The organism is Pseudoalteromonas sp. XMcav2-N (assembly GCF_024124545.1).
GTDB lineage: Bacteria > Pseudomonadota > Gammaproteobacteria > Enterobacterales > Alteromonadaceae > Pseudoalteromonas.
Genome location: NZ_JAMXSF010000005.1, coordinates 1 through 57,671 on the forward strand (window position 1 = coordinate 1; position 57,671 = coordinate 57,671).

At 46.4% G+C, this 57,671-nt stretch carries 53 protein-coding genes, 3 tRNA genes and 1 pseudogene (1 of these 57 running past the window's edge); 36 read left to right on the plus strand and 21 right to left on the minus strand.

Annotation, left to right across the window (positions count from 1 at the left end; translation table 11 throughout):
- Positions 1 to 92 precede the first annotated feature (92 nt).
- Positions 93 to 551, plus strand: a complete 459-nt coding sequence (locus NH568_RS08035; RefSeq protein WP_253046181.1) for a hypothetical protein — start codon at positions 93 to 95, stop codon at positions 549 to 551.
- A gap of 646 nt (positions 552 to 1,197) precedes the next feature.
- On the plus strand, positions 1,198 to 3,057 hold the full coding sequence (locus NH568_RS08040; protein ID WP_138553329.1) for a S8 family peptidase: 1,860 nt from the start codon (positions 1,198 to 1,200) through the stop codon (positions 3,055 to 3,057).
- Between the two features lie 65 nt (positions 3,058 to 3,122).
- On the opposite strand, the gene NH568_RS08045 is transcribed toward NH568_RS08040, so the two are convergent.
- Complete coding sequence (locus tag NH568_RS08045; protein ID WP_253046182.1) at positions 3,123 to 4,313, minus strand: class I SAM-dependent methyltransferase; 1,191 nt, start codon at positions 4,311 to 4,313, stop codon at positions 3,123 to 3,125.
- An 83-nt stretch (positions 4,314 to 4,396) separates the two neighbouring features.
- Here NH568_RS08045 and NH568_RS08050 point away from each other — a divergent pair, with 83 nt between their 5' ends.
- Positions 4,397 to 5,044 carry an HD domain-containing protein gene (locus tag NH568_RS08050; protein ID WP_253046183.1) on the plus strand — a complete coding sequence of 216 codons (648 nt, stop codon included), beginning with the start codon at positions 4,397 to 4,399 and terminating at the stop codon, positions 5,042 to 5,044.
- Here the strand turns inward: NH568_RS08050 and NH568_RS08055 are convergent.
- A complete protein-coding gene (locus tag NH568_RS08055) occupies positions 5,041 to 6,021 on the minus strand; it encodes an ion channel (protein WP_253046184.1) in 981 nt (326 codons plus the stop codon). The genes NH568_RS08050 and NH568_RS08055 overlap by 4 nt on opposite strands.
- Before the next feature lie 72 nt (positions 6,022 to 6,093).
- Here NH568_RS08055 and NH568_RS08060 point away from each other — a divergent pair, with 72 nt between their 5' ends.
- Entirely contained in the window at positions 6,094 to 6,771 is a 678-nt protein-coding gene (locus tag NH568_RS08060) for a SprT family zinc-dependent metalloprotease (RefSeq protein ID WP_253046185.1), read from the plus strand.
- Positions 6,772 to 6,965: 194 nt separating this feature from the next.
- Here NH568_RS08060 and NH568_RS08065 read toward each other — a convergent pair.
- The 3 genes from NH568_RS08065 to NH568_RS08075 all read right to left on the minus strand — a co-directional run bounded on the left by NH568_RS08065 (position 6,966) and on the right by NH568_RS08075 (position 7,265).
- Positions 6,966 to 7,050: transfer RNA gene (locus tag NH568_RS08065), tRNA-Tyr, on the minus strand.
- A 23-nt stretch (positions 7,051 to 7,073) separates the two neighbouring features.
- Positions 7,074 to 7,158, minus strand: a tRNA-Tyr gene (locus tag NH568_RS08070).
- Between the two features lie 22 nt (positions 7,159 to 7,180).
- A tRNA-Tyr gene (locus tag NH568_RS08075) sits at positions 7,181 to 7,265 on the minus strand.
- Between the two features lie 112 nt (positions 7,266 to 7,377).
- On the opposite strand from NH568_RS08075, the gene NH568_RS08080 reads away from it, so the two are divergent.
- Entirely contained in the window at positions 7,378 to 7,899 is a 522-nt protein-coding gene (locus NH568_RS08080; protein ID WP_253046186.1) for a VC2046/SO_2500 family protein, read from the plus strand.
- Positions 7,900 to 8,166: 267 nt separating this feature from the next.
- Here NH568_RS08080 and NH568_RS08085 read toward each other — a convergent pair whose 3' ends face one another.
- The 3 genes from NH568_RS08085 to NH568_RS08095 form a co-directional block, all read right to left on the minus strand.
- Positions 8,167 to 8,622, minus strand: a complete 456-nt coding sequence (locus tag NH568_RS08085) for a YchJ family metal-binding protein (RefSeq protein WP_253046187.1) — start codon at positions 8,620 to 8,622, stop codon at positions 8,167 to 8,169.
- 16 nt (positions 8,623 to 8,638) lie between these two features.
- Positions 8,639 to 9,064 (minus strand): SulA-like leucine-rich domain-containing protein, encoded by a 426-nt coding sequence (locus NH568_RS08090; RefSeq protein WP_253046188.1) that lies wholly within the window; start codon positions 9,062 to 9,064, stop codon positions 8,639 to 8,641.
- A 121-nt stretch (positions 9,065 to 9,185) separates the two neighbouring features.
- Complete coding sequence (locus NH568_RS08095; protein WP_253046189.1) at positions 9,186 to 9,647, minus strand: sel1 repeat family protein; 462 nt, start codon at positions 9,645 to 9,647, stop codon at positions 9,186 to 9,188.
- Positions 9,648 to 9,765: 118 nt separating this feature from the next.
- Here NH568_RS08095 and NH568_RS08100 point away from each other — a divergent pair, with 118 nt between their 5' ends.
- A complete protein-coding gene (locus NH568_RS08100; RefSeq protein WP_253046496.1) occupies positions 9,766 to 11,055 on the plus strand; it encodes an NCS2 family permease in 1,290 nt (429 codons plus the stop codon).
- A 6-nt stretch (positions 11,056 to 11,061) separates the two neighbouring features.
- Here the strand turns inward: NH568_RS08100 and NH568_RS08105 are convergent, their stop codons facing one another.
- Complete coding sequence (locus tag NH568_RS08105) at positions 11,062 to 11,823, minus strand: hypothetical protein (RefSeq protein ID WP_253046190.1); 762 nt, start codon at positions 11,821 to 11,823, stop codon at positions 11,062 to 11,064.
- A gap of 278 nt (positions 11,824 to 12,101) precedes the next feature.
- Between NH568_RS08105 and cysB the strand changes: the two genes are divergently transcribed.
- Positions 12,102 to 13,079 carry an HTH-type transcriptional regulator CysB gene (gene cysB / locus NH568_RS08110; protein WP_130245836.1) on the plus strand — a complete coding sequence of 326 codons (978 nt, stop codon included), beginning with the start codon at positions 12,102 to 12,104 and terminating at the stop codon, positions 13,077 to 13,079.
- Between the two features lie 219 nt (positions 13,080 to 13,298).
- On the opposite strand, the gene NH568_RS08115 is transcribed toward cysB, so the two are convergent.
- The 3 genes from NH568_RS08115 to pabB form a co-directional block, all read right to left on the minus strand.
- Positions 13,299 to 14,675, minus strand: coding sequence for an L-serine ammonia-lyase (locus NH568_RS08115; protein WP_138546675.1), 1,377 nt, complete (start codon positions 14,673 to 14,675; stop codon positions 13,299 to 13,301).
- A 196-nt stretch (positions 14,676 to 14,871) separates the two neighbouring features.
- Entirely contained in the window at positions 14,872 to 15,429 is a 558-nt protein-coding gene (locus NH568_RS08120) for a CoA pyrophosphatase (protein ID WP_253046191.1), read from the minus strand.
- Entirely contained in the window at positions 15,426 to 16,766 is a 1,341-nt protein-coding gene (gene pabB / locus NH568_RS08125) for an aminodeoxychorismate synthase component I (protein ID WP_253046192.1), read from the minus strand. The genes NH568_RS08120 and pabB overlap by 4 nt, the downstream gene beginning before the upstream one ends.
- Positions 16,767 to 16,991: 225 nt before the next feature.
- Between pabB and NH568_RS08130 the strand changes: the two genes are divergently transcribed.
- From NH568_RS08130 to NH568_RS08175, 10 genes are all read left to right on the plus strand, one after another.
- On the plus strand, positions 16,992 to 18,518 hold the full coding sequence (locus NH568_RS08130) for a fumarate hydratase (protein ID WP_253046193.1): 1,527 nt from the start codon (positions 16,992 to 16,994) through the stop codon (positions 18,516 to 18,518).
- A 411-nt stretch (positions 18,519 to 18,929) separates the two neighbouring features.
- Positions 18,930 to 19,970: a Glu/Leu/Phe/Val dehydrogenase gene (locus NH568_RS08135; RefSeq protein WP_253046194.1), complete on the plus strand. Its 1,041-nt coding sequence runs from the start codon at positions 18,930 to 18,932 to the stop codon at positions 19,968 to 19,970.
- A 55-nt stretch (positions 19,971 to 20,025) separates the two neighbouring features.
- Positions 20,026 to 20,673, plus strand: coding sequence for a CatA-like O-acetyltransferase (locus NH568_RS08140; RefSeq protein ID WP_253046195.1), 648 nt, complete (start codon positions 20,026 to 20,028; stop codon positions 20,671 to 20,673).
- Between the two features lie 395 nt (positions 20,674 to 21,068).
- The gene (locus NH568_RS08145) at positions 21,069 to 21,839 is read left to right on the plus strand and encodes a DUF3450 domain-containing protein (RefSeq protein ID WP_253046196.1); all 771 of its coding nucleotides are present in this window, start codon (positions 21,069 to 21,071) and stop codon (positions 21,837 to 21,839) included.
- 6 nt (positions 21,840 to 21,845) lie between these two features.
- Entirely contained in the window at positions 21,846 to 23,210 is a 1,365-nt protein-coding gene (locus tag NH568_RS08150) for a MotA/TolQ/ExbB proton channel family protein (protein WP_253046197.1), read from the plus strand.
- Positions 23,210 to 23,734, plus strand: coding sequence for a MotA/TolQ/ExbB proton channel family protein (locus NH568_RS08155; protein WP_010381817.1), 525 nt, complete (start codon positions 23,210 to 23,212; stop codon positions 23,732 to 23,734). The genes NH568_RS08150 and NH568_RS08155 overlap by 1 nt, the downstream gene beginning before the upstream one ends.
- Positions 23,735 to 23,748: 14 nt before the next feature.
- The gene (locus tag NH568_RS08160; protein WP_010381814.1) at positions 23,749 to 24,153 is read left to right on the plus strand and encodes a biopolymer transporter ExbD; all 405 of its coding nucleotides are present in this window, start codon (positions 23,749 to 23,751) and stop codon (positions 24,151 to 24,153) included.
- Positions 24,153 to 24,767: a TonB family protein gene (locus tag NH568_RS08165; protein WP_253046497.1), complete on the plus strand. Its 615-nt coding sequence runs from the start codon at positions 24,153 to 24,155 to the stop codon at positions 24,765 to 24,767. The genes NH568_RS08160 and NH568_RS08165 overlap by 1 nt, the downstream gene beginning before the upstream one ends.
- Positions 24,768 to 24,779: 12 nt before the next feature.
- Complete coding sequence (locus NH568_RS08170) at positions 24,780 to 26,042, plus strand: tetratricopeptide repeat protein (protein ID WP_253046198.1); 1,263 nt, start codon at positions 24,780 to 24,782, stop codon at positions 26,040 to 26,042.
- A 203-nt stretch (positions 26,043 to 26,245) separates the two neighbouring features.
- On the plus strand, positions 26,246 to 27,262 hold the full coding sequence (locus tag NH568_RS08175) for a hypothetical protein (protein WP_253046199.1): 1,017 nt from the start codon (positions 26,246 to 26,248) through the stop codon (positions 27,260 to 27,262).
- Here NH568_RS08175 and NH568_RS08180 read toward each other — a convergent pair.
- Together NH568_RS08180 and NH568_RS08185 are read right to left on the minus strand one after the other, a co-directional pair.
- Positions 27,249 to 27,602 (minus strand): TraR/DksA C4-type zinc finger protein, encoded by a 354-nt coding sequence (locus NH568_RS08180; protein WP_138553350.1) that lies wholly within the window; start codon positions 27,600 to 27,602, stop codon positions 27,249 to 27,251. The genes NH568_RS08175 and NH568_RS08180 overlap by 14 nt on opposite strands.
- Before the next feature lie 35 nt (positions 27,603 to 27,637).
- Complete coding sequence (locus NH568_RS08185; protein ID WP_253046200.1) at positions 27,638 to 28,630, minus strand: tRNA-dihydrouridine synthase; 993 nt, start codon at positions 28,628 to 28,630, stop codon at positions 27,638 to 27,640.
- 164 nt (positions 28,631 to 28,794) lie between these two features.
- Here NH568_RS08185 and NH568_RS08190 point away from each other — a divergent pair, with 164 nt between their 5' ends.
- The 12 genes from NH568_RS08190 to NH568_RS08240 all read left to right on the plus strand — a co-directional run bounded on the left by NH568_RS08190 (position 28,795) and on the right by NH568_RS08240 (position 38,265).
- The gene (locus NH568_RS08190; protein ID WP_253046201.1) at positions 28,795 to 29,235 is read left to right on the plus strand and encodes a hypothetical protein; all 441 of its coding nucleotides are present in this window, start codon (positions 28,795 to 28,797) and stop codon (positions 29,233 to 29,235) included.
- A 25-nt stretch (positions 29,236 to 29,260) separates the two neighbouring features.
- Complete coding sequence (locus NH568_RS08195) at positions 29,261 to 30,097, plus strand: DUF692 domain-containing protein (RefSeq protein ID WP_253046202.1); 837 nt, start codon at positions 29,261 to 29,263, stop codon at positions 30,095 to 30,097.
- Entirely contained in the window at positions 30,097 to 30,843 is a 747-nt protein-coding gene (locus NH568_RS08200) for a putative DNA-binding domain-containing protein (protein WP_253046203.1), read from the plus strand. The genes NH568_RS08195 and NH568_RS08200 overlap by 1 nt, the downstream gene beginning before the upstream one ends.
- A gap of 149 nt (positions 30,844 to 30,992) precedes the next feature.
- Positions 30,993 to 31,115 (plus strand): hypothetical protein, encoded by a 123-nt coding sequence (locus NH568_RS23975; protein ID WP_268795172.1) that lies wholly within the window; start codon positions 30,993 to 30,995, stop codon positions 31,113 to 31,115.
- A 175-nt stretch (positions 31,116 to 31,290) separates the two neighbouring features.
- The gene (gene apt, locus NH568_RS08205; RefSeq protein WP_253046204.1) at positions 31,291 to 31,836 is read left to right on the plus strand and encodes an adenine phosphoribosyltransferase; all 546 of its coding nucleotides are present in this window, start codon (positions 31,291 to 31,293) and stop codon (positions 31,834 to 31,836) included.
- 6 nt (positions 31,837 to 31,842) lie between these two features.
- Entirely contained in the window at positions 31,843 to 34,326 is a 2,484-nt protein-coding gene (gene dnaX / locus NH568_RS08210; protein WP_253046205.1) for a DNA polymerase III subunit gamma/tau, read from the plus strand.
- Positions 34,327 to 34,394: 68 nt separating this feature from the next.
- Positions 34,395 to 34,721: a YbaB/EbfC family nucleoid-associated protein gene (locus NH568_RS08215; protein WP_138553356.1), complete on the plus strand. Its 327-nt coding sequence runs from the start codon at positions 34,395 to 34,397 to the stop codon at positions 34,719 to 34,721.
- A gap of 87 nt (positions 34,722 to 34,808) precedes the next feature.
- The gene (locus NH568_RS08220) at positions 34,809 to 35,390 is read left to right on the plus strand and encodes a rhomboid family intramembrane serine protease (protein WP_253046206.1); all 582 of its coding nucleotides are present in this window, start codon (positions 34,809 to 34,811) and stop codon (positions 35,388 to 35,390) included.
- Between the two features lie 257 nt (positions 35,391 to 35,647).
- Positions 35,648 to 36,406, plus strand: coding sequence for an alpha/beta hydrolase-fold protein (locus NH568_RS08225; protein WP_253046207.1), 759 nt, complete (start codon positions 35,648 to 35,650; stop codon positions 36,404 to 36,406).
- 14 nt (positions 36,407 to 36,420) lie between these two features.
- The gene (locus tag NH568_RS08230; protein ID WP_290444166.1) at positions 36,421 to 36,723 is read left to right on the plus strand and encodes a DUF1330 domain-containing protein; all 303 of its coding nucleotides are present in this window, start codon (positions 36,421 to 36,423) and stop codon (positions 36,721 to 36,723) included.
- Between the two features lie 47 nt (positions 36,724 to 36,770).
- Positions 36,771 to 37,622 (plus strand): acyl-CoA thioester hydrolase/BAAT C-terminal domain-containing protein, encoded by an 852-nt coding sequence (locus NH568_RS08235; RefSeq protein WP_253046208.1) that lies wholly within the window; start codon positions 36,771 to 36,773, stop codon positions 37,620 to 37,622.
- A 262-nt stretch (positions 37,623 to 37,884) separates the two neighbouring features.
- Entirely contained in the window at positions 37,885 to 38,265 is a 381-nt protein-coding gene (locus NH568_RS08240; RefSeq protein ID WP_253046209.1) for a hypothetical protein, read from the plus strand.
- 232 nt (positions 38,266 to 38,497) lie between these two features.
- On the opposite strand, the gene NH568_RS08245 is transcribed toward NH568_RS08240, so the two are convergent.
- Positions 38,498 to 38,728, minus strand: a complete 231-nt coding sequence (locus NH568_RS08245) for a hypothetical protein (RefSeq protein WP_138546720.1) — start codon at positions 38,726 to 38,728, stop codon at positions 38,498 to 38,500.
- Between the two features lie 387 nt (positions 38,729 to 39,115).
- On the opposite strand from NH568_RS08245, the gene NH568_RS08250 reads away from it, so the two are divergent.
- Positions 39,116 to 39,721: a DUF998 domain-containing protein gene (locus NH568_RS08250; protein WP_253046210.1), complete on the plus strand. Its 606-nt coding sequence runs from the start codon at positions 39,116 to 39,118 to the stop codon at positions 39,719 to 39,721.
- A 41-nt stretch (positions 39,722 to 39,762) separates the two neighbouring features.
- Here the strand turns inward: NH568_RS08250 and NH568_RS08255 are convergent, their stop codons facing one another.
- Positions 39,763 to 40,347: a class I SAM-dependent methyltransferase gene (locus tag NH568_RS08255; RefSeq protein ID WP_253046211.1), complete on the minus strand. Its 585-nt coding sequence runs from the start codon at positions 40,345 to 40,347 to the stop codon at positions 39,763 to 39,765.
- 215 nt (positions 40,348 to 40,562) lie between these two features.
- Between NH568_RS08255 and NH568_RS08260 the strand changes: the two genes are divergently transcribed.
- Positions 40,563 to 41,402 (plus strand): DUF6279 family lipoprotein, encoded by an 840-nt coding sequence (locus NH568_RS08260; RefSeq protein ID WP_253046212.1) that lies wholly within the window; start codon positions 40,563 to 40,565, stop codon positions 41,400 to 41,402.
- A gap of 48 nt (positions 41,403 to 41,450) precedes the next feature.
- On the opposite strand, the gene NH568_RS08265 is transcribed toward NH568_RS08260, so the two are convergent.
- The 3 genes from NH568_RS08265 to NH568_RS08275 form a co-directional block, all read right to left on the minus strand.
- Positions 41,451 to 43,628 (minus strand): DUF6359 domain-containing protein, encoded by a 2,178-nt coding sequence (locus NH568_RS08265; protein ID WP_253046213.1) that lies wholly within the window; start codon positions 43,626 to 43,628, stop codon positions 41,451 to 41,453.
- 274 nt (positions 43,629 to 43,902) lie between these two features.
- Positions 43,903 to 46,041 carry a bifunctional 2',3'-cyclic-nucleotide 2'-phosphodiesterase/3'-nucleotidase gene (locus tag NH568_RS08270; protein WP_253046214.1) on the minus strand — a complete coding sequence of 713 codons (2,139 nt, stop codon included), beginning with the start codon at positions 46,039 to 46,041 and terminating at the stop codon, positions 43,903 to 43,905.
- Positions 46,042 to 46,418: 377 nt separating this feature from the next.
- Positions 46,419 to 47,372 (minus strand): LysR family transcriptional regulator, encoded by a 954-nt coding sequence (locus tag NH568_RS08275; RefSeq protein ID WP_054016786.1) that lies wholly within the window; start codon positions 47,370 to 47,372, stop codon positions 46,419 to 46,421.
- A 129-nt stretch (positions 47,373 to 47,501) separates the two neighbouring features.
- Between NH568_RS08275 and NH568_RS08280 the strand changes: the two genes are divergently transcribed.
- The 5 genes from NH568_RS08280 to NH568_RS08300 all read left to right on the plus strand — a co-directional run bounded on the left by NH568_RS08280 (position 47,502) and on the right by NH568_RS08300 (position 55,389).
- On the plus strand, positions 47,502 to 48,668 hold the full coding sequence (locus tag NH568_RS08280; protein WP_253046215.1) for an efflux RND transporter periplasmic adaptor subunit: 1,167 nt from the start codon (positions 47,502 to 47,504) through the stop codon (positions 48,666 to 48,668).
- 9 nt (positions 48,669 to 48,677) lie between these two features.
- Positions 48,678 to 51,854 (plus strand): multidrug efflux RND transporter permease subunit, encoded by a 3,177-nt coding sequence (locus NH568_RS08285; protein ID WP_253046216.1) that lies wholly within the window; start codon positions 48,678 to 48,680, stop codon positions 51,852 to 51,854.
- Between the two features lie 156 nt (positions 51,855 to 52,010).
- On the plus strand, positions 52,011 to 53,018 hold the full coding sequence (locus NH568_RS08290) for a zinc-binding dehydrogenase (protein WP_046006417.1): 1,008 nt from the start codon (positions 52,011 to 52,013) through the stop codon (positions 53,016 to 53,018).
- 529 nt (positions 53,019 to 53,547) lie between these two features.
- Complete coding sequence (locus NH568_RS08295) at positions 53,548 to 54,318, plus strand: hypothetical protein (protein ID WP_253046217.1); 771 nt, start codon at positions 53,548 to 53,550, stop codon at positions 54,316 to 54,318.
- Positions 54,319 to 54,450: 132 nt separating this feature from the next.
- Complete coding sequence (locus NH568_RS08300; RefSeq protein WP_253046218.1) at positions 54,451 to 55,389, plus strand: hypothetical protein; 939 nt, start codon at positions 54,451 to 54,453, stop codon at positions 55,387 to 55,389.
- A 251-nt stretch (positions 55,390 to 55,640) separates the two neighbouring features.
- On the opposite strand, the pseudogene NH568_RS08305 reads toward NH568_RS08300, so the two are convergent.
- Together NH568_RS08305 and NH568_RS08310 are read right to left on the minus strand one after the other, a co-directional pair.
- A pseudogene (locus tag NH568_RS08305) lies at positions 55,641 to 56,138 on the minus strand (transposase); the annotation flags it as partial.
- 130 nt (positions 56,139 to 56,268) lie between these two features.
- Positions 56,269 to 57,671 carry the 3' portion of a TonB-dependent receptor gene (locus NH568_RS08310; RefSeq protein ID WP_253046219.1) on the minus strand. Its footprint extends 961 nt past the window's final position, so the window shows 1,403 of its 2,364 coding nt (coding positions 962-2,364); its start codon lies beyond the right edge, outside the window — the gene reads right to left on this strand; the stop codon is at positions 56,269 to 56,271.

Here is a 57,671-nt window from a genome sequence, read left to right on the forward strand (position 1 = left end):
CGTACTTTCTTTCTGGGATCTTTAGTCTGTTTGGAGAGCTTACTAAATTCAGAGGGCAGCAAAATCATTATCACATCGATGGATATTAGATTTTGATATTAGATCATAAATTTAATCAATTTGGTATAAACCTGGAGTCGCTGCTGGAAGGCCACACCGTACGTATGACAAATACACCGAAACAAACCTACTCAGCACTGAAAAACAGGTTTAAACAGATCCCGCATCGCGTGCGGGATGACAACAGAGTTGTTGTTGGAGGTGTGGTAGAGCTGGGAAAACCTGGAGTCGCTGCTGGAAATCCACACTTTACGTGTAGTAAATACGCCGGCTCAAACATACTCCTTGCTTTCATGATGTATAGAGCGATTTGTGACGAAGTGTCATGTATTTCTCCATTCAAACAGATCTACACTGCCGTCATCCCGCACTTGATGCGGGATCCACCAACAGACCACACCGTACGTATGACAAATACGCCGGAACAAACGTACTCAGCACCGAGAGAAAGGTTTAAACAGATCCCGCATCGCGTGCGGGATGACAACTGAGTTGTTGTTGGCGGTGTGGTAGAGCTGGGTAAACCTGGAGTCGCTGCTGGAAATCCACACTTTACGTGTAGTAAATACGCCGGCTCAAACATACTCCTTGCTTTCATGATATATAGAGCGATTTCTGACGAAATATCATGTATTTCTCCATTCATACAAGCCCCCACTACCGTCATCCCACATTTACTTCGAATGAATAGCAAAGACTGTACGCGGTGCCCTTATGTTAGGTCTGACTTCATACTGTCCTCTCACGTAGCGACCAGAAAATGATGGCAGCGCCTACACTGGGGCTATTATTCGTCACACTTACACCTTTGGACAATTGGTCACTCGATCAATACTCATTTTAGGATGTTAAGCAATTACGGAGCGTGAAATGAAATATTTAACCTGCGTACTTAACATGAAAATATGGTGAGCTAAAGTTTCCCAATATAGGGAAGTTCTGTAATGGAAGTAATATTTAAATTATAAAAATCAATAGTGTACCGATTAATTCATGAATATGAAAAATATTAATGTAAATTTAAATTTACATTAATTGTAAAGATAGTTAAATAAATGTTCCATTTTGTGTTTATTTTCTCTGCAATTGAGCTACATTTTGATTGGAAATTAACCAAACAACAAAAAAGGAACAAGTATGCGTAAACTAAACACACTCGCTTTTGCCATTCTGGCAGGCATTTCTGGACAGTCGATGGCTCAGGCTGAGTTACTGACTACAGACCAGAGCAAGGCCATTCCAGGCAAATATATCGTCGTGTTTAAAACGCCAACTGTACTTAATACACAAAGTGCAATGGCTATCTCAGACTATGCTACAACGCAGGCACAGGCATTAAGCAATGCTTACAATGTTAACGTTGCTAAAAGCTTCAATGGTGTGCTTAACGGTGTTGTGGTAAACGCGTCTGCAGGTGATGTAAAAGCAATGCTGAAAGACCCTAACATTGCCTACATTGAACAAGATCAAATAGTCACAGTGACGCCTCAGGCTTCAGGCGATCAGAGCAACGCGATTTGGGGCCTTGACCGTGTAGATCAGCGCGCATTGCCTCTGAATTCAAACTATCACTACGACTTTGATGGTTCAGGCGTTACGGCTTATGTTATTGATACTGGTGTTCGTATCTCGCATAGTGAATTCGGGAACCGTGCAAGCCACGGCTATGACTTTGTCGACAATGATGCAGATTCTTCTGACTGTAACGGTCACGGTACACACGTTGCTGGTACCATCGGCGGTTCACAGTACGGTGTTGCGAAAAATGTTAATGTTGTCGGTGTTCGTGTATTGGGTTGTAATGGCTCCGGTTCATATTCTGGTGTGATTTCAGGAATTGACTGGGTTAAGAACAACGCTTCAGGCCCGTCTGTTGCGAACATGAGCTTAGGTGGTGGCGTGTCTCAGGCTGTTGATGATGCCGTTAATGCTGCCGTTGCTTCTGGTGTTACTTTCGTTGTAGCTGCTGGTAATGATAATAGCGATGCTTGTAACTACTCTCCAGCTCGAGCTGCCGATGCAATAACTGTTGGCTCGACAACCAGCAGCGATGGCCGTTCAAGCTTCTCAAACTATGGCTCTTGTCTTGATATCTATGCGCCAGGTTCCAGCATCAAGTCTGCGTGGTATAATTCTGACAGTTCTACCAACACAATCAGTGGTACCTCAATGGCTGCACCACATGTAGCAGGTGCGGTAGCATTGTATCTTGACCAGGATCCGTCGCTTACTCCAGCGCAGATTGATTCACTGCTTAGTAGCAGAAGTACTAAAGGTGCGGTATCCGATGCCAAAGCAAGTTCACCGAATGAACTGCTTTATACGCTTGAAGGTGATGCGCCGCCTCCACCACCACCGCCAGGCCCAACTGAGCTTGTTTCAGGTGTAGGTGTGTCTGCGTCAGGTGCGTCAGGTTCGGAGACTTTCTATAAGCTTGCTGTTCCAGCTGGTGCAGCGTCGGTTTCGTTCACTCTGGCTGGCGGCTCGGGTGATGCGGATCTGTATGTTCAACAAGGTTCTCAACCGACTCAAAGCAGCTACGCGTGTCGTCCATATAAAAACGGCAACAACGAGTCTTGTGAATTTTCTAACCCAGCTGCAGGTGACTGGTACGTGATGCTACATGGCTATAGCCAGTATTCAGGCGCTACGCTGACAGGTACTTTTGGTGATGCTTCAGGCTGTGGTGCAAACTGCCTTGAAAACGGAGTGCCAGTAACAGGGCTGTCTGGTGGTACCAACACAGATACCCGTTACACCATCGAAGTGCCAGCAAATGTGACGCTGAATGTGAGTATTTCAGGTGGTTCAGGTGATGCTGACCTGTATGTACGCAAAGGGACTCAGCCAACGACAAACAACTATGATTGTCGTCCATATCGCTCTGGTAACAATGAAACTTGTACTCTGAGTTCAGGTACGGATGGTGGTACTTACCACATCATGGTTAGAGGCTACAGCAGCTATTCAGGCCTTACTTTGCAAGGCAGTTTCTAAATATAGTAACTTAGAAATTCGAGAAAGGCCGGTTTATACCGGCCTTTCTACTTTAATGATGACGATTAATACACTTTACAGATCAAGCCTTTTAGGTAAAACCCCTCCGGGTAACAGCCTGCTATAGGGTGGTCTGCTGCCTGATTAAGGCGCTCCATAATTAACAAGTCTTTACCTGCATCTAGAGCTGCATCAGCCACTACTTTTTGGAACAAATTCTGTTCCATAAGGCCTGAGCAAGAGAAGGTTAGCAAAGTACCACCTGGCTTAAGTAATTGCATAGCCAGCATATTAATGTCTTTATAGCCGCGGCAGGCACCATTGAGCTGTGCTTTATTCTCGGCAAATTTAGGCGGATCCATGACAATGGTGTCAAACTGACGGCCTTCCTCACGGTATTGTCTTAGCAACTTGAACACATCCTGCTTAACAAACTGAGCCCGCGACAAATCTAGTTCATTGTGTTCTACATTACGCTTAGCTGTATCCAGAGCAGGCTGAGAGACGTCGACATTGATGACTTCTTCACACTCACCACGGAGCGCATACAGACCAAACGTGCCTGTATAGCAAAAACAGTTAAGCACTGACTTACCTTTTGAGAAGCGCTCGAGTGCCGCACGGCTGTCTCTTTGGTCCAGGTAGAAGCCGGTTTTGTGACCAGATTTAATATCGACTTCAATTTTCAAGCCGTTTTCCATGATCACAACTGGCGCTTCAGGTTCGTCTCCCCACAATACACCGGTGGTTTTCTCAAGCCCTTCCTTTTTCCGTACATCTACATCAGAGCGCTCATAGATATGGCACTCGGGAAACAGAGTTCTGAGAGCTTGTACGATTTCGCCTTTGTGGCGCTCTGCGCCGGCACTTAACAGCTGACAAACCAAATAGTTGTCAAACTTATCAATCGTTATGCCGGGCAAACCATCTGACTCGGCAGCACATAGCCTGAAGCCGGTTAACTGTCCTTCTTCAATGACCTGCTCGCGCGCTGAGAGTGCTCGCGCTAGTCGTCGTTCGAAAAATGACTGATCGATTTGTTCAGACTGATCAAAGCTCCAGATCCGCGCTCGGATCTGAGAGTCTGGACTATATGCGGCTGTGGCCAGGTATTGACCGTCGTGACTATAAATGGTCACTGTATCGCCAAGTGCAGGCTTACCTTTGACTTTTTTAATCGCCTTAGAAAAGATCCAAGGGTGCTTTCTTTTTAAAGATTTTTCACGGCCAGGTTGTAAATACAGCGCGCAAGACATATAAATTCCTTACAGTAGATTATGGTGACATTTTAGTGAAGCCAATAACAACATACAATCAGAACCACGAGGTTAAGGGATAAATGACATTAAATACGATGGAATTTGAGGCTGCATGCAGAGATTTTATGCTAACAACTGAGTTTGCCGATACTGCCCACGATTTATCGCATATCTTGCGGGTAGTTAAAACCGCGAAGCAATTGTGTGCGGCCGAAGATGCTGACCTTGAAGTCGTCTTGCCCGCAGCCTGGCTGCACGACTGTGTAGCAGTGGCAAAAAACCACCCGGATAGGCCAATTGCCTCTAAACTGGCAGCTGACAGGGCTGTCGCTTTTTTATCAACGCTAGACTACCCTAAAGACAAGTTACCCTCAGTACATCATGCAATTGTCGCACACAGTTTTAGTGCCAATGTGACCCCAGATACTTTGGAAGCTAAGGTTGTTCAGGATGCCGATCGTATGGACGCGTTAGGGGCAATAGGGGTGAGTCGGTGTATGAAAGTTGGCGGCGCGATTGCAAGGCATATGTATCATATCGGTGACCCTTTCTGTCAGGAGCGTGAGCCGGATGATAAAAAATATACGTTAGATCATTTTTACATCAAATTGCTAAATATTGCAGAGCAAATGCATACCCAGTCAGCTAAGAGAGAAGCGCAGAGACGCACTGAATTTATGCGCGGGTTTTTGCAAGAGTTGGGAAGAGAAATTGGTATCTCTGATTAGCGGGTCATGCGTTTTACAAATACGACAACGAACAAGGCCAGAGAAAAGCTGCCGGTAAATGCCTCAACCGTCGCGATTAACCGGGTGATGCCGGTCGGCGTTATGTCGCCATAGCCAAGTGTTGTAAAGGTAACCACACTGAAATAAATACAATTTAGCAACGTGCTTAGGTTTTCCGTCCAGGAGGCTTGGCTGGAAAACTGAATAAGCCCGTCATTGTAATTGATCCCGAACAGGAAGTAGCAGATTGCGCAGGCGATGATCATACCCAAACTGAAACGGATCACATTTTCGGGCTTTTCGCCGTAGCCGCACAACATATCGACAAAAGAGGATACCAAGCGGCGTTTGGAGAATTTGGGGTATTGCGCGTGTCGCATGCGTAGCTCGCTGTAGGTATATTTCCCGGCCATCTCAAATAGACCTTGCTGCTCGGCGCCTTTTCTTAGTAATCGATAGATTTCTTCAGACTGCAAAAATAAGTCGTTTGCTTCTTCCAGATCTTGCTGCTTAAGAGCTTCATTGGCTTGCTTTTCCTGCAAAAGCTTGTCACCGAGATAGAGGTTGTCGATGCGCGTCTTATCGAGCTTCATGCCTAACAGGTTTGTATCTCCAAGCTTGCAGCAGTGCAGATTGGCGTCACGCAAGTCTGCCTTCATTAAAGAAGCATTTTTAATTGTACTATTGAATAAATGAGCACCTTGCAAGTTAGCACGATAAAAGTTGCTGTATGACAAGTCATAGCCTTCGTGATTGTCAAACTTGACCAGGTTGAGGCCTTCGAGGTTTGCACGTTTTAACTCCAGACCTTGCAAGAGACCACCTCTTTTGGCATATCTCTCCAGCTTTTGTGTCAATTCCAGACCGCTCTTGTCAAATTTGCTATCATGCCAAAAGCAATAGCCTGACCCCATATCTATTTCTTGGCATTTATGGCCATCGGGTGATTCATATTGGCAAAGAGGTTTGTTGTTCATAGTGCGCCAGATCTATCCTTCTTATAAGTAAGGGTAGCAGTATTTTTTCAGGGTAAATAAAAAATTGAATCTATGTCATTCGATTATCAATTAAGCATCAGTAAGCGCAGACAGAGTGTTGCCATTAAAGTAACAGCAGATGGCGTGAAAGTATTCGCGCCCTACGGAATCGACAAGCGTTGGCTGGATACGTGGCTAAAAAGCAAATCACACTGGGTCGAAAGTAAAAAATTGGCGATGTCTGCTCAGCAGCAACAGATTCAGATACCTTTTGACAGTAAGAAAATTCAGATATTTGGCGAGCAGTATCAGTTTGAGTTGTCACCAAGTTGCTCTTACATTGATCATGATGCGAAATGCATTGGTCTAAAAACGCGCGCCAACCCCGACTCTGAAGGGGCGAGAAAAGCGCTGTTTGGGTATTTAAACCAGGTGTTACTTAGTTATGTGACGCCGGTACTGGCAGAGTATTCCGACCTGATGAGAAGTGAGTATCAAGAACTTAAAATCAGGGAATATAAACGTCGTTGGGGCAGCTTGTCATCAAGTGGCACTCTGGCACTCAATAGCTTGCTGGTAGGTGCACCTAAGTGGGTAATTGATTATGTTATTGTGCACGAGTTGGCACATTTCCATGTCATGGCACACAACCAAGCCTTTTGGAAAATCGTGGCGCGTCATTACCCTGATTATAAGAAGGCACAATCTTATTTAAGTCAAAACGCAGTGGTGTTGCAGATTAAAGAGTAGGGGCGTACGGGTTCGGTTGAAATCAATGAATCGAATTTTTCTGCCAATAGTTGTCATTCAGAAGCTTCAGCAAAAACGTATAGGTTTCCAAAGGACAGAAGTGCTATCGTCGGGGAATGAGTATTTAAATATGAATGTCTTTTTGATATGGATGAGCAACCAGAAGTTATTTTTTAATTGGCTTCAGAGGAAAGTGGTGGAGGGGGCTGGATTCGAACCAGCGAAGGCAGTGCCGTCAGATTTACAGTCTGATCCCTTTGGCCGCTCGGGAACCCCTCCTAAGAGAAAAACAAATTGTAAGGTGGTGGAGGGGGCTGGATTCGAACCAGCGAAGGCAGTGCCGTCAGATTTACAGTCTGATCCCTTTGGCCGCTCGGGAACCCCTCCTAAGAGAATACAAATTGTTATGTGGTGGAGGGGGCTGGATTCGAACCAGCGAAGGCAGTGCCGTCAGATTTACAGTCTGATCCCTTTGGCCGCTCGGGAACCCCTCCTCAACATGGGCGCTGATAATATCAAAGTTTTTAGTGAAGTAAAGAAATGTTCTAAAGAAAATTGAAAAAATGCCGATAAATTTTCATATTCCATAAATTGTGGCGATTTTACATGCAGATAGATGGCATTTTGTGCAAAGAGGCCCAGCTTGGTAGTGCGCTTAATCACAGTGTTCATGAAGCCCGGCGCGGTGACTTTGCATTGCTTTTATCTTTGTTGTCTCAGGATGCGTTAGATTTTAGCCAGTTTGACCTGCCCCATACTTCACCCGAGCAGCCGGATAAATCTGAAGCAGCGCTAAAATTGGCATTGCAGTTGGGCCCTCAAAAACCACTTGCACCCGAGCACTTTAATATGCTCATCGGCCAGGATAATGGTTTTTTGGTTCAGGAGGGGGATCTAGCCAGTCTTCGTCTCAAAGAATGTCTACAGCCAGAGCCCTATGCCGTGCGTAATGATAAAAAGCACATTCCTTTGCATATTGTTGATAATCTTGAGCCAGCAGTAAGACAGAGGCTAGAAAAAACGAGAAACCCTCACATGATTGTTGATAATAAAGACATCGATGCAGCAGGGTTTTATGATCAGATAGCCGGCGGAGAAATGCAATCTATGTTGCAGGTTGCTGTTTAAAGAAGCACACCGACGGCATGGGAATACAAAAAAAAAGCGCTTTGGATAGGGCTATATGCTTATATGCACCAAATGCAAATCTAAATGAGGAGAATATTTAGCTTTTGCTGAGTATCATTCTACGGGCACTCATCCTGCTTTACAGAACGCTGCTTTGGCACCTTTAAAAACGTAGAAACAAAAAATTAAGAGCAATATTCAAGCGAGAGAACATTACACTTTATGGATTATTGCGCATTCAATAACCCAAAAGTTTAGCCAGCCAACCTAGCCGTGGCACTTTTTGAACTTCTTCCCACTTTGGCAGGGACAAGGATCATTCCTGCTAATTTTTCTCTCAGGGCAGGCAAACAGGTCGCCATCTAGATAACGCCACAGCCCTGCTTCTTTTAAAAAGCGAGACCGTTCATGCATTGTGACGCACACGCCGCCATCAAGGTACATCGCTTTAAACTCCACAAAGTGATAATCAGTAGACTCACTGCACTGGATAATCTCTAACCCGATAAAGGTGACCTGCTCGGCAAATGTTCGGATACTGGCTTCACTGTTTTCTGCACGCATGCTTTGTGCGTACGTATTATGTATGTAACCTGTGTCTTTAAGACAATACGCACTATACCGTGAGCGCATCAGTTGTTGGGCGCTTTCAGGTTGCTTACGTCCTTCAATAAAAGGCAGACAGCACACTTGTGCTTCAGTTTCAGAACCGCAATAACACATATATTCTCATTTGGACTTAATGCGCAACGACGGATGTTCCATGGCCAGTAGAGCGAGTGAAGCAAAACAATTCAGTATCACTGTCTATCAGCTTAAACCGGGCAAGCTGCTGCTCAGATACTATGTCTGTCCAGGTAACCACCGCTGCAAAGTTGCCTTTGCATAAAGCGCTGTTAATAACATACTCCAAGTTTATCAAATGTCTCTGTCGCAGCACCAGTAACTTGCTGCTGTCAATTGAGCCGTTATCCAGCAGTGCTTTGCTTGGGATGTTGTCTGGTGCAATGAGCAGTGTCCATTTATGTAACGAGTTACATCGATACAGAATCTTTAATAGTTCCAAACTGCTGACTATGTCATCTTCCGCATACACTAGCTGATAACGTTTATCGGCTGTATTGGTTTGAGATGAAGAAATATTTTGCACTTGAGTATGTAACATGAGCAGACCACTGATTTTCTATACAGTGTTTATACAGTATTTCATACAGTGCTATTTGGCAAGTAAAATATCGCGTATTTTTTGTTCTTTTCTATTAGAGCTTTGATTGTGTTAACTTTTATTATGAGTTCGTGTCCTGATTAAAATGCATCATCTGGTGGATTTGCTCATACAGTGTTGCAGCATAACATTGAGCATCGATAAACCGTTTCGCAGTCAGATGTGTACGTACTTGCTCCAGTGTACCAGCTGCTGCCTGATTGCCCTGACTTTGCGCGAGTGACAGCCAGGCAATACCATGAAAAACACTTTTAGGCACACCCTGGCCTTTAATGAACAGCATACCCAGATAAAACTGTGCTTTATTGTCGCCTGACATGGCAGCCAGGCGTAGCCATTTTGCGGCGAGCGGATATTGTTTATTTTTCAGATAATAAAGCCCTTTTTTATAGGTAGCTTTGCTATCCGTGTCTGAGGGCCAGCGGTTTTCAGAGTCTGGTGTTGCGGTCACAAACTCCAATACATTGAGGAGTTGTTGTTCCAAGTCATTGCCGTTTGCAACTGCTAATTGGTTCTTTTTCATACTGATTTCACTTAATACGACCTAGATCAGAGTGTAGTTGATTTTTAACTATTTTGTCCGATTACACCAGAGATTTATGATAAAATCCGGCTTTCGTTTCTATATAAAATACAAAGACATGCTGGAAAAATTATTTTCGCTCCGTGCACAGCAGAGCACAGTCAAAACCGAGTTTATTGCCGGTCTGACGACATTTGTCACTATGGTTTACATCGTGTTTGTTAACCCGGCCATGTTGGCTGAAGCGGGCATCGATCATGGCGCAGCGTTTGTCGCCACCTGTTTAGCGGCAGCCATTGGCTGCTTTATTATGGGCCTGTGGGCCAATTATCCTCTGGCCCTGGCACCAGGGATGGGACTAAATGCCTTTTTTACTTACGGCGTTGTATTAGGTATGGGCCACACCTGGCAAAGCGCATTAGGCGCGGTATTTTTATCAGGCTGCCTGTTTTTACTCCTGAGTGTTTTTAAAGTCAGGGAATGGGTTATCCAGGCAATTCCTCTGGTATTAAAACAAGCTATTGCGACGGGCATTGGTGCTTTTCTGGCACTGATTGCGCTGAAAAATGCGCAGATCATTGTCGCCAGCCCAGCTACCTTTGTTCAATTGGGTGACATCACCAGCCCGGGTCCTCTGTTGGCCATTCTGAGCTTTTTTGTGATTGCAGCTCTGATGTACCGTGATATGAAAAGTGGTGTGTTACTGAGTATTTTATTGGTAACGGTTTTGGCTTGGGCTCTTGGCTTGGTTGAATACTCAGGTATTGTGTCGGCACCGCCAAGCATTGCACCCACTTTGGCGCAACTGGATATTGCCAGCGCACTGGAAATTTCAATGCTGAGTGTCGTGTTTGCATTTTTGTTTGTTGATTTGTTCGATACCAGCGGTACTTTAGTTGCGGTTACGCAAAAAGCGGGGATTGCTGATCAGGAGGGGCGGATGCCGCGTCTGGGCAGAGCACTGTCTGCGGATAGTTCGGCGACCATTGCCGGCTCCTTCCTTGGCACGTCTACCACTACCTCTTATATCGAATCTGTGTCGGGTGTATCCGTGGGTGGCCGAACAGGTTTAACTGCCGTGGTCGTTGGATTGTGTTTCCTGCTTATGATGTTCTTCGCGCCATTGGCCCAGATGGTACCAGCTTATGCTACAGCAGGAGCCATATTGTACGTAGCTGTTTTGATGTTACAAAATCTGAAGCTAGTTAACTGGGATGATATGAGCGATGCGATACCGGTGAGCGTTGTACTGTTAATGACGCCGTTGACTTTTTCCATTGCTCACGGCATCGCACTTGGCTTTATTTCTTACACAGCGGTTAAACTGGCCTGTAATAAGCGAGAGGAAATTTCTATCAGTGTCTGGGTATTAACCCTGCTGTTTATTGTGAAGTTTGCGATCAGCTGACGCTGATCACCACTTTTTCTTGGGGGCGAAAAGGACGTCGAGATCGTCCTTTTCTTTCTCGGCTTTCTTTTTCACCGCAGAGGCGTTAGAGGCTTTGAGCTCTGTGCTGATCTCACTCAAGTATCCTTCTAACAATGTTTTCTTTTCATTAATGTATTCATCTGAATAAGAAACACCGCAAATAATCGCATAGGCTTTTTCAAAGTATTGTCGAGCTGAGCCTACCATGTTGGCGCTTTTAGCAGACAGCCCCCGCTTGATTTGGCTTTCAACGTTGATCCTAAGCTGCAACCGCTCCATTTTACGGTCTTCTTGCACGAATACCTGCGTGTCTACCTTGCCTTTACTATGCTCTGAGCGCAGCAGGTGGCGTAATTTTTTAATTCCCTGAACCAGTGCAATGAGTTGTTTGTCGTTATCGGGCAGGGCTACTTTATCAGATTCGTTGGCATTTTGGGGCTCATTATTCATACGCTCCTGTGACTCATGCATACGGCTTTTCAGTTCGCGAGAGGTAGGAGACAATTCAACCATAGCAACGAGCGCATCATGCACTCGACGTTGAATGATACGGATCATTGCGCCCGACATAGGAATATTGCTGCTGTTGAGGATCACGTCTTCGGCTTCTTCTATGATCCGCTTTTGTTTGGCCAGCTCTTTACGGCGCTCCGCTTCTTGTTTTTCTCTGTGTTGTTGAATAGCACTAACCCACACAGCAATTACAATGAGTGCTACAATCAACAAAATTATTACGGTAACAAACATACCCGGATCTCTTCGTAAATCATACAGCTGATAGTTTTTTTATATTACATCAAATAATTGCGGATTGAACAGTGTTAATAACAAGAGACTTGAAAATCCAGCAAATTCCATCATTTTTTAGTATAGCTTAATGACCGGAAGCTGGCTCTAATAGGCTGGGGAAAGTATTGTCCTATCGGATAGACTATAATTATGCTAGGCTGAGTCATTATTTGCCTGTATCTAATGATAGCTGGCCTAGTCGTACACCAGATAACAATTAAAACAAACGCTTAGTTATGAAATTACAACAACTGAAATATATAGTTGAAGTTCTGAATCACAACCTCAATGTGTCAGCAACCGCAGAAAGCTTGTATACCTCCCAGCCGGGAATTTCCAAGCAAGTGCGTATGCTGGAAGACGAGCTTGGTGTACAGATCTTTGGCCGTAGTGGTAAACATCTTACGCATGTTACCAGTGCTGGCAATGAAATAATCAATATTGCTCGAGAGATACTGTCAAAGGTTGAGGGCATTAAGGCCGTTGCTAATGAACATACGCTGCCCGACCAGGGTAAGCTAAATATTGCAACCACACATACGCAGGCGCGTTATGCACTGCCAAATGTGATCCAGGGGTTTATGCAAAAGTATCCGGCAGTCTCTTTGCATATGCATCAGGGGACGCCGCAACAGATCTCAGATGCTGCTGCCAGGGGCGATGCTGACTTTGCCATCGCAACCGAAGCACTACATTTGTATGGTGATCTGATTATGCTGCCTTGCTATCACTGGAATCGTAGCATTGTCGTCACGAAAGACCATCCTTTGGCTAAAAAGGGCAGCAATATCACGGTGCAGGATGTGGCAAAGTATCCTTTGATCACCTACGTATTTGGTTTTACCGGGCGCTCAGAGCTGGACAAAGCCTTTAATGCACATGGCTTATCACCGCATATAGTTTTCACAGCCACCGATGCGGATGTGATTAAAACCTATGTTCGATTAGGCCTTGGTGTTGGTGTGCTTGCAACCATGGCGGTCGATGAAGTGACAGACAAAGATCTGGTATGTATTGATGCCAGCCATTTGTTTGAGGCAAGTACGACAAAGATAGGCTTCAGAAAGGGCAGTTTCTTGCGCGGCTACATGTATGACTTTATCGAACGATTTGCGCCTCATCTGACGAAAGACCTGGTCGAGCGGGCCAGCCTGATGCGCAATCAGGAAGATGTCGATGCGTTATTTGAAAACACAGAGCTACCAGTCAAGTAAGAGGTACCAACTTCACTTAATACCTGTTCAATTTGAAAGAGCAAATATGACGCTAACTGTGTGAAAAATTCTCATTTAGAACAACTAAATAGCAAAATTTTTGCCTGGTTATCGACGATATTTTCTCGCCTCAGAATAGAACACTTAATTAAGCAAATTGGTACGAATAGACAATAAAAAAGCCGCAATCGCGGCTTTTTTACGTACAGACCTTACTGGTTAACACTCGATAATATTAACCGCCAGACCACCACGTGCTGTTTCTTTATATTTTGTTTTCATATCATTACCCGTATCGAGCATGGTTTTGATCACTTTATCTAAAGACACTTTCTGCTCACCACTGCCACGCATAGCAAGGCGCGAAGCGTTGATGGCTTTTACTGCACCCATGGCATTTCGTTCAATACAAGGCACCTGAACTAACCCGCCAACCGGGTCACAAGTCAGGCCCAGGTTATGCTCCATGCCAATTTCCGCGGCATTCTCTACATGTACGACATTGCCACCCATGATTTCTGTCAGGGCTCCAGCTGCCATAGAGCACGCTACCCCCACTTCTCCCTGACAGCCTACTTCGGCACCAGAGATCGAAGCATTTTTCTTGTACAGAATGCCAATTGCCGCAGCTGTTAGCAGGTAGCGTGTGGCAATTTCTGCGTCCACTTCTTTGATGAATGTGTGGTAATACATGAGCACCGCAGGCAAAATCCCGGCTGCGCCATTAGTCGGTGCTGTGACAACCCGACCGCCCGCTGCATTTTCTTCATTCACGGCCAGTGCGAACAGGTCAACCCAGTCCATAGCACGTAGCGGATCATTACTGTTTTCCACATTCAGTTTTAAGTACAAGCTTGGAGCGCGACGTTTTACCTTTAATCCTCCAGGTAATATGCCCTCAGTACGCATGCCGCGTTCAATACAGGCTTTCATTACTTCCCAGATATGGAACAGTTCAGCTTTAATTTCCTGTTCGCTGCGCAGCGTTTTTTCATTGTGCATCATTAGAGAAGACACACTCAGGCCCGTCTCTTTACACATTTCCAGCAGCTGCTGGGCATTTTCAAAAGGATAGGGGGCCGGGTTCTGTTCACGTACATCCAACGCGGCTTGCTTTTCGTTGTCAAACTGTTCTTCGGTTACAATAAATCCACCACCGATTGAGTAGTAAACTTGGCTATGTACTAGCTCAGAACCAGAGAAAGCTTGCAGCTCCATCGCATTAGAGTGTTTTGGCAGGGTTTTACGACGATGGAAGACAATCGCCCCTTGTTTAGGGAAAGCGGCTTTGTGAGTCTTGTCCAGATAAATCACTTGCTCGCGCTCAATGGTATCCAGAATTTCTGGCACTTTGTCCGCATCTACTGATTCTGGATCGTATCCAGCTAAGCCCAGGATCACTGCTTTACCTGAGCCGTGGCCTATGCCAGTTTGGCCCAGCGAGCCAAATAGCTCTACTTTTACTGATGTGATCTGATCAATTATGTTGTTGTCCTGCAGGTCTTTCACAAACAGGCGCGAAGCGCGCATAGGTCCGACAGTATGGGAAGATGACGGCCCAATACCAATACTGAACATATCAAATGCACTAATCATAAATTCTACTCAACATTGCCTCTGAACGGGCGCACATCATAACGTTAATTATTGCATAAGTAACCCATTTCACAGCAAAATTGTATACAGTTTTGGTTGGGCTAGAAGTGGATATAGCCAATGAGCGGCAATAAGTACTCGAAAGCGTACAAACTCATTTGGTTATAGCGCAATTTGATGGCAAGTTTTAGACAGGTCAGGCCACTCTGGCAAGTAGCTGCTGAACTATTTTGGCAGTCGCCCCCCAGAGTAACCCGTGCTCTGTCATCAGGCCGTTAAATGTCACTGATTTGCCCCGCAACTGGGTCTGAACTGGTTGCCAGGCGCGTTGTTGTGCAAGCAGAGATAACGGCAGAGTAAATACCTGTTCTACTTCATCGCTGTGCGTTTCCCAGGTTGCATTGTGATTTAAAACTGCCAGAACAGGTGTTATGCGAAAGCCTGTCAGTGTGGTGTGTAAAGGTAACACCCCAACGGGGTTAACTTGCTGCGGATCAAGGGCAATTTCTTCCTGACTTTCACGTAGTGCTGTGGTGATCACAGAGGCGTCTTGTAATTCAACTTTGCCTCCCGGAAAACATAGCTGACTAGGGTGGCTGCGTAGTTGAGCACTGCGTTTGCAAAGTAGCATCGAGGCTTCTCCATTCACCTCTAACAGTGGCACCAAAACGGCACTTTCCTGACCTTGTCCTAAAACAGGTGTCTGGTTTGAGTCGCTCAGGCTAAAGCGACTTATGACGTGTTGTAGATTCATAGGATGGGCAGTATCTTGTTCACCTTGTGATAAGTCTCCTGATACTCTAACTCACAGTCGGAGTCTGCGACAATCCCTCCACCGGCCCAGCAGTAAATTTTTTGCTGATGACACACTAATGTTCGGATGGTAATCGATGTGTCCATCGCACCACAGGCACTAAGATAGCCTACAGAACCACAATAGGCGCTACGTCTGTGCGGCTCTAATTCTTCAATGATTTCCATTGCGCGGATCTTTGGTGCTCCTGTGATAGATCCGCCGGGAAATGCGGCTTTAAGCTGGTCGACTGCGGTTTTACCTTCTGCGAGTTGAGCGGTAACAGTACTGACCAGATGGTGTACGGCAGGGAAGCTTTCAATTTCAAATAGTTTGGGAACCTGCACACTGCCTGGCTTAGCCACTTTGCCAAGGTCGTTGCGCAGCAGATCGACAATCATCACGTTTTCAGCACGATCTTTGGGGCTGCGCTGTAAAGCCGCTGCCTGCTGTGCATCCGCCTGCTGATCTTGTAATCTGGGCAAGGTACCTTTGATTGGTTTGGTCTCTACCTGGCCTTGACGCACTGAGATAAAGCGCTCTGGAGATACCGACACAATGGCATCTTCTCCAAGGTTAATAAACGCAGAGAAAGGTGCCTGGTTCTTAGCTCGTAAGGTTTTATAAGCACACCAGGGTGAACCCTGGTACTCGGCACTAAACCTTTGTGCCAGGTTTATCTGATAACAGTCGCCACTTTTCAGATAAGCATGGATACGGGCAAATTTGGCGGCGTATTCGGTCTGAGTCATATTTGCCTGCCAATGACTGGTCAGGGTAAATTTATCCCCTTCGTGGCGATGTTGCTCAATGAGCGAGCGGTAAGTACTGAGTCGGTTGTAACCTGGCTGAGTAACAAAGTACCAGCGATTAAGGCGATTATCACGGATCAGTGCATCAGGATAAAGGCCGGCTACCATATCTGGTATTGCAATGTCCTGTACTGCACTTTGAGGTATGCTTTCTATATATCTGCCAAGATCGTAGCCAAAGTAGCCGAGCCAGCCGCCACAAAAGGGGAGGTCTGGATGTGAAATGGCTTTCAGTTCAGCCAGTTTCTCTTGCATGATAGTGAATCCGTCTCGCTCAACGTGCGCACCATCAAGATAAAATTGCCCAGCTCTGGCTTCGAGTATGCACACTGGGTTGATACTCATGATATCAAACCGGCTATTCTCGTGTTTAGCATCGCTGGAGTCGAGCAGTATCGCCAGCGGCGCAGAGGCAAGGGTGTCGAACACCTCAATGGTTGACAAAGAAATGTCTAGTTCAATGGTGTTATTACCTGGATTTGTCATTAACTGAACCCGAATGCTAGCCCGAAACGGGCGAGGAGGGTATCATAATTGTCATTGAATCCATAGCGTGTTTGATTGCATCCCACCTTGTGAATTTGGATAAGCACAGGACTTTAGTCGCTAATCTGTGATTGCGATACTCACTTTTAGCAAGATGGTATATAATCGCGCCTCTCAATAAACACCGGTTTACCTCGTCACAGACCGGAGAATAAAGGAACCGTCATGAGTACTATTCGTCAGCAAGACTTTATTGACAGCATCGAAGATGCGTTACAATACATTTCTTACTACCACCCATTAGATTTTGTTCAGGCTTTAGAAAAAGCGTACGACAAAGAACAAAGTAAAGCAGCTAAAGATGCGATTGCACAAATCTTGATTAACTCTCGTATGTCTGCAGAGGGCAAGCGTCCGTTATGTCAGGATACGGGGATCGTGACCTGTTTTGTAAAGGTCGGTATGGATGTTAAATGGGACAAGACGGACCTGACTGTACAGCAAATGGTGGACGAAGGTACACGTCGTGCTTACACCAATCCAGATAATCCGTTGCGTGCTTCCATAGTTGCAGACCCTGCTGGTGCGCGTAAAAACACCAAAGACAATACGCCTTCTGTTGTGCACATCGATATGGTACCGGGCGCCGAGGTTGAGGTGATGATAGCAGCCAAGGGTGGTGGTTCAGAGAACAAGACGAAAATGGTGATGCTGAACCCATCAGACGATGTTGCTGCCTGGGTAGAGAAAACGTTACCGACTATGGGTGCTGGCTGGTGTCCACCAGGCATGCTGGGAATAGGTATCGGTGGTACTGCTGAAAAAGCAGCAGTATTGGCAAAAGAGTCTCTGATGGATCCGGTTGATATCCACGAGCTTATCGAGCGTGGTGCTGAAACGGCGGAAGAAAAACTACGCCTGGAAATTTTCGAACGCGCGAACAAACTCGGTATTGGTGCGCAGGGCCTGGGCGGTCTGACTACGGTTGTTGACGTTAAGATCAAGTCTGCCCCAACACACGCTGCTTCTAAACCTGTGGTTATGATCCCTAACTGTGCTGCAACTCGTCACGTACACTTTACGCTGGACGGTTCGGGTCCTGCTGATCTTAAAGCGCCGAAACTTGAAGACTGGCCTGAAGTGACCTGGGAAGTGGGTGAAGATACGCGTCGAGTTAACCTGGATGAAATCACCAAAGAAGATATCCAGGACTGGAAAATGGGTGAGACCGTGTTGCTATCCGGTAAGATCCTGACTGGCCGTGATGCAGCACATAAACGTTTGCAGGATATGATTAACTCAGGTGAAGGACTGCCAGAGGGTGTTGACCTGACTAACAAGTTTATTTACTACGTGGGTCCTGTTGATGCAGTTGGCGATGAAGTAGTGGGTCCTGCTGGCCCAACAACATCGACGCGCATGGATAAGTTCACTGATCTGATGTTAGAGAAGACTGGACTGATCGGCATGATCGGTAAGGCTGAGCGTGGTCCAGCTACGGTCGAGTCTATTAAAGAAAACAAAGCCGTCTATCTGATGGCGGTAGGTGGCGCAGCTTATCTGGTAGCCAAAGCAATTAAGAAAGCCAGAGTGGTTGCGTTTGAAGATCTCGGTATGGAAGCCATCTACGAATTTGAAGTAGAAGACATGCCTGTGACTGTTGCCGTTGACAGTGACGGTGTGAATGCCCATACGCAGGGGCCAGCTATCTGGAAAGCTAAGATAGAAGAGCTGGATAGCAAGCTTAAGTAAGCGGTTATCAAGACAGATTTAAAAAGAGGGCGCGGCCCTCTTTTTTTGATCTCCCGGCATTGGGTTTGGCTACAGATATAGCTCACTCCAGGACGTTGGGTATCCACCCCCTCCTGTCTCATCAGACCTGTTGAATTCGTAAAAATAATAGTACGCAAACAAGCCTGTTGACGTTTACGTAAAGATTAACCACCAGAAATTGTAAAAATAACGAAGAATTAAACTCATTTGAATCGACATAATGCATAATTAAGCCAATATATGGCTATTTAATGTATCATGCAGGCAGCTTTAACGCTTTTAGAGTCAATATCAACTCATATTGTGGATTGGATAGTGAGTTAGTGATACAGTTCGATGAATTTCAGCGCTATCTGACTCAAAGTCAGTCTATAACGGAGAACAAACAAAGTGGCTGTATTTAACCAAGTTGAATTTGATAACCACGAACAGGTGGTTTTTTGTTCTGATGAGGCTTCAGGCCTGAAGGCAATCATTGCTGTTCACAACACCAAACTGGGCCCGGCCGTTGGCGGTTGTCGCCTATGGGACTATGCAGACGATGCAGATGCTGTGTACGACGTACTGCGCCTTTCAAAAGGTATGACCTATAAAAACGCGGTTGCTCGTTTGCCTTTCGGTGGCGGTAAATCTGTGATCATTGGTGATGCTAAAAAAATCAAATCTGAAGCGTTATTCAGAGCATTTGGCAGACACCTTGAGCGCCTTGGTGGTAGCTACTACTCAGCCGAAGACGTGAACATCACAACTGGTGATGTGATGACAATGCATAAAGAGACTAACTATGTAATGGGTCTTGAGGGCAAAAGTGGCAACCCGTCGCCGTTCACTGCGCTGGGCACATTCTTGGGTATTAAGGCTGCCTATCAGCATAAGCATGGTCATCAGGACCTGTCTGGCATAAAAGTGTCAGTGCAAGGTCTCGGTGCTGTTGCATATACTTTGTGTAAGCATTTGCACGAAGCGGGTGCTGAGTTATTCGTGACTGATATCAATCAGGCATCGATTGACAGAGTCGTGAATGACTTTGGCGCGACTGCCGTGAGCATTGACGAAATCTATGATCTGGATGTGGACGTTTATGCGCCTTGTGCTTTGGGTGCAACGGTTAATGATGAGACGATTCCTCGTATCAAAGCCAATATTATTGCGGGCTGCGCGAACAACCAGCTTGCTGAGTCCAGACATGGTGAAATCTTACGTGAAAAAGGTGTGCTTTATGCCCCTGATTACGTTATCAACGCCGGTGGTATCATCAATGTGTACTACGAAACTAAGCCGGAAGGTTATAGTGAAGAAGCGGCGACCAAGCATGTTGAAGGCATCTACGATACTTTGACAGAAATCTTTGCTCGCTCTGATGCTGAGCAAAAGTCAACTCACCTGATTGCCGACGAGCTTGCACAGGAGATCATCGCAAACGGTTTGTAATCACCGGACGATGTCATCAATATAGAGGGGGTTATCACTCCCTCTATATTAAACTATGAAACACATTACACCTTCAGACTGGCCTCGAGCTGAGCATTTCGATTTCTACCAGGGCTTTGAACAGCCTTACTTCAACATAACGACTCGCCTTAAAACGGGTGACCTTCATGCTTTATGCAAAAAGCGACAGCTTTCATTTACCTTTAGTTACTTATACTGTCTAAGTAAAGCTTGCCAGCATTATGTCCCGATCCGTTATCGGATAGTAAACGCACGTCCTTGCGTTGTTGATCAAGTTGACATGAGCTGCGTATTCTTGCGTGAAGACAGGAGCTTTCGATTTGTGCCTTTGGTTGCTTGTGAAGGTATCCACGACTACATTAAAGAGAATGAAGTACAAAAAAAAGTGTACCTTGAACAACCTTTGGTTAGTGAACACTTTTTGGAAACTTGTGATAATCCTCAACAACTTTATTTATCTATTTTGCCATGGCTGGATTTTAGTAGTTTTAGTCACGCTCGTAGTGCAAAAGATAACCTGGGTATTCCCAAGTGTGTCTTCGGACGCCTGGATAAACAAACCGGGGAACTGCCATTTTCAGTTGAGGTACATCATGGGTTGATGGATGGTTTGCATGTCGCTGAGTTTATTCAGCAAATAGAAACGCAATGCAAATTACTGTGTGAACAGTTATTAGGCTAAGCATTCCTCCTTCCCTGAATCTGTTGTTGCACGAAAGTGGATGCTTAGCGTCCAAAGAGAAATTAGCTCATTGATATTAAAAGCGAAATTAACTGCCAAATTGGTCAAGAGAAAGGCTGGGTGGAGGCGCTAAATTGCTGTAATAAAATGTAAATAAAGTTGCTTTGTGTATGAAATATAAGTGCTTAAGGTTTTTATTCTTGGTTTCCTTGTTAATACAATGTTTTTTTTCAATTTATTTCATCGCGACAAGCAAAAATTGTTTTAAACATGAAGTTGACATGGGCAATAGCATTTAGCATTATTGCACGGTTGATACTGCTAAAAGTATCCGGGGTACTCTCTAAGAGAGTGCAAAAATTATAAAAGTAACATTACTTAATTGGTTGGGAACTATGTCTGTTAAAATCAGAAAGAGCCTTGTAGCTTCAGCGCTTTTCGGCGCAGCGGCATTTGCAAGCAGCAATGTGATGGCAGATCCTTTGAATGACATACAAAAAGTAGGTCAGCAAACTCAAACGGCTGCTAAAAAGTCTCAAGACAAGATTGATGGTATCTACGGTCAAACTATCGAAATGGTAGCTGAGTACCGTGGAATTGTTGACGAAACAGAACTTCTGAAAGTTTACAACGACCACGTAGCACGTTTGGTTGCAGACCAAAATGCAAATATCGAATCTCTAGAACGTCAGATCGCGACGGTTGATAAAACTAAGCAAGACGTTGTGCCTTTGATGTATCGCATGATTGATACACTCGAGCAATTCATCAAAGCGGACGTGCCGTTTGATACTGAAAAGCGTCTAGAGCGCATCGAAAGACTACGTGAAACGCTTACTAACGCAAAAGTAACGACGTCTGAAAAATACCGTCAGGTACTTGAAGCATACAGCATTGAAACTAACTACGGTTCAGCAATGGTTGCTTCTCAAGGTTCACTTGAAATCAACGGTAAAAACATCAATGTTGACTTCGCCCGTCTGGGCCGTATCGCATTCGTAGCTCAGTCTTTCGACCAGAAGCACGCGTGGGTTTGGAACACCAGCAGCAAGAAGTGGGATGAACTAGGTGAAGAATATCTGAAGCCTATCAAAGACATGATCCGTATCGCACGTGGTCAGGCTGCCCCAGAACTAGTTAAACTACCTATTTTCGGCGCGGAGTAATAAAACATGAAGAAACTATTTAAAGGTTTTGCCGTTGCTGCAGCATTAACAGTTTCTGCTGGTGGCGCGTTGAACGCACATGCAAATACTGATTCTCTGGATAAGATTCTGGAGCAGGTAAAGCAGAACCGTATCTCTGAAGGTAAAATTAACAAAGCTCGCGAACAAGAGTTCCTGTCAGATCGTGCTGACAAGCAAACTTTGCTAAACAAAGCTAAGCGCGACCTGGCTGCTGAAAAAGCACGTGGTGAGCGTCTTAACAAGCAGTTCAAACAGAACGAAGTTACACTAGCAGAGAAAGAAACTGAGCTACTTAACGCTCAGGGTACTCTGGGTGAAATGTTCGGTGTGGTACGTCGTAACGCTGCTGAAGCTATCGGTTCTATCGAAGCATCAATCATCAGTGCTGAAAAGCCAGGACGTTCAGAAGTTCTTCGTTCTCTGGCAGCAGCTAAAGAACTACCAACTACTCGTGAGCTGGAAGAACTTTGGATTGCTTTCCAAACTGAAATGACTGAATCAGCTAAGATCTCTACTTTCGAATCAGAAGTAGCAGAGCTAAGCGGTGACATCAATGTTAAACAAGTAACACGTGTTGGTAACTTCAACCTGGTAACTAAAGACGGTTACGTTGTTTACGATGCAGAAAACAAGCAAATCGTACCACTTGGTAAGCAGCCTTCTTCAGACGTTCTGGCAACTGTTGCTGATCTTCTGAGCACATCTGCTGACCAGTACACACCTTTCGTTGTTGACCCAACGCGTGGTGCTATCCTACGTCTGAACACTCAGCGTGCAACTGTTGAAGAACGTTGGCACCAGGGTGACACTGTAGGTTACATCATCACTGCATTGCTGGCACTAGGTGCGTTGATCGCTGTTGTTCGTTTCCTAGACCTAATGCTGGTTGGTGCGAAGATCAAGTCGCAAATCAAGAACGCTAATAACCCAAGTGACAACAACCCACTGGGCCGCATCTTGAAAGTGTACCACGATAACAAGAACCAAGACGTTGAAAACCTTGAGCTTAAACTTGACGAAGCAATTCTACGTGAAACGCCTCGCATCGAAGCTGGTATCAACATCATCAAGATCCTTGCAGCTATCGCACCTCTACTAGGTCTACTAGGTACGGTTGTTGGTATGATCCTGACGTTCGAATCAATCACACTATTTGGTACTGGTGATCCTAAGATCATGGCAGGTAACATCTCTCTAGCTCTTGTTACTACTGCGCTTGGTCTAATTGCTGCGCTACCGTTAATCCTACTTCACGCTATCGTTGCGGGTCGTAGTAAATCTATCCTACACATTCTTGACGAGCAAAGCGCGGGTATCGTTGCTGCGCACGCGGAGAAGGAGAGAGCATAATGCTAGTCCTGGTGGAGACGTGGGAATCTATCAGGGATTTTGTTGCTACAGGCGGCGATGTATTATACGTGGTCGCGATAGCACTCTTTCTAATGTGGGTATTAATGATTGAGCGCTATTGGTTCCTATTGGCTGAATTTCCTAAAATTAAAAAGGGAATAGTAAGCAGATGGGATGCCCGCCAAGATACTACATCTTGGTACGCACACAGAATCCGCGATGCATGGATTTCTGAAGCGTCTGAAAAATTAGATGAGCGCATGTTGATTATCAAAACATTGGTTGCAATGTGTCCGTTAATCGGTCTATTAGGTACAGTGACAGGTATGATTTCGGTATTCGAAACCATGGCTACACAAGGTACTGGTAACCCTCGATTGATGGCCTCAGGCATCTCAATGGCAACGATACCAACAATGGCTGGAATGGTTGCGGCACTATCAGGTGTATTCTTTAGCACCCGTCTGGAAGCGAGAGCTAAGATGGCTAAAGAAAAACTAATTGATAGCTTGCCACATCACTAGAGAGAGATTTTATTATGGCACGTAAACAACGTTTTCGTGAGGAAGAAGAAGCAGCAGTAGACATGACCCCGATGCTTGACATCGTATTCATCATGTTGATCTTCTTCATCGTTACCACCTCTTTTGTTAAAGAGGCCGGTATTGAAGTTAAAAAGCCAAAAGCTGCGCAGGCACAACAAACTAAGAATGCGAACATCTTTATCGCTATCCGTGAAAACGGTGAGATCTGGATGGACAAGCGTCAGGTTGATGTTGAGCGTGTAAGTGCGAACCTTGAAAATCTGTTAGCTGAACAACAAACCGAGACCGTTATTATCCAGGCGGATAAAGGCGCGAAACACGGTGTAGTTGTTAAGGTAATGGATCAGATTAAGGCAACTGACGACGCCTTGAAGATTTCAATAGCTGGAGCTAAGTGATGATTCGATTTCTGTTTTCACTTCTTGCAGGTGGGGCAGTAACCTTCGGCTTATTCTTCTTTATGTCCTATCTTATCTCAGGAGGAGCGGATAGGGCTGACAATAAGAAGGAAGAGATCATAGTCGAGATTATGTCGAATCCGCCTGAATCAGATGTGCAGGAGAGGAAGCGTGTACCGCCTCCGCCTCCTCCACCGCCTAAGCAGCCGCCTAAGCCGCAGCCGCCTCAGCCTGAGAATGCTAACCCGAACGCAGGTGCAATTGGCTTTAATATGCCTAGCATCGACATCGGTGGCACAGCTGGTGGTTTAAGTGGTCCTGGTGATTTCGGTCGTGACGGTGAAGCAACACCTATCGTTCGTATCGAACCTAAGTACCCGCCTCAAGCAGCGCGTGATGGTAAAGAAGGCTGGGTTCAGCTGCGCTTTACAATCAATGAGCTGGGTGGTGTAGATGACATTGAGATCATCGATGCTGAACCAAAACGTATCTTCAACCGTGAAGCAAAACGTGCGCTTCGCAAGTGGAAATACAGACCTAAAATCGTTGATGGTAAGCCGCAGAAACAACCTGGTATTACTGTTCAACTCGACTTTAAACTTAACCAAGGTTAATAGGAGTAAGATATGAAGCAAATGTCTAAAGCAACAGCTCTTGCTCTGATGATGTCGTTGGCTGGCGGTGCGTTAAGCACCGCAGCAGTTGCCGCTCCGGATCCTGCGAAGATCGAAGCGCGCAAAAACGCCAAAACCAAGGTTATGGGTGAGCGAGTTGGTAAAAAGGTTATCAAAGCGTTTGACCTGTATAACGAAGACAAAGTCGATGAAGCAATCGCGTTATTGCTTGAAATCGACGCGTCTGATGACTTCGACCGTGCTACGGTTAACCGTTATTTAGGTAACCTGTATGCTCAGAAAGAAGACTATCAAACAGCGATTAAGTACATCCGTCAGGCGATAGCGCCAGACGTGTTGAACTTTAAAGATCATGGCGATCTGATCAAGCTGTTAGGTGACCTTCTAATTGGTACTGAGCAATACGAAGGCGCGAAGAAAGCTTACTATGACTGGATGGATTTTACCGGTGAGCAAGATGCGAAGGTATATGGTCGTATCGCTCAAGCCAACTATGAACTTAAAAAGTTCAGAGATGTTATTGAGCCAGCGGACCAAGCTATCGCATTAAATAAAGAAGAGCCAAATAAGTCATTTTATATGCTTAAAATTGGCTCTTACTTTGAACTTAAACAGTTCAACAATGCCGTTAAGGTTGCTGAGGAACTGGTTAAATTGTTCCCTGAAGATCCAGAGTCCTGGACTCGTTTAGGCTCCTTCTACATGCAAACGGAAGACTATAAAAAAGGTCAGACCGTGATGGAAGTTGCATATCGTAATGGCTATTTTGAAAAAGAAAACCATTACAAGATTTTGAGTAGCTACTACTCACTGAACGAGACACCTTGGAAAGCCGCTCAAGTTATGGAAAAAGCGGTTAAAGAGGAAAAGGTTAAGCGTACGAAGCAAAATGTCACAGCGATTGCTAGCTACTTCCACCAAGCCAAACACATTAGTGAAGCGGCAAAGTATTATGAAGAAGCTTCTAAGTTTGAAGACGATGCAGAGTTAATCCGCAAAGCAGGTAGTTTGTTACTGCAGGACCAACAGTATAGTGCAGCCGTTGTTCGCTTGAACAAAGCGTTGGAGCTTGGTTCTAAGAAAACAGGGACAATCTACTCTGATCTGGCAGAAGCTTACCTGTATCAGGAAAAGTATAAGCAAGCATATAGTGCGATTATCAAGGCTCAGGAAGATCCTAGAACGCGCAAATTCGCTCGCAGCTGGGCCTCTTTCATCAAAGAGAAAGCACAGCGTAAAGGTATCAGCCTTTAATTAGAAAGCCCCGAAAGGGGCTTTTTGCTTTTTATTACCCACTAAAACATTGTGGCCTTTATTTGTATCACTCGCGAGGCTTCTACATTAGAACTTTGATTTAAATAACAAAACCTTCCATCAATTTTGATATACTCAAACTACATATGGACCTGAGTGCTAGGTGCACGTCCGCATAGTTGAACAAGGTTGGATAAACGTAAATGAAAATCTCTCGACGTAATATAGTCTGCGCGCTAGTAGCACTGACGATGGCAGCTTGTACCGAGCCACAAGTACAGATCTCATACGAAAACCTGTTGAAACAATTTAAACAGCTCAATTGGTTCGCTTACCAAAACCGTTCAGAGCAGGCAGATATATTGTTGGAACTACCTTTTACAGAGCGTTACCTTGAGCAAAGGCACTATCTGCTTGCGCGAGCGGATCTGGATAGTCTCACCGAGGCGGCAGAGCAAGAATTACAATATCTGTCGATACAACAACGTTATCCAGAACGATTCCAGCCCTGGCCTGCCCATCTAAACATGGCAAAAATCGGACAACAACAGCTTACCTCGTCCCAGCTAGATAATTGGTACAGCTATGTTAAGTCACGTTTGAACGAAGCGCGCGAAAGTAAAATTGTACTTAACCGGATAGAAAAGCAACAGCTACTTGATTACCTAGCGCCTGATATAACCAAGCATTCAAGTGCTGCGCAAGATCTTGTCGCGTATCTAGAAAGTTATCGGGTCAGGTCCTCTTTGGGAATGTATCAGCTGCCTAACGGAAAAGAATGGTATCAGAGCAAACTCAATTTTTATAGCGGCTCTGTTCGATCGCCGGAAGCATTGTTTGGCGAGTTGCAATCTTTGGCGGGTAAAACGAATGAGGCGCCAGTGAAAATTAATGTTGGTACGCATGAGCCCGCTGTGCACCAATTGCTGTCAAACTGTGACAAGGTGCCCGGGCTAAACTGGAGGGATGGATTTGTCTCTCTGAGGCAAACAGTGAGTCAGTGTAAAAAGATACTTACAAAAGGTGAAGCTCAAGTTGCGTTATCTATGATGGAAGTCGATTTGGGTGTGCATTACTTTGCCTGGTCGCAGAAACAAGCTCTGTTGGCACTGCAATCTAGGTTAGCGCTGAATGAAGACCAGGCCTTCGTCGTGCTTAAAAATATCCTTTTCTATCCTGCAACCAGTTTTGTGTTGTTAGATTCAGTTATTTCTGTTTAGCCAGACATTCCAGACACCTTTGTGCGGCAGGATCAGCTGCCAGCAAGGTGTCTTCTATTTTCTTCTCACAATCACAGCAGTAGCCAAACTGGCCTATGTCCATCTGGCAAATTGCCGCTTCAACCTTTACCAGGCGTTCAAAATTAGGAAACTGGCCCGGACAGATGCGATCGGTTGCGATATCAACCCATTCATGTGGCGGTGATGATTGGAGGGTATCGATCAACGCCTCGGTTGCGTGATTACTGGCTTGTTTCAAATCTGCAAGGAACTCGTGCCTGATCTGGTCGAGTTCTGTCTGCAATTTTACCTGATAGTGATTCTTTAAATTCTCATTCATGGCGCTCTTCTCCTTTTCTGAGCATCCATTATCTATTAGGCAGCAGGCTCATTGTTATGATTTGAATCAAGCGCTGGGGACTTTGCGTATTTATCCAGCACAGATACCACGTCATCTTTGCTTTTCAGGCGCTTTATTTCATCAAATAAAGTGTAGGCCTGAGGGTACTGTAACTTTAAGTAACCAAGCCACTGTTTGGTGCGAGATGAGAAATATTTTTCGCCGACTTCGGGGTCCTGGTGCATAGAGGAGTGCAGGATATGATAGACCACTTCTTGCCATTCAAGCGGACGGTATTCGCGCCCTTCCACATGTGCTTTTATTTTAGCTGCCAGGTCGGGCGTCGCCAGGGCACCACGCCCCAACATCAGGTTGTCACAGGCACTGCGTTGTTGACAACGCATGGCATCTTCTACTTGCCAAATTTCGCCATTGGCAACCACAGGAATACTAAGTCGTTCCAAAAGTGGCGGGATTTTCTCCCAATAGGCAGGCGGTTTATAGCCATCGCGTTTGGTACGGGCATGGATCACCAAGCTGGATGCTCCTGCGCTCTGGACAGCATCGACGATTTCAGTGCTGTTTGCATCGTCATCGAATCCGAGTCGAATTTTCGCACTGACCTCATGTTCCAGAGGTACGGCCTCACGCACAGCACGAATAATCTGATAGATTTGCTCGGGCTCTTTAAGCAACACCGCGCCACCTCTACTCTTGTTGACGGTTTTTGCAGGGCAGCCAAAGTTAAGATCGACACCATGTGAACCCAGTTTAACGGCTTTTCTGGCATTGGACGCCAGTGCATGGGGTACCTGACCAAGCAATTGAATACGTACCGGAGTACCTGCTCGTGTCAGGCCACCATTAAGCAGCTCAGGGCAATAACGGACAAACACGCGACGAGGCAAGGTTAAATCAACAACACGGATAAACTCAGTGACACACATATCGAACCCACCCAGGTCCGTGAGTAGCTCACGCATTTTGAAGTCGACAACGCCCTCCATTGGGGCTAAAAATAGTTTCATTATTACCGCACCAGAAAAAATCCGCGCTATTCTATACGAGAGAAGATGATTTATTAATAGGGAAATGGAGATAAAAATTTCTCAAATGCTGAAATAAATATCTTCGGTCCATGGTCTACTAGGCGAATCATTCATTTTATTGCTACCGATTGAGAGAGAACAACATGAAATCAGTAAAGAAAACGAACACACTTGCAATGACACTGGGCGCGGCTGTAGTGACGGCTGCAACATTTGGTGCTCCAGAGGCCGCGGCGAATCCGTTTAGCTTTGAGCAAATGACTGCGGGTTATCAGCTAGACGCTGGAGAGGGCAAATGCGGTGAAGGTAAGTGCGGCGGTGACGCCAAAGGCAAAAAAGAAGGCAAGTGCGGCGAAGGTAAATGTGGCGGTGACGCCAAAGGCAAAAAAGAAGGCAAGTGCGGCGAAGGCAAATGTGGCGGCGACGCCAAAGGCAAAAAAGAAGGCAAATGCGGCGAAGGTAAATGTGGCGGTGACGCCAAAGGCAAAAAAGAAGGTAAATGCGGAGAAGGCAAATGTGGCGGTGATGCCAAAGGTAAAAAAGAAGGAAAATGCGGCGAAGGTAAGTGTGGTGGCCACGCTTAATTGATAACACGGCTAAGGAGTGATAATGACTAAACCATTTGGCAGGGTTGGCATGGGCCTGAGGCGAGAAATGTTAGATGATATCTTGACTACTCCTCCTCAGCAGGTCGACTTTTATGAGGTCGCGCCCGAAAACTGGATGACGCTCGGTGGCAAATTCGCTGCTCAGTTTTCGGAGTTAACAGCCAGGCACCCGTTTGTTTGCCATGGCTTGTCATTATCACTCGGCTCCCCGGCACCATTAGACATCGAATTTGTAAGCGAGTTGAAAACCTTTTTCTCGACGCATAATATTCGTTGCTACAGCGAACACTTAAGTTATTGTTCCGGTGATGGTCATATGTACGACCTGATGCCTATCCCCTTCACGGAAGAAGCGGTAAAGCATACTGCGGCACGGATCAAAGAAGTGCAAGACAGACTAGAGCGCCGTATAGCTGTGGAAAACGTCTCGTATTATGCCGCGCCGGGTCAACAGTTATCTGAGCAGGACTTTACCTTAGCAGTGCTCGAAGAAGCTGACTGTGATCTGCTCTTAGATGTGAATAACATCTACGTCAATTCAATCAATCATGGTTATGATGCCAGTGCATTTTTAGCCGCGATGCCCACTGAGCGTATCGCTTATGGTCACATTGCCGGGCATTATGTCGAAGCAGAGGATTTGCTTGTAGATACCCATGGCGATGCAGTGTGCGGTCCCGTTTGGCAATTATTGCAAGAAGCCTACCGCCTGCATGGTGTTTTTCCAACCTTATTGGAGCGTGATTTTAACATTCCTTCATTACCTCAACTTCTTGAGGAAGTTGATCAGATCCATACTGTGCAGAGTATTGATAAGCTAAAAAGAGGGATTGCCTGATGTCGTTTCAACAAATTCAGGCTGAGTTTATGGCTCATATTAAAGATCCCGATGTCCATCCAGCGCCTGAGGGCATTGAAGACCGCCGTATGCAGATTTACAGGGAGTTGTTCTTTAATAACATTGAGGGGTTTGTTGCTTCCACTTTTCCCGTATTAAAGAGTCTATATGAGGAGCAAACCTGGTTAACTTTGGTGCGTGAGTTTTTCAGTCAGCATGATTGCCAGTCTCCTTATTTTTTAGAGATAAGTCGTGAGTTTTTGTTCTTTTTGCAAGAAGAGTACACAGCAACTCCGTCTGATCCTCCGTTTATACTTGAGCTGGCTCACTATGAGTGGACAGAGCTGGAAGTGGCAATTGCGCAGGAAGTGACAGAAGAAGTGCCTATTCCGCTGCCTTTATCAGAATTATCTGGGTTGCATCTTGCTCAGAGCGCACGCAGTGTAAGTTATCAGTATCCGGTACACCAGATAAGCGTTGAGCATCAACCCCATGAACCGTCAGGACCCCATTGCTTTATTGTTTACCGGGACCGTGCGTTTGAAGTGCAATTCATAGAAACAAACCCAATGACCGCACTCCTTATTCAAAATATTGTTGTTAACCCTGGGATAACTATAGGGGCTTTGGCAGGGATGTTGGCCGAACAGTTTAGCCAGTTTGACGAGCAGACCTTGATCAATGGGGCAATTCAAACCTTAAGCCAGTTTGTCCGCCTTGGCATATTGGTCGATAAAAAAGCATAATACCCCTTTATCGGGCATCTAAGTTCGATTATTATGGGCGCCGTTTTGTCGTGCTTATGCTGAGTGACAGACAAGCGGCAGATCCTGACGTGCCACACCTCAGACCAAGCTGCTTGCGCACCCGGCGCTTAAAAAATAAAGGTAGTAATATGTCTAAAGGTGATTTCAAAGATCCGTTTAACGCTAAGTATTTCCTGGCTTTTGTTGCTGTATTCGCTGGCATTGGTTGCCTGAATGCAATTCTGGGCTGGGCAACGGCACTGAGCGCTTAATCGCTGGTAATAACCTTCTGGTCATACAGAATTAAAAGCCACCTATACTTTGGGTGGTTTTTTTCTACCCGAACATCACGAATTTATTGTGAAATCTGCCCAGCTGGCATTTCATGTGGTTGCTTTCTTGTTATAATCGAGCTCTTTGATATTTAAACTTATTAAGCAATTGATTATGACACAAGCAAACTTGTCACTGATTAAAGACAGCATCGCAACGGTTCCTAACTACCCTAAAGAAGGGATCATGTTCCGTGATGTGACTACCTTATTAGCTAACCCAGCAGCCTTCAAAGCAACTATGGATTGCCTGGTCGAAGCCTATAAAAAGCAGGGCTTCACCAAGATCATTGGTACAGAGTCACGTGGTTTCATCTTTGGTGCACCGCTGGCCTATGAACTAGGCTTACCGTTTATTCCTGTCCGTAAGCCAGGTAAATTGCCGCGTGAAGTGATTAGCCAGTCTTATCAACTTGAGTATGGTGAAGATGTACTGGAGCTGCATGTTGATGCCATCGAAGAGGGCGATAAAGTCCTGTTAGTTGACGATTTATTGGCAACAGGTGGCACCATTGAAGCAACCGCTAAACTAGTAGAGCGTCTCGGCGGTAAAGCTACTGACGCTGCGTTCGTGATTTCATTGCCTGAGTTGGGCGGTGAAAAACGCGTTGCAGATATGGGTATCAAAGTGTTAAAACTGGTCGAGTTCGACGGCGAGTAACCGACTATGAGTTATCAGGTTCTGGCGCGTAAATGGCGTCCACAGTCGTTCCACGAGATGATGGGACAGGAGCATGTCAAGCAGGCACTCATCAATGCTCTGAATGAGCAACGTCTGCATCATGCCTATCTGTTTACCGGGACTCGGGGAGTGGGCAAAACTACTATTGCCAGGATCTTCGCCAAGAGCCTGAACTGTGAGGTGGGGATCACCTCCACTCCGTGTGGCCAGTGTAGTGCGTGTGAAGAGATCGAAGCAGGTAAATTTATTGATCTTATTGAGATTGATGCTGCATCACGTACTAAGGTCGAAGATACGAGAGAAATTCTGGACAATGTACAATATGCCCCAACGCGCGGTCGCTACAAGGTTTATCTGATAGACGAAGTGCATATGTTGTCCAAGCACAGCTTCAATGCTTTGCTAAAAACCCTGGAAGAGCCACCTGAGCATGTTAAGTTTCTGCTGGCAACGACAGATCCGCAAAAATTACCGATTACGATTCTATCGCGCTGTTTGCAGTTTAACCTCAATGCCATGGCACAAAGCCAGATAGTGACTCAATTGTCGCAGATCCTGCCTCAGGAATCCGTCAATTTTGAAGAGACGGCACTGGAAGTTCTGGCCAAGGCAGCAGACGGCAGTATGCGTGATGCACTGAGCCTGACCGATCAGGCCATTGCACAAACCAATGGTGAGCTGACCCTACCAGCCGTACAGCAGATGCTTGGTCTGATGGACAGTAGCCACGCCGTTTTGCTTATGGCTGCGGTGTTATCGCAAGAGGGTGAAACCCTGTTGGCAGAAGTGGCCAATATAGCCCTGAAAAATGGTAACTTCAGCAGTGTGCTGGATGATCTCATCAGCCTGTTGCACCTGGTTCAACTAACTCAGTTGGTGCCTCAGGCAGCTAATTTTGGTCAGTTTGAAGCCGAGCAAGTTAAGACTCTGGCACAGCAGTTATCGCCCCAAGACACCCAGTTTATGTATCAGTTGCTGCTTACCGGCAAGAAAGATCTCAGCTGGGCGCCAGAGCCTAAACTGGGCTTTGAAATGATCATGTTGCGGTTGCTGGCATTTGAGCAAGCCGACTTCAGCCAGGCATCAGGCCCGACGCCTGCTGCTGCAAAGGATCCGGGTAAGGTTGGTAAGCTCAGAGATATGCTGAGCGTAAAGCAGCGTGGTCCGCAAGCTCAGACGAGCGCGGCAGCACCAGACCGTCAGCCACAAGCTACACAAAACCAACCGGTTGCACCTGAGCCCCAGTCTGCGTCGGATCAACAGAATGCGCCTGTGGTTAGTCCAGTGCAAAATAGGGCGTCTTCTCAACAGGAGGGGCCTATGGAGCAAGTCCCGGCTCAGAGTACAGCTCAGCAGGCAACGAGCCCTGTGCAGCAAATGCCTGAATCGCGGGTTGCACCTCAAGTAATTGAATCTCCTGTACAACATACAGAAGCGGCTTTTCAGCAACCTTCTCCTTCAGCACCTCAGCCATCACCTGAGGATGTCTCGATTGAACAACAATATCAGGACATCATGGCACAGGCTGAATCACAAGGATATGAGCAACACCAGAGCGAACCACAGTCTCAGACTATACCTCCTCACCATCAGCATAGTGAGGTGTCTCAGCAGAGTGAACAAACACACACACCGGTTCAGCAGCTGGCACAGAAGCAGCAGCAAGCTCAATCGGCAATTGCTCGAATTTTACAAAACCGACAAATCTCAGGTGCTGGTAAATTGCTTGCAGGAGATGATGAAGCAAAAAAGTCTGAGTCGCAGCAGGGCAGAGGTGCTGTACCTAGCGCTGTTGCGTCAGGCAGGGCTTTTCCGCCGGCCTCGCCGTCAGTTGATAGCCAGACTAGCGGAACGAATGATACTCAGGGACAGAGCCTGCCGCAGCAAGACTTTCAGCCAGCAGCGCCGCTTCGTAAAGCCAAAAAGCCGGATATGGCTGAGCGCTTTAAAAAAGATGAGAGCAAACTGGCACCTGAGTTATTAGAACAATTAGCGCCTCAGGTATCGGACGATCAGCAGAGCCAGGACAATACACTCATTATTCCTGCGCCAGAGAATTTTGTCAGCCCAATCAGCGATATTAAATACGCGCATCAAAAAGACGATTGGGCACAGATGATAGAACACATGCAGCTGGGTGGTCGGGTAAGGCAGTTTGCGCTGCACGCTATGTTCAATCGCCAGGGCCTGCAATGTACTTTGCAGGTTGAGCAAAGCCAGCAGCATCTGGATTCAAATATGCTGAGAGAAAAGCTACACGAGAGCCTGGTTGAAAACTTAAGTGAGCCGGTTGAACTCAATATCGAATTTGTAGATGCAGTGACTAATACGCCGTTTCTTATCCAGCAGGATATAGATCAGCAAAGATATCTTCAGGCGGTCGAAGCAGTGAATGACGATCCCGTGATCCAGGCCTTTGCTCGCGAGTTTGAGGCCTCAGTAGACGAAAAATCGGTAAGGGCATTGTAATTGTGTAAGTAAGCCCTTATCTTGTATCCCATAGAGTTTTAATTTTTTGAAGTGTAAGAGAGCAGACTATGTTTAAAGGTGGAATGGGCAATATCATGAAGCAGGCGCAGCAAATGCAAGAGCGCATGGAAAAAGCCCAGGAAGAGATCAAGAACCTTGAAGTCGTTGGTGAAGCCGGCGCAGGCCTGGTTAAAGTCACTATGCTGGGTAGCCACAATGTACGCCGCGTAGAGATAGACGAAAGCCTGATGGAAGACGACAAAGACATGATCGAAGACTTGCTGGCAGCAGCGGTTAATGACGCAGTACGCCGTGTAGGTGAAGAGTCGCAAAAGCGCATGGCCGACGTCACTGGTGGTATGCAGATGCCGCCGGGCTTCAAAATGCCTTTCTAATTGAACGTTAGAGAAAAATGGCGCCTGATGGCGCTATTTTTTTGCTTAAAATCTGACAACTTCCAACCGGAAACCATAGGGACATAAATGAGTAAGCGTGCGCTGGTTTTTCCAGCCAATTTTAAGCTGGTTTTATATGCAATGGCTGTGATGATTCTGGTACAGCTGTTGGGGAGCGTAATTGGCTTGCCTGTTGGGCGACTCGGGATCATCCCACACAATGAATATTATCTGAGTGGCATTATCACCGCCCCTTTTGTGCATGGCAGCTGGGGTCACTTAATGAGTAACCTGGTGGGTCTCACTATCAGTGGTTATCTGGCCGCGAGGCTACCCAAGTTTAAAAGCGCGACGCTGCTGATCCTGGTTACGACTGGGTTGTTTGTCTGGCTGTTTGCCGGTTCAGGTAATCACATTGGTGCATCCGGTCTGGTCATGGGGTATTTTGGTCTGTTGCTTGGTGCTGCGTTGTTTAATCGCAACGTACTGGCCGTGCTCAGTTTTATTGCCTTACTGATACTCACTTATTATGCCAATATCAGCTTTTTAGCGACTTTGTTCGATTTCTCCGCTCAGACTAGCAGCTCGAGCCATATCTTTGGTTTTCTCAGCGGGCTGGGCGCGGCTTATTTGACCAGGGCAAGTCGCAAGCGGGTGCTGAATAAGTAGGTTCGCTGCTTATTGACTACACCAATCGTCGATTTACCAGTGAGTACCGCAAATTTGGTTTTGTAAGAAACATAACAACTTGTAACGTAGGAAAAAAGTGGTTCTAATAGACTTCTAATAGTTGTTTAGGCCGAGAGTGAGTTGTGTATCGGCTCGAATTAAAAATTTGGATTATGTCTTGTGACGGGACTCAGTCGCAAAAGGAGTTTTATATGTTGAGAGTGAGTATTGTCATACTGCTTTTTTTAGTGTCATCTGTGGCCAATGCCGCGAGTTTTACCATAGTGGAAATGCCCAAGTCGAAATACCTTGAGGAAGCACCCAAGATCACGGTGGCATTACCCGCTTCATATTTCTCACATCCGAGCAAAAGATATCCCGTGCTTTACCTGCTTGATGGTGAACTGAATGGCGAATTAGTTCATGGCATGTTGCAAAGGCTGCACGCATCAAATGGGTCTTACGAACACATAATTGTTGGCATAACCAGTCAAAATCGAATTAGGGATTTTGCGCCAACAGTAAATCAGGACCCGAGAGGGCCTGTTGGCGAAGGGGGTGGGGGAGATGCTTTCTTAGATTTCATTGAAAAAGAGCTCATGCCAACCATCGCTGAAAATTACCGCACGAATCAATTCAATTCACTTGCTGGACACTCTATCGCGGGCTTATTAGTGATCCACAGCTTTCAGTCTCGACCTGTATTATTTCAAAGCTTTTTTGCATTCAGCCCCGCTGTTTGGTGGGGGGCGCGTGAAACCGCAGAAGCAACCAAGAAATATGTTGCATCAAAAGGGCGGGTGAAAAACTATCTCTATATGAATATAGGAAGCGAAGATGGTGAAATGCGCGAGATCTATGACTCTCTGGCACAAACAATATTAAGAAATCGTCATTTAGACTCGCAACTGCAGTTAGACGAGTTTGATGATGAGCCGCACGATTTTACACTGGCCGTTGGCTTGTATAATGCACTAAAAGGGCTGTTTCAGTACCAACAGCAGCAGGCCTTTTAGCAAGGGAGAAGATTATGTATGAATATCTAGTCGGGTTAGAGGTAACGGACGATGAGGTGTACGGCCAGTACCGAACTGCGATGAAGCCTATTTTAGACAGGTATCAGGGTGGGTTTGGTTTCGACTTTATCGTCAGCAAGGTGCTCAAGTCAGAGACGAATGAACCGATCAATCGGGTCTTCACCATTTATTTTCCAAGCAAAGAAATCGCGGATGACTTTTTCATTGACCCCGAATATGTAAAAGTAAAGGCATGCTACTTTGATGCATCCGTTGCGCATACGACCATAATTTCTGGCTATGAGAAGCACAATTGAAGCGTGTGTGTTATTAACCACAAGAATAAATGAATAAGAAGAATAATATGATGTTCAGGCAAATAGTTAAAACGACCCTGGTCGCCTCTCTCTTATTGAGTTCTGGCGTATATGGGGCAGTAGCCCACTTATCGATGGAGAAAGACGGACTGGTTGGTAAGTTCCATTCTTCAGACTCGACAGAGCAGCGAATTGGTGTCCTTGTTCTTGGTGGCTCGGAGGGGGGATTACCCGAAAAACTTGCTCAGCCAATAATCGAAGCTGGCCATCCCACTCTGGCATTGGCCTATTTCAAATCCAAAGGCTTGCCTCAAGAGCTGGAGAAAATTCCGCTGGAGTATTTCACCAAAGCCAAATCCTGGTTACAAAGTCAGCGTAAAGTCTTTCCGGATAAGTTAATTTTGGTTGGCTGGTCAAAGGGTGCGGAAGCTGCATTATTACTGGCAACCCGAGATCCACAGATCTCAAAAGTGGTTGCTATTGCACCAAGTTCAGTTGTTTGGGCGGGAATTCTAAAGGACTGGCAGAAAGTTCCTGCATCGAGCTGGACTGAGCAGGGGAAAGCGTTGCCTCATGTGCCTTTCAAACCCAGTGGACCAGTGAACGGCTTGCGAGATTTATACACTCAGTCGTTGTCAAACCGTGCTGATGCTGACCTGGCAGATATACCCGTTACAGCTATTCGTGCGCAGGTTACCTTAATGTCTGGTGAGAAAGACACTATTTGGCCTGCACCTCAGATGGCAGAAACGATTTGCAACAAGATGAATGCCAAACGCGCCGGACAGTGCGAGCATCTTTACTACGAGGGCCTGGATCACTTGCTGAATTATCAGTTTATTGAGAAAGGTACAGATATGCATCAGTTATTTATTAAAAAGCTCTCTGGTGGCTTTTAGTATGGTCCACTAGTTCAGTGCTGGCTGCACTATTTTGACTATCTAAGCGACGCACAGCATAGAGCTTCCAGCAAAAGGCATTGTTGTAACGAACTCTACCAGACAGATGATCTTTTAAGCGATTTAAAAAGCAATAGATTAGGTTTTTAAAGATGCCCTCTATTTTGGCATTCAGTCGTAGCCAACACAGAGCCGGTAAGTCGATCCAGGCCTGTATTGTTTGACTGTGTGGCGGCGGGCTTTGTTAAGGAGCAACAGAGAAATGTTTTGGAAAATAATGTTTTGGGCCACAGCCCTATTGTTGATCGTGCCTTTACCATTCAAGGTCGGTGCGCTCGTATTAGGTCGGGATACACGATCCCCGTTAGTTATCATTGAAGAGCTATCTAATGCAGTATTTCTTGGCATAGGTTTAATCGCGTTCTGGCAATACGCCTATACCAACGGCATAAGTAATAGTCCTCAGCTATGGAATGGGTGGCTCTTTATTGCTATTGCTTGGTCAATATTAGCGGTATTTAAGTCGCCTAAACTTAGTTATGCGCAGGAAAAAATTGGCAAAACTACAACCGTTGCTGTGAGTGTGCTGAGCACGATCTTTTTTCTGCCTATGTTTGTTGCTGTTTTTAATTACGCAAACTGACTAAAACCTAGATTTTTATATAACGAGCCAGGTGCCATAGAATTAAAGAGCACATTGAGCCAGAGTGATTGTCATGGAAAGCGTACTGCTCAATTTATAAATGTTGATTCAGAGAGCAATTACGATAACAAAGTCGACGGTGAAGGCCTGCCCCAAAGACGCGTATTGCCGAAATGGCCACTTGAGTGGCCATGCTTATCATTACTGATTGGTCAGGTCGAGATGTGTTTGTTTACCAAAACACTTTGGTAACTTTGAGCCTGCCGCCATCGTTTTCACAGGTTGCACCCAGTGTCGGGTTGTAAGTCTGCGAAATTTTGAACCACAGTTGAACCTGATTACTGTCCAGGCATTGGAAGTGATAGTAGCGGAAATCCCCCGGGTTGCTGCCGCGGGCGTGAGTTGTGGTGCTGAGTGTAAACAAACAGGCTGCAACAGCAGCCAAGGTCATAAGCTTTTTCATTTTAGTTTCCTTCATACATTGTTTTGCTCCTTCCACAGATAACGACTTGTTTGTCATTTTATATCGTTAAATGTGAACAAAATTAATAATACGTTACCAGCTCGGTTTTTGTCCACATACTAATTTTGTTCATAACATTCAAATGTCAGACTGATTTTTAAGTCGCAGATATATATAGCTATTTTTTCTTTTCTGCAATCAGTATGGCTATCTCAACTTGGTGTGATAAAGAAAACAGTGGCTGAAGAGTCAGTTTTTTTGCAAATTGATTCGTTTTTAGGTACGTTTAATTAGCACATAATAAACAAATCAAGAGTGCATAAGTGCAGAATAATAAAAAGCGCATATCTGTCATTGACAGCTTTACCTGACCCAAGGAGGAAGCGAATGTTTGAGTTCTTTGCAGCATTATTAGGCCTGGTTGCGTCCATCTGGATTACATTCGGTGTATACATTGCTGGTCGATTTTACCCCAACTACGATCACTTTAATCAGTTCTGCAGCGAACTGGGTGCGTCGGGAAGCCCGACACAAAAGTTGTCTCCCTGGATTAATAATTACCCACTGAGCGTGATGTTTGTGATTTTTGGCTGGCATGTGACTCAGCTGCCGGATGCGAGTATCGCGTTTTATATTACGGGCGGATTGATTGTGTTTCACGGTATAGGTACCTGGTTCGCTGGCTATTTCCCCATGGACAAAGACCCCTATACACTTACGCCGAGCCGACATTGTCAAATCCACTCAACGGCCGGTTCAGTCGTGATGTTAACTTTGCTGGTTGCGCCCGTTATTATCACAATCAGTCCCGACTCCGAACTGATCACGCCGTGGTTTCGTGTATTCTCTGTTTCAGTGGTATTAGCATCGATTTTTTTCACTATCAAGTTGGTTAAAGCATATAAAGCCAGGCAAGGGGCGGGTTTGTACCAGCGTTTGTCCTACTGGACTCAACTTATGTGGTTGAGTGTATTTTCTTTGATGTTGGCGTAATGAATGGTGGTGCCCGGATAAAACATCGGGCACCTGCTGCTTTAACATTTTAGAGCTTCAACAACCAAAAATTCCCCTTCATGAGTGCTATGTACTGCGTGCGATAGTTGAGAAAAGCCACTGCCTTTGAGCAAGGCATTTATACCATCGAGCGCCTTTAATTGTGAATGTACCTCCATATCTCCCTCCGCTGGTGCATTGAGATCTTCACATAGCCATAGTCGACCACCTGATTTGAGCGCAGAGAAAACCAGTCCCATAGCGTAACTTGGGTTTTGCCAATGGTGGACGGAAAATGCGGCGATGACTAAGTCTTGCGTATTATCGGAGACATCCAGTGCTTCAGCACTGGCCTCAAAAAATTGCAGCTGAGCAAGTGACAGCCCGGCTTTTTTCTGGCGCGCTTTTGCTAAAGCGATCATTTTAGGTGTGGGATCAAGTGCCGTGACGCGCACGTTAGCTGCAGACTGCGCCAGGCACAGGCTTAAAAAGCCGCCACCACAGCCAATCTCTACGATGTTGCAACCGGGTTGCACTTTCGCAAGTTGCGGAATTTGCTGGTGGAACGCCAGCTCCCCCCATTGCTCGTCGTAGCTGACTGCATGTTCGTCATTCCAGTGGCTCATAACTATTCCTCTTGTAACTTGTGGTATGGGATCAGTATGCAAGCAAGATGCAGGACAGAGCAGAGCGCAGTTTAAGCGAAAATCGGCTTATTCTAAGATTTGAGTATCGGCACAGTTTGTAACGTAAGAAATATTTACAGACACTTTTTTAGTCCACATTTTGACAAATTCCGTATTAACTAAAGAGACTAACAACACGGACTATGGATACGACAATGAGAAAGCTTTTGATGGTGCTGGCGTTGCTCACAATGACTGGCTGTTCAACTAAATTTATTTATAAAAACGCCGACTGGCTGAGCTATTGGTATCTTGATGACTATGTTTCGCTTACCGATGAACAGGAAGCGCAGTTTGACGAGCGCTTGCTTGCCTGGCTGGACTGGCATAAGTCACAGGAGCTGACACAGTACGCCCAGCAGCTTACTATGCTGAAATCAGATATAGAAAATGACAAAATTACGCTGGAGCGGATTGGCTACCACCGTGCACAAATGCTTGAACATTGGCATCGCTTGCGCAACAAAGTGGTGCCAGATCTGGTCGAAATGGCCCCAATGCTCAGTGATGCGCAGGTCAGTGAACTATTTGATGAAATTGCCGAAGGAGAAGTTGAGCGGACAGAGAAAAGAGCAAAGCGTTCAGAGCAGAAAAAACACAAACGCTGGCTAAAAGAGCGTAAGAACAACCTTAAGCGCTGGATCGGTAGATTGTCTGCTGAACAGGAAGGGCGCATTGAGCAGTTGTATGATCAGCAAATCAGCACCGCTGCGTTATGGTCAGACTATCGCGCGCGCTATCAGGGAGAGCTCAGAGCTTTGTTTGCTCAGCCCGGGCGCGGTGATGTGTTCAAAGCCAGGCTGTCTGAGTTACTGATGGCTCCAGAAGTCTATCGTTCTGAGCAGCTGAACCTGGCTAATGAGCAAAATAGCAAAGCCAACCATCAATATTTGCTGGATGTATATCAAAGCCTCAGCGAAAAACAGAAAAAACGGCTGGTTGCGGAGTTGGATGACCTGATTGAGGATATCGAGTCTCTTGCTGAGGACGAGTAATCACAAAGGCGACGCATATAGCGTCGCCTGACTTTCCTGCCTGCCAGATTAATCCAACAGAGTCAGTTCGGTGACATTGCGTACACCAGGCTGACTCATATAGTCATTTTTAACACCAGTTACACGCAGTTTTTTACCCAATAAAGCAGGGTTCAGCTGAGGGCTGTATGTCGCACGCTGTGATGATTCCAGCTTGATGTACAGCTTGTTACCTGGCGCGTTTGGATCGCTCAGTTCCAGGGCGTAAATGTTGTTGATGGCTGAGGTAATGGTGCCAGCCACAACAACTGGCGTGCCATTGCTTTTTGCCAGTACTTCGCTAACCGTCATATCCAGGTTAGGATCCGGGTCTGGTGAAGTTGACGACGCCTTGGCAATTTCAGAGACATTACGGATACCAGGCTGGCTCATGTACGAGTCGCGCTTACCTGTGATCACCAAAGTCTCATCCAGTATGCTTGGGTTCAGTTGCGGGCTGAACTCGGCGCGCTGGCTGGATTCAAGCTTGATGTTGATGGTGGTGCTGTCGTCAGATAAGTCAGACAGAACCAAAGCATAGATGCTGTTCAGCGGTGCTTTGACCTTACCGGTTAAAGTAATGGTTTCACCCTGAGCGGTGGCCAACGCCTGAGAAACGGATAGCGCGCTCGGTGCGATAACCAAATCTGTAACGTAGCGGATCCCTGGTTCACCCATGTAGCTGTTGCGCTTGCCGGTCACTAACAGAGTTTTACCCAGAATTTCAGGGTTCAATTGCGGGTTGAAGTCAGCGCGTTGATTAGACTCTAACTTGACGTTGATGCTGACAGCCGGGTTATTTAAGTCTGTCAGTAGCAGGCCATAGATACCATTGACGGCGTCAGTTACTTTACCCTGAACAACTAACTCCGTGCCGGTTGTCGCCGCCAATGCGTCAGCAACAGACACCGCAGTGCCTGGTGTTGGATCCGGGTCAGGATCAGGGTCTACCTGGCCCTGGCCATACGGTGCATTGAAAGAGTTGTCTTTGTAGGTATCAGTATCCCATGGGTTAAAGCCGTTACTTGGATTACTCCAGGGTTGACCATTGTTGGGGTCGAACATTTCCTCAGAGGTCATGGGGGTGGGCGTAACGCGACCTGGTGTGCGACCATTGGCACCATCGAAATGGGTGTAGCTTTCAGGTGTAGCCAGCCAGTTGATGATATTAACTGATAAGACAGAGGCGTGACCTGGATCTGTCCAGCCCGGGTAAGTTTTTTTGGTGTTCCCGTTGTCCTGACGACGATATTTAGGAGTTGCATCTTCGATGGGGGAGGAGTCACCAATGAATGCTGCTTTACCAGCACCAGACTTAGCGATGGCAACGTAAGGGCCTTCGGCCTCGCCACCAAAATACAGACCAGAGTCTTTGGCATATTTCCATTTAGTTGGATTGTCTGTTTCAGCAAAGTAAACCAGGCCTTTGGCTTTTTGACCATCAACGATGGCCAGAGTCGCACCTGCAGCCATTAAAATTGGCGCCACACCCTGGGTCAGGCCTTCGGTCTGATTCGCCGGCTCTACACCGCTGACACCTTGCTTATAGTCAACACCGTTAAAGCGAAAACGAATACCAAAGTTTTCTACCAGCCAGCCTTGCTGAGCACTCTTTGGGTTACGCCAGTCACCGTAGGCGCCGCCCAGATTATATTTGCTCAGATCTGAGCGGTTGTAGCCGTTGAAGACTTCGGTAGCATCCCAGGTGTTGAGGTTACGGTCCGCGTCATAGTGGTCGGCGATAAAGAAAATACCTTTACCCGTAGCAACGAAGGTTTCCAATGCCTGTTGCTCTGCAAGGGTAAAGGGACGGTTAGTTTCCGCGAGGACAAAAACATCGGCATGTTTGATGGCATCATAAGTTATGATGGCTTCGTTGGCCTGAGTTGAGATGTTGCGATCGTCATAAAAGCGAATTTTACCGTCATTGTTTAAATCGACGCCGCGATATTCTTCGACACGATAACCTTCAGCGACCAGGGCATCGGCAAAGTCAGAAAAGGCGCCGTCAATAACCCAGTCGGCATTACCTTCAACACCGCCGTGTGAGACGTCGAATAGTACGGTTTTGCCATTGCTTTGTTGTGCACTCGGTACTTTAACCGGTGCGGTATTGTTCCAGTTGTACGGTGTGGCAGCCTGCAAAGCAGTTGCTGATAGTGCAAACGCTACACCAAGGCCTAAGACTGTGAGTTTAGATAGTTTCATCATCAATTCCCGTTGTGAATATCAACCAGACCTTCCACCTATGCTTTGTAAGCGCGCTCACTCAGAGAGTCAAATTGTCGCGAACGTCGCTAAACAATCGTATTTAACTCACCAAGTCGCCAAGCTTCCCTGGCAAGCACACAGTCCTTTGGCCGTAAAGTCGTGCACTGAGTTCAGGTGGTTGATATGAAGTTGCCGCATACTGCCTGTGATTACGGCGCGATATAAAAGCCACGCAAGTGCGTGGCTTTTAATTTGTTTATCGTTCTGACACTCAGTTTGCAGGCTGAGTCAGGTCGATTTGATAGATTGCAAAACCATCTTCTGTGGTTTGATTTAAAGGAGTGATATGGGCAAAGCGCGCACTGAATGCTGTTGCCTTATCCGACGGTGAGCTGTAAAACACAACGTTAGCTCCCGCGACCGGAGCAAATGACCAGTTGCCATCTGCGCTTGGGTCCATGCCGGTTTCAGGGGTTTTGTTTGACTGCAATGAAATATAATCAGCGACCACCTGACGGTTTTCATTTGGTGAGTCTACTGCGATTTTTTCACCAGAGATCCCCGGGAAGTTACCACCACCTGAAGCACGATAGTTATTGGTTGCCACCAGGAATACCTGTTCATCGGTTACCGGTTCGCCCTGATAGGTAAGCGCTTTAATACGATTACCGTCAGACACCTTGTTACCCTTAGTGTCGTATCTTGCAGGCTCTGTGACATCTATCTGGTAGGTCACACCGTCCAGGACATCAAAGTTGTAAGACGGGAAATCTGAATTTACCAGCACCTGAACCGCATCTGTGTTGGGTGTTATCTGGTTAAACTGACCCGCTGACATTTCCAGCCATTGTTTGACTTCAGCACCATTGAGTTTAAGTACTTTCAGCACGTTAGGATAAATATACAAGTCCGCCACATTGCGATAAGCGATGTCACCTTTATCAACCGCTGTGAAATCATCGGCGCCGCCCCGGCCAGCTCTGAAAGGGGCACCCGCTGAAAGGACCGGAAGGTCATCCAGTTCAGTCCCTTTTACAATGGCCTGTGTGTACCAAAGTTGCGCGTCGGTGACTATCTGGATAGACGGATCGTCGTTAACCAGTGCAAAGTAGCTGTTTACCTCGTCAGAGATTTTGGCAAACGGCTCATTAACCCAAGTTTTGGTTTCATCGTGTGCGGCCATTGCCGCGTTTTCGACCTGTGCATCGTTAATGGCCAAAGACGTGACAGTGCGATCTGGGTTGGTGATAGAAATAGGTTCCAGCGTCGACTGAGTGTCTTTTACCTGCCACCCGTCAGCACCGTATTCTAAGGTCATGTCGATGATACCCAGGTTATTACCCCAAAAACCGGGCATGACGGCCGCGATGCCATTAATAGTACCTTTCTCATTGTCGACACCATGTTCTTCTAGGCCAGCATAGCGTGGACCCGGGAAGTTCGCATGGGCATGGCCAAACATGATGGCATCAATGCCGTCGACTTTGGACAGGTAGTAGCTGGCGTTTTCAGCCAGAGGTTTTTTCTCTGCTGTTTCCAGTCCAGAGTGCGGAATAGCTACTATGATGTCTGCACCGGCTTCCTTCATTTTAGGCACATAGTGTTTGGCCATATCGACAATGTCTTTGGCTATGACCTGGCCTTCCAGATTGGCTTTGTCCCACTGCATAATTTGTGGCGGCACAAAACCGATGTAACCGATTTTCAGTGTTTGTGTGTCGCCATTTTTATCAATTACCTGCTTGTCTTTAATGATGTAAGGGGTGAACAGTGGTACATCGTTGTTTGGATCATCGTCACCATCATCTTTAAACACATTGGCTGAGATATACGGGAATTTGGCATCGTCTATGGCTTCGTCCAAAAACTCCAGGCCAAAGTTAAATTCATGGTTACCAATGTTGGCCACATCGTAATCCAGTGTGTTCATTGCACCATAAATCGGGTGGACTTCACCGTCTTTAAGGCCTTTAATTTTGGCCATATAGTCGCCAAGCGGGCTTCCCTGGATCAGGTCACCATTATCAACTAATACTGAGTTTGTAGCGGCTTCTCGTGCCTGACGGATCAAAGTGGCGGTTTTTACCAGACCGACCTTGTTGTCTTCTTTATTCGAGAAGTAGTTAAAGTTCATCAGGTTCGCATGTAGATCCGTTGTTTCCATGATGCGCAGTTCCAGTAAGGTGCCTTCGGCTATCGTGGGCTCTTCAGGTTCCTCAGGGTCTTTGTCATCATCCTTAGGCTTATCATCGTCTACCGGCTGCTTGTCATCGGTCGGTTGTTTGTCTTCATCCGCCTGCTGTTCTTTAACCGGCGGCTTGATCACAACTTTGTTATCGTTATCTGAACAACCAGTGATCAATGCGGTTGTGCCGCAAAACATTGCGAGTGTTAGTAATTTTAATTTCATAGTCCTGACTCTGTAATTGTTTCAGGGGCAGTACTATAGAAACCAAAAAAGACAAAGAGGCTAAGAATTAATGGCATCTCTGTGCCAGATATATGGCTAAAAAAAGACTTTTATTCTTCTGTTAACATTTTAAGCCACGACCGGTTTATTAAATTAAGTATCTGATATTTATTAGGTAAATTCAGTTTTTCGAAAGCAATTCATGACTCTTTGTGAAATGACATTATTGATAAGAGTAAAGTGCAACAGGAGGGGATAAATTCACAAAATGCTTTGCACTCCAGCACTGGGGCGCAAAGCAGGTGTATTTAAACAGTGTTCTGCCACTGTCATTATTGACAATTTTGTATGAGTAGAAAAGCGCCCGTTCTGAGCTATTATTTTGCTTTAGGCTGATAAAGTTGCTCTATTCCGGGAATGTTGAGTTCCCAGCGCGGCTTATGCTCGCCGATATAATGCCGTGCCGCGTCCAAAAATAATCGGGTTCTTACCGGCAGATCCCGGTGCGGGTAAACGGCATACACCGCGCTGTAATCGGGCAGGTTGACATGGGTCAGCAGGGGGACCAGCTGGTCGGTATCTACTCCGTCAGCAAAGAAGAAGGCCGGTGCGGTAAAAAACGCGGTGTGCGATAGTACTTTGCTCATCAGGGCCTCTGCATCATTGGAGCGAAACACTGGCGTAATGGGTTGCTCCTGCGGCTTGCCATCTTCGTCGATATAGCTGATAGCTTCAAAGCGCAGGTGCGAGCTGCTGTATGAGGCTGCGGGCAAGTCTGCCAGGTCGGCCATGGTCTTTGGCTCGCCATAGGTGTCGATAAAGCGTTGGGTTGCCAGGATCAGCATTTTATTACGGGCAATTTTTCTGGCCACCAGAGAGGAGTCGCGGGGCTCACCAACCCGAAAGGCCAGATCGTATCCTTCTGAGATCATATCCACTACCCGGTCATCCATACGTATCTCAACACTGACCTGAGGAAAGCGTTTCTGGAAATCGTTGATGACAGGCATCAGGTAATGTTGGCCGATATAGCTCGATGCGGTAATGCGCAATAAGCCCCTGGGCTCCTGGTGATAGTTTTCTGCCAGTTGCACCGTATCCTGTAATAGTAAGCGCAAGTCTGCGGCCTTTTTTACCATTTCAGCGCCGGCTGCGGTCAGGGAAAATGATCGGGTTGTGCGATTCAGTAACCGAACGCCCAGTTCTTCTTCGAGCTTGCCTATCTGTTTGGAGATCACTGAACGGTCTATATTTCTTAGTTCAGCTGCCTTAGAAAACGACCCCTGCTCAACAACTTCGAGCAACATAATCAACCGGCTGGTGGTATCCATAATCTGTCCTTTCAACACAAAGAAAAGTTTATTGGTGCCATTCTGGCACTAATGTTTTTAAAAAACTACCATTTTTCTTCACGGTAATTCTTCGTACCATCATAGCAACTCATACTGTCGGAGAATGTCATGAATAAAATTAGCTATACACTCAGTGCGGTCGCACTTGCTTTGGTGCTCAGTGGTTGTAGCCAACCAAATGCACAGGAAGGGCAGCAACAGCCGCCACCGCTGACCATTGATGTGGCACAGGTCAAAATGGCCCCGGTGCAGTCGTGGCATACCTTTACCACGCGTTTGCAAGCGCCGGAGCGGGTAGTGCTTAAGCCTCGCGTATCTGGTCAGGTAGAGCAGATGACATTCAAAGAAGGTGAAAGAATTGAAAAGGGCCAGACGTTGTTCAGACTCGACCCGCGCCCGTTTGAAGTGCAGGTTGAAACTCTGAACGCACAGCTGGTTAGTGCTGAGGCTGCGCTGATGCAGGCTAAAAGCGAAGCGCGCCGTGCCAAACAGCTAGTGGCTGAAAAAGCCATGTCAACCGAGCTTGCCGAGCAGCGTGCGGCGACATTGCGTCAGGCACAGGCCAATCGTGATGCTATCGCCGCACAGCTGAAAAAAGCGCGACTTGATTTAGAATTTAGTCAGGTTGAAGCGCCCATCAGTGGCGTGATTTCGCGTGCTATCGTGACCAAAGGTAATTATGTGAGCGCCGGTGAAACCACGCTGGCAACCATAGTTTCAGATCAACAGATCTATGCATACTTTGATGTGGACGAGCGCACCTGGAGCAACAAGTTTGCCGGTGTTGATGCTACTGATGCCGTTACGGTGCAATTACAGCGTATCAATGGTGGGGCATCGGTGCCTGGCGTGGTTGATTTTATCGATAATGAAATTAACCCTAATACCGGCACTTTAGGCGTACGTGCAGTATTTGATGCGCAGCAACACGGTCTGAAACCAGGTGCCTTTGCGCGCATCTCCTTGGGCTCGGCTGACGCAGCTACTATGCCTTTGGTGCCTGAGCGTGCCATTGGAACGGATCTGAAAAACCGATTTGTACTCACGGTAGACGCCAATAACACGCTGCAATACCGATTGGTAGAGCTGGGTGAGCGCTACGGTGCATTCCGTGCGATTAAATCGGGTCTGGAAGCGGGCGATAAAGTTGCAGCCAATGGTCCTGCACGTGTTGGCCCGGGCATGCCTATCACCCCAAACATGGTGACACTGAACCTGGATGATACCCGTCTTGTGATTGCACAGCGCGACACTCAGCTTAGCGCTGCAAACTAAGAGGCAATTATGAACTTTTCTCACTTTTTTATCAGCAGGCCGATTTTTGCGGCCATGCTCTCGCTGGTGTTTGTGATCACCGGCGCCATCTCGCTGTTTCAGTTGCCGGTCAGCGAATACCCAGAGGTTGTCCCTCCAACTGTGGTGGTCAACGCCAGTTACCCGGGTGCGAACCCCAAAGTGATTGGTCAGACCGTTGCAACGCCGCTTGAGCAGGAGCTCAATGGCCTGGAAAACATGCTGTACCATTCATCTCAGGCAACCAGCGATGGCCGCCTTACCCTGACTGTGACCTTTGCTTTGGGCACAGATTTGGATCAGGCCCAGGTTCAGGTGCAAAACCGGGTGAACAATGCCTTGCCACGCCTTCCTCAGGAAGTACAACGCCTGGGTGTGACGGCACAAAAATCGTCACCTAACCTTGCTCTGGTGGTGCATCTGGTGTCTCCGGATGGTCAGCAGGATACCTCTTATATGGCCAACTATGCCGACATCTATATTAAAGATGAACTGAAGCGCTTGCCGGAAGTGGGCGATTTGCAACTATTCGGTGGTGCTAAATACTCTATGCGTGTGTGGCTAAACCCCGACGCGCTTGCAGCCCGTAATCTGACAGCAGGTGATGTGATCAATGCGTTACGTGCACAAAACCAGCAGGTTGCCGCGGGCTCTTTGGGTGCTCAGCCTTCACCGGATGAGAACCAGTTTCAGGTATTGTTGAATGTAAAAGGGCGCTTAACTCAGATTGATGAATTTGAGCAGGTGATCATCAAAGTGGGCGAGCAAGGTCAGATCACGCGCTTGCAGGACATTGCACGTGTTGAACTGGGCCAGGAAAACTATGCGCTGCGCGCCATGCTGGACAACCAGCCTGCGCTGGCAATGCCGGTATTCCAGCGCCCGGGCTCCAATGCTATTGCTTTGTCTGACAACGTACGTGCGACAATGGCGCGTCTGGCAAAAGACTTTCCGGCGGGCATGACCTATGAAATTGCCTATGACCCTACCGTATTCGTACGTGGCTCAATTGATGCCGTTATCCAGACGTTACTGGAAGCCATTTTGCTGGTAGTTGTGGTTGTGGTGGTGTTTCTGCAAACCTGGCGCGCGTCTATCATTCCTTTAATTGCCGTACCGGTGTCGTTGATCGGTACTTTTGCCATCATGCAGATGCTGGGCGTGTCGATTAATACGCTGTCTTTGTTTGGTCTGGTACTGGCTATCGGTATTGTGGTGGACGACGCCATTGTGGTGGTCGAAAACGTAGAACGTAATATTGCCGACGGCTACAGCCCGTTTGAGGCAACTAAAATTGCCATGACTGAAGTAACCGGGCCGATTATTGCCATTGCCTTTGTATTGTGTGCGGTGTTTATTCCAACGGCCTTTATTACCGGACTGTCGGGCCAGTTTTATAAGCAATTTGCCCTGACGATCACCATTTCAACTTTGATCTCGGCCTTTAACTCGCTGACCTTATCGCCTGCGCTTTCGGCCTTGCTATTAAAGTCGCATGATGCGCCGAAAGATGGCCTGACCCGCGTGCTCGACAAACTGTTTGGCACCTGGTTATTCAAACCCTTCAACCGCATGTTCGACAAAGGTGCGCAGGGTTACGAGAAGCTGGTACAAAAACTGATCCGCATGAGTGTGGTCGTGGGAGTGGTGTATTTAGCGCTGGTGGGTTCAACCGTTGGCCTGTTTAACTCAGTGCCGGGTGGCTTTATTCCGCAGCAGGATAAGCAATACCTGGTTGCGGTAGCGCAACTACCGGATGCGGCAAGTCTGGACAGAACTGAAGCCGTGGTCAAACAAATGCAGGCGATTGCGCTGGAAGTACCTGGTGTGGCACATACCGTGGCGTTCCCGGGCTTGTCGGTGAATGGGTTTACCAACAGTACCAACAGCGGCATTGTGTTTACGCCACTGGCTGATTTTTCTGAGCGTCAGGATCCCAGCCTGTCTGCCCATGCGATTGCGATGCAGCTGAACATGCGCTTTGCTGAAATCGATGAAGCCTTTGTTGCGGTGTTCCCGCCGCCGCCAATTCTTGGCCTGGGTACCACAGGTGGCTTTAAATTACAGCTTCAGGACAGGGGTAATAAAGGGTTTGAAGCCTTGTTTTCAGCACTTCAGAATACCATTGGTCATGCGCAACAACATCCGGCACTGACGGGTCTGTACTCCAGCTTCCGTATTCAGGTGCCACAAATGGATATCAACGTTGACCGTGAGCAGGCACTATTGCAGGGCATTCCGCTGGATGAAGTGTTCAATGCACTACAGATTTACCTGGGCTCTGTGTATGTGAATGACTTTAACCTGTTTGGCCGTACTTATCAGGTCAAAGCGCAGGCTGACGCTGAGTTTCGTGCTAAGCAATCGCAGATCAACAACCTGAAAGTGCGTAACGCTGCCGGCAACATGGTGCCGCTGGGCTCCGTAGTTACGGTGACACCCACCACAGGTCCGGATCGGGTGATGCACTATAACGGGTATATGACCGCAGAACTGAACGGCAGCCCGGCGCCGGGGTACAGCTCAGATCAGGCCAAAGAAGCGATTGAATCAGTACTGGCCGAAAGTTTACCGGAAGGGATCAGCTATGAATGGACTGAGGTAACGTATCAGCAAATTCTGGCGGGCAATACTATGGTGTATGTGTTCCCTCTGGTAGTGGTACTGGTTTTCATGGTGCTGGCAGCCCAATACGAGAGCCTGCGTTTACCACTGGCCATTATATTGATAGTACCAATGACGATATTTTCTGCGCTGGCGGGTGTGTATATGCTGGGCGGCGACAATAATATTTTCACCCAGATTGCACTGATTGTACTGGTGGCACTGGCCTCGAAGAATGCGATTCTGATGGTCGAGTTTGCCCGCGATAAGCATAAATCCGGTGCCACGCATCTGGAAGCCATCATGGAAGCGTGTCGTTTACGACTGCGCCCTATCCTGATGACCTCGATTGCGTTCACAGCCGGTGTGGTCCCTCTGGTACTGGCGTCAGGCGCAGGTGCAGAGATGCGTCAGGCAATGGGTAATGCGGTGTTCTTTGGTATGATTGGGGTAACGGTATTCGGCTTGCTATTCACGCCCGTGTTCTATCGCTTACTTACCCTGAACGATAGCGCGAAGGAAGGTTTGCAGGACAGCGCAAGCGAGCCTGTGATTGAAAAATAGCCGTTAACAGGATTTAAACACCTGTCACAATATTGAGTTGTTTGACAGAGACCAAGATGGTTTAATAGCAACAATTGCGAAGTTTTGCCCATAATCGGAAAGTTAAAGTTATGGGCAATCCGGCCTAAAAAGGGTCGAAAAGTGGAGAAAACCACCATGTCAGTCGAAAAAACCACCATGCGAGCACTGGAGCTGCGTCAATGTGGCGCTGAGTTTGATTTAGCGATGGCAGAGCACGCCATGCCAGTGCCGGGAGATAACGAGTTACTGGTGGCCATAGATTATGTGGCCCTGAATCACCTGGACGCACGGATGGCGAAAGACGGATTTTGCCAGTGGCAATACCCGCACATTTTGGGACTGGATGCCGTCGGCACTGTGGTCTCAGCTGCTAAAGGGGTATTTCCCCCCAAAGGCAGCCGCGTATTGTTTAATGCCAGTCTGGCAGAGCAGGGGATGCTAAAAGAATACGCGGTTGTACCCAGCCACGCGGTGTCGGAAGTACCCGATGGCATGAGTGGCGAAGTGGCGGTGTCATTGCCCAATGCGGGCATGGCGGCACTGCTGGCTTTGGATAAAATGCAGGTGCAGGACGGCGACTCGCTGGCCATCAACAGCGCGCAAGGCGCCGTGGCCCATTTTGCCGTGCAATACGCCAAACAGCGCGGCGCTCAGGTGTTTGCTTTTGCACAGAAAGAACACCATAAAAGACTGAGCAAGCTCGGAGCAGACTGGGTGTTCGACTGTGAGTCGGAGTCGGTGTGTGAACAAATCAAGCGAGAAATGGGCCCGGGCGGTTTTGACTGTATTTTAAATACACAAGGCGGCGACTCCTTTTTGGATGACCTGCGTCATTTGCGGTTTTGCGGCCGAATTGCCTGCCTTAATGGCTTTGGCACCATTCCCGAAGAGCTGCTGTTTGAGAAAGCGCCCAACATTGGTGTGGTTTCAGTCGCCGGCGCCTGGATGGCCAACAGCCTGTGCGCCCAGCAGCACTTGTGCTTTATGGGCCGCCAGTTACTTGATGACGTCAGCAACGGCCGCATCAAAGCCCCCGAGGTGAAACTGCTCGACTTTAGCGTCGACACCGTGCGTGATGCACTGAGCTGCCTGCTGGGCAAAACCTGTCAGCAACGCCCGGTGATCCGCATTACGCGTGATTAGACCGAAACGATATTTATGAGTTACAAAGCCCGGCTAGGTTAGTCGGGCTTTTTAATGTGTGCTTGCGCTCCCTGAGCAACATTCTGGCAATTTACCAAGTGGTTAAGAAATAGTTCAACTTCGCTCGCTCCCCATAGTTGTAGGGTGTCGCATATCGTTAAAGCGAATAAATGCAGCAGTCCATTTTTGGTACGCTTCAATGGTGCGTTAGGCATAAAGCCTTAGGCACATTTGTTCTTGTATCATGAGTAGGAAAGGTGATTTCATGAACGCGTCATTTGGCAAAGTTGATACTGGATTTATGTACAGTATTCTGACTATTGTCCAATAACATTATTACGTGCCGTTTTGTCCAATTTTCACACAAATGTGTTTTTGCAGGTTGCAACCGATTGTTTACTTTGAGTTTGTTCCATGGGACTATGAGGGTATGTACTACAGCCCGTTTTGTCGGTTTATGTTCCGACATTTTGGGGTAGAATAAATTGTTATATTTCTTTCATCAAATCCACCATCGGTAAATTTTGCAATGTTGAATTTTAGAATTACAAAATACGATCCTAAAAATAGAAATTCCGATGGTCATTACAAAGTTGATGAATGGACATGTCCGTCAGAAGTCGGGAAAACATTTAACGGTATTGAGTTTAAAGCATCGGAATACTTTGAAACGGAAGAAAAGTATATAAATGCTGTTATAGAATGCCTCCTGTCTAAACACATTAAGCACCTTCGAGTAGTAGATCTTGAGTCTAGGTTTCTACAAGATAACCTTTCGGATAAGGATAGTCAGTGGTTAGTTAACGAAGAGTTTAAGGATATTACTCTTTTTGAAGATAAGAAACTCGAAATAGATGATCTTAAAATTGTAATCCAGATGATTTTACGAGGTTTTTTGGGGTGCAGATTAGAGATTAATGAACAATTTAGTATTAGGTTTGGTTGGGACTACTACATGTATATCTGTTGCGTTAATTTAAATGAGAGCACGATTGAAAAAATTAATGAAACGGGATTGTTTGTTGAGCTACTTGAGCCACTTTACGATATGAAACGTTGTGACTTTTATATCCAGACTTGTCGTGCTGACGAAGATGGGCATAGCTTAGTTGAGGACGAAACACTCCTTAAAACTATGACTCGCGAAAAAATAAAACAAGGTTTAGGTCTTTCTGATGAACATACTGGAAATCATAGTTTTGATATCACTCCTCAAAATTATGCAATGTTTAAAAACGACTTTGAGTTTAACTTCGCTGAATATGAGTATTGTCTATATTGCGATAAGATTTACATATAGGTTAAAACGAAATCTAACAAGTCAATTCAGCAGGACAAAAAACAGTTGGTTTTGCTCCTGCGTCGCTAATTTTAACCAACTGATTTTTGCCTCTGATTGAGGCGTTAGGTATCAATGATAATCGAGTGATTTATGGAAAAAATACTAAGAAAGCTATTTGAAGAAAAAGAAGTTTTTCTTCTGCCAATCATGGTAGGAGTGATGGCGGCTTCTTTTTACCCGGTTATCACTGAATCAAGTTCGATATCGGAAAATAAGGAGACACTAGTTCTTGCAATTGGGTCGGTGACTGCTTTTATGGCAGTTGTAATGGCGCGGTTTTTAAGTGGCTCTTCTAGATCAACTTTACGTGAATCGCGTGAAGTATGGTTGTATAAAGAATTTAGGACGAGAATAAAAGAGCTTGAAAAAGAGAGGTCTCTTCTGCTCGAAGGTGAGAAAAATGAACTCGCAGATGCGATTAAATCAAGACTGATTGAAACAACCACAGAGGATTATCTTTCTGAGATCAAGGAAAAGCTAAAAGAATCAGAATTCAAGTTAGAAATAGCTAAGAGAATGAAAGGAACCTTAGAGCGAATATATAATGAAATAGATGCTCTAGGCCGTCGCGGTACTGTGAATCTCATTCTTGGGGTTATTACTGCACTGAGTGGTGTCTTGGCTTTATCATTTTTTGTCTTGTTTAATGAAGGGGGATCGAAAACTCCAGGTGAATTTGCCATGGAGTTTTTACCTAGACTGTCGATTGTTGTGATAATTGAGGTATTCTCCTACTTTTTCTTGAAGTTATATAAATCAAGCTTGTCAGAAATAAAGTACTTCCAAAATGAGGCTACAAACATTGAGTATTCGTTTGTGGCGCTAGAAACAGCATTGAAGGTTGATGATAGTGAGCTTGTTAAGCAGTGCGTCAATAAAATGCTTCATACCGAAAGGAATCCAATACTAAATGGAGACCAAACAACTCGAGAACTTAAAGATAGCCAGCTAGATGGAAACTCACTACCTTTAACCCCGGATTATTTGGTGAAAATTATTGAAGCAATAAAGACAGAGAAAAATACCTAACAAATAAGGATAGGTGTCGCGAAGCCGACACCTTATCTGGGTGTTGAACAAGCCCTGCGTCGTTGTGTGGTGCTTCTATTTAGTAAATAGCGATGTAGAAATAGAGAAGTATTGAGGGTGGCTGACAGTCGCTTTCTTTTTTAGGGCGCAGTCAGCCCTTAGCATAGTTCGCTAATTAGAAATCTTTAATCTAATCAATTGTTTATATTTCGCTCCTTTTTAAATTCACTTTTGTGTGTGCTTTACCCGGCTTACGATGAGCTAGCCCATGTAAGATCCCCTTGTTTGAATCCGGAGTTAAAGCTTATCGTTCGCGCGCGAATGCCCATAAACTGCATCGGTTTTTGACAGCAGGGGCAAATAATCTTGGCGGCTTTACGCGATGTAACTTTAATGATTGGTAAAGTGTTACCAATTAACGCGAGCAAGTTTTGTATTCGCTGTCGCAGTTTATTGCTGCTTGGGTGCAATAAACCATAGTCACGTACTCGTCGAAATCCCTTAGGTAACACATGTTGTAATATCAGCCATAAAAACTGGGTAGCGGGCAAGGTGCGTGTTTTTCGGGTTTTGGTTTTGCTATCTTGATAAGCAAAGCATATGTTGCCATCGATTTCACTGAGTATGTCTTTATCGGGCAGTACTCCCCGATATAAATAGCGAGATAAATACTTGAGTGCGGGCAGGCCTTTGCCCACATGCTTGCAATGAACCACCCACTTATTAGGTAAATTGGTTGGCAGAGTCAGTGCGGTATGATGAGTTCAGTCGTCGACATGCGGCACTTTTGTGTAACTGGATAAATTTGGGCTCGACGGAGCTTGAGTGTTAACGTAACAAAACTGGTATTAGGTGTGGGCAGTGAGCAGAAATAACTGATTAAAATTGCATACTCACCGATAGCATAAAACTGCGCTTTGGCTGAGGGATAAGTGAGTTAGCCCAGCCCTGTGAGCGCTGCTCAAAATCATCACCACTGGCTGCGGCTTCTGCCCCCGAGTGGTAATAGATTTCATCAAAGATATTTTTTACTTTCAATGCGACTTCGAAGGATTCGAACCGGTAAATGATATTGGCATCTACCGTTAAATAGGCGTCATTTTCTCTGTCTTTAGCACGCAATGTGTTTCTCAAATACAAAGGTTTACTTGAAACCCAGTTGGCCCTGACGTTAACATTAAGTGCCTCACTGACAGGCACATTGAGCCCGGCGCTGATCTTGTGTGGCGCGATATCTCCAAGCTCGGCATTCATATCCTGACAAGGGTTGTAAGTGAGCGTGTTATTGCTTGCGATGTCCCGGCAGTTTTCGATCCCTTCACCCACCCACAGGCCCAGCGTGTGATCGTAGCTGACGCTGCTTTTGGTTTTTGTGTGGGTGTAATACAGATAGCCGGAGATATTTGCAGCGCCCGTTATAAAGTTACTAAACTCAAACTTACCGCGATACTCCAGTCCATAGGTGCTGCGTTTTCCGGCATTTTCGGCTGCTTCTTTTACGACGTCGTCGTACCTGGCCGTAAACAAAGACAAATCATGCAGCCAGTTGTCTTGCTGATACATGTAAATGAACTCAAAGTTTTCCGCCTTTTCGGGTTTCAGATCAGGGTTGGCAGAGCGGCCGCTCCAGCCACCCCAAAGTTGTATCGGGGCTGGCTCCTGAAAAGCCGTACCATAGAGCATCTTAATGGTTGTTTTATCCGAGAGAAAATAAATAGCGGAGGCCCTGGGGTTGGTGGTACTGCCATATAAGCTGTTTTTGTCGTATCTTATGCCAGCATTTACTCGCCAGTCATTGATATTCCAGATGGCCTGAATGTAGGCGCCCCGATCAGTCAGGCTAGCCAGGTTTTCGTCTGGCATGCGGCTGAGTGTGTCTGGCTGGATATTAATGGTGTCGTCTGTATTAAGTGCAACGCCATCACCGGCGGTTTCGGGTGTATCGGACGAGCAAAAAGTTTCGGCAAAATAACCGCAGGCATCGTACGCCTTAGTCAACTCTTTGTCCTCAAATTTAATGCCACCGCTGATCTTTAGCTGCTCAGAGTAATCGAACTCATAATCTTGTTTAAACAGCCAGCTTTTATTGCTGGTTCGCCAGTGTGAAATGGTTAAGGTTGAGACCACATCCGGACCCGTCAGGGCCGTGGAGCCTGGGAAGGATTCAACCCAATAACCCCCATTGCCACTTTTTCTGCTCAGTAGCAGGGTATTTACCTGTACTTTATCTTTTAAAGTGCCTGCATGGCGCAGGTAATATTGCTCGGAGTTGCGATACCACT

Coding starts and splice junctions, on each gene's coding strand:
- NH568_RS08155 (WP_010381817.1), top strand. CDS start 23,210: ATGCTAGTCCTGGTGGAGACGTGGGAATCTATCAGGGATTTTGTTGCT.
- NH568_RS08230 (WP_290444166.1), top strand. CDS start 36,421: ATGTATGAATATCTAGTCGGGTTAGAGGTAACGGACGATGAGGTGTAC.
- NH568_RS08105 (WP_253046190.1), bottom strand. CDS start 11,823: ATGTTTGTTACCGTAATAATTTTGTTGATTGTAGCACTCATTGTAATT.
- NH568_RS08195 (WP_253046202.1), top strand. CDS start 29,261: ATGACTAAACCATTTGGCAGGGTTGGCATGGGCCTGAGGCGAGAAATG.
- dnaX (WP_253046205.1), top strand. CDS start 31,843: ATGAGTTATCAGGTTCTGGCGCGTAAATGGCGTCCACAGTCGTTCCAC.
- NH568_RS08140 (WP_253046195.1), top strand. CDS start 20,026: ATGAAACACATTACACCTTCAGACTGGCCTCGAGCTGAGCATTTCGAT.
- NH568_RS08260 (WP_253046212.1), top strand. CDS start 40,563: ATGAGAAAGCTTTTGATGGTGCTGGCGTTGCTCACAATGACTGGCTGT.
- NH568_RS08180 (WP_138553350.1), bottom strand. CDS start 27,602: ATGAATGAGAATTTAAAGAATCACTATCAGGTAAAATTGCAGACAGAA.
- NH568_RS08175 (WP_253046199.1), top strand. CDS start 26,246: ATGAAAATCTCTCGACGTAATATAGTCTGCGCGCTAGTAGCACTGACG.
- NH568_RS08085 (WP_253046187.1), bottom strand. CDS start 8,622: ATGTGTTATTGCGGTTCTGAAACTGAAGCACAAGTGTGCTGTCTGCCT.
- NH568_RS08055 (WP_253046184.1), bottom strand. CDS start 6,021: ATGAACAACAAACCTCTTTGCCAATATGAATCACCCGATGGCCATAAA.
- NH568_RS08095 (WP_253046189.1), bottom strand. CDS start 9,647: ATGAAAAAGAACCAATTAGCAGTTGCAAACGGCAATGACTTGGAACAA.
- NH568_RS08080 (WP_253046186.1), top strand. CDS start 7,378: ATGCAGATAGATGGCATTTTGTGCAAAGAGGCCCAGCTTGGTAGTGCG.
- NH568_RS08170 (WP_253046198.1), top strand. CDS start 24,780: ATGAAGCAAATGTCTAAAGCAACAGCTCTTGCTCTGATGATGTCGTTG.
- NH568_RS08115 (WP_138546675.1), bottom strand. CDS start 14,675: ATGATTAGTGCATTTGATATGTTCAGTATTGGTATTGGGCCGTCATCT.
- NH568_RS08120 (WP_253046191.1), bottom strand. CDS start 15,429: ATGAATCTACAACACGTCATAAGTCGCTTTAGCCTGAGCGACTCAAAC.
- NH568_RS08290 (WP_046006417.1), top strand. CDS start 52,011: ATGTCAGTCGAAAAAACCACCATGCGAGCACTGGAGCTGCGTCAATGT.
- NH568_RS08045 (WP_253046182.1), bottom strand. CDS start 4,313: ATGTCTTGCGCGCTGTATTTACAACCTGGCCGTGAAAAATCTTTAAAA.
- NH568_RS08160 (WP_010381814.1), top strand. CDS start 23,749: ATGGCACGTAAACAACGTTTTCGTGAGGAAGAAGAAGCAGCAGTAGAC.
- apt (WP_253046204.1), top strand. CDS start 31,291: ATGACACAAGCAAACTTGTCACTGATTAAAGACAGCATCGCAACGGTT.
- NH568_RS08280 (WP_253046215.1), top strand. CDS start 47,502: ATGAATAAAATTAGCTATACACTCAGTGCGGTCGCACTTGCTTTGGTG.
- NH568_RS08150 (WP_253046197.1), top strand. CDS start 21,846: ATGAAGAAACTATTTAAAGGTTTTGCCGTTGCTGCAGCATTAACAGTT.
- NH568_RS08250 (WP_253046210.1), top strand. CDS start 39,116: ATGTTTGAGTTCTTTGCAGCATTATTAGGCCTGGTTGCGTCCATCTGG.
- NH568_RS08060 (WP_253046185.1), top strand. CDS start 6,094: ATGTCATTCGATTATCAATTAAGCATCAGTAAGCGCAGACAGAGTGTT.
- NH568_RS08145 (WP_253046196.1), top strand. CDS start 21,069: ATGTCTGTTAAAATCAGAAAGAGCCTTGTAGCTTCAGCGCTTTTCGGC.
- NH568_RS08245 (WP_138546720.1), bottom strand. CDS start 38,728: ATGAAAAAGCTTATGACCTTGGCTGCTGTTGCAGCCTGTTTGTTTACA.
- pabB (WP_253046192.1), bottom strand. CDS start 16,766: ATGACAAATCCAGGTAATAACACCATTGAACTAGACATTTCTTTGTCA.
- NH568_RS08090 (WP_253046188.1), bottom strand. CDS start 9,064: ATGTTACATACTCAAGTGCAAAATATTTCTTCATCTCAAACCAATACA.
- NH568_RS08265 (WP_253046213.1), bottom strand. CDS start 43,628: ATGAAACTATCTAAACTCACAGTCTTAGGCCTTGGTGTAGCGTTTGCA.
- NH568_RS08255 (WP_253046211.1), bottom strand. CDS start 40,347: ATGAGCCACTGGAATGACGAACATGCAGTCAGCTACGACGAGCAATGG.
- NH568_RS08130 (WP_253046193.1), top strand. CDS start 16,992: ATGAGTACTATTCGTCAGCAAGACTTTATTGACAGCATCGAAGATGCG.
- NH568_RS08165 (WP_253046497.1), top strand. CDS start 24,153: ATGATTCGATTTCTGTTTTCACTTCTTGCAGGTGGGGCAGTAACCTTC.
- NH568_RS08190 (WP_253046201.1), top strand. CDS start 28,795: ATGAAATCAGTAAAGAAAACGAACACACTTGCAATGACACTGGGCGCG.
- cysB (WP_130245836.1), top strand. CDS start 12,102: ATGAAATTACAACAACTGAAATATATAGTTGAAGTTCTGAATCACAAC.
- NH568_RS08240 (WP_253046209.1), top strand. CDS start 37,885: ATGTTTTGGAAAATAATGTTTTGGGCCACAGCCCTATTGTTGATCGTG.
- NH568_RS08220 (WP_253046206.1), top strand. CDS start 34,809: ATGAGTAAGCGTGCGCTGGTTTTTCCAGCCAATTTTAAGCTGGTTTTA.
- NH568_RS08100 (WP_253046496.1), top strand. CDS start 9,766: ATGCTGGAAAAATTATTTTCGCTCCGTGCACAGCAGAGCACAGTCAAA.
- NH568_RS23975 (WP_268795172.1), top strand. CDS start 30,993: ATGTCTAAAGGTGATTTCAAAGATCCGTTTAACGCTAAGTATTTCCTG.
- NH568_RS08215 (WP_138553356.1), top strand. CDS start 34,395: ATGTTTAAAGGTGGAATGGGCAATATCATGAAGCAGGCGCAGCAAATG.
- NH568_RS08200 (WP_253046203.1), top strand. CDS start 30,097: ATGTCGTTTCAACAAATTCAGGCTGAGTTTATGGCTCATATTAAAGAT.
- NH568_RS08235 (WP_253046208.1), top strand. CDS start 36,771: ATGATGTTCAGGCAAATAGTTAAAACGACCCTGGTCGCCTCTCTCTTA.
- NH568_RS08295 (WP_253046217.1), top strand. CDS start 53,548: ATGTTGAATTTTAGAATTACAAAATACGATCCTAAAAATAGAAATTCC.
- NH568_RS08040 (WP_138553329.1), top strand. CDS start 1,198: ATGCGTAAACTAAACACACTCGCTTTTGCCATTCTGGCAGGCATTTCT.
- NH568_RS08300 (WP_253046218.1), top strand. CDS start 54,451: ATGGAAAAAATACTAAGAAAGCTATTTGAAGAAAAAGAAGTTTTTCTT.
- NH568_RS08285 (WP_253046216.1), top strand. CDS start 48,678: ATGAACTTTTCTCACTTTTTTATCAGCAGGCCGATTTTTGCGGCCATG.
- NH568_RS08185 (WP_253046200.1), bottom strand. CDS start 28,630: ATGAAACTATTTTTAGCCCCAATGGAGGGCGTTGTCGACTTCAAAATG.
- NH568_RS08050 (WP_253046183.1), top strand. CDS start 4,397: ATGACATTAAATACGATGGAATTTGAGGCTGCATGCAGAGATTTTATG.
- NH568_RS08270 (WP_253046214.1), bottom strand. CDS start 46,041: ATGAAATTAAAATTACTAACACTCGCAATGTTTTGCGGCACAACCGCA.
- NH568_RS08275 (WP_054016786.1), bottom strand. CDS start 47,372: ATGGATACCACCAGCCGGTTGATTATGTTGCTCGAAGTTGTTGAGCAG.